This window comes from Okeania sp. (genome assembly GCF_035285525.1).
In the GTDB taxonomy this organism is placed as follows: domain Bacteria; phylum Cyanobacteriota; class Cyanobacteriia; order Cyanobacteriales; family Microcoleaceae; genus Trichodesmium.
The window spans coordinates 1-46,710 of the sequence record NZ_JAYKGW010000157.1 but is presented as its reverse complement, the minus strand read 5'-3'; the positions used below and the strand labels follow the sequence as shown (position 1 = coordinate 46,710).

General features: G+C 33.3%; 31 protein-coding genes and 1 pseudogene. 14 read left to right on the top strand and 18 right to left on the bottom strand.

Going from position 1 to position 46,710, the window contains the following annotated elements; genetic code table 11:
• Positions 1 to 327: 327 nt before the first annotated feature.
• The 4 genes from VKJ25_RS15045 to VKJ25_RS15030 form a co-directional block, all read right to left on the bottom strand.
• Entirely contained in the window at positions 328 to 1,875 is a 1,548-nt protein-coding gene (locus VKJ25_RS15045; protein ID WP_324237449.1) for a sensor histidine kinase, read from the bottom strand.
• A gap of 311 nt (positions 1,876 to 2,186) precedes the next feature.
• Positions 2,187 to 2,708 (bottom strand): Rab family GTPase, encoded by a 522-nt coding sequence (locus VKJ25_RS15040; RefSeq protein WP_324237448.1) that lies wholly within the window; start codon positions 2,706 to 2,708, stop codon positions 2,187 to 2,189.
• Positions 2,709 to 2,717: 9 nt separating this feature from the next.
• Complete coding sequence (locus VKJ25_RS15035) at positions 2,718 to 5,720, bottom strand: OmpA family protein (protein ID WP_324237447.1); 3,003 nt, start codon at positions 5,718 to 5,720, stop codon at positions 2,718 to 2,720.
• 26 nt (positions 5,721 to 5,746) lie between these two features.
• A complete protein-coding gene (locus VKJ25_RS15030; protein ID WP_324237446.1) occupies positions 5,747 to 6,349 on the bottom strand; it encodes a hypothetical protein in 603 nt (200 codons plus the stop codon).
• 500 nt (positions 6,350 to 6,849) lie between these two features.
• Here VKJ25_RS15030 and VKJ25_RS15025 point away from each other — a divergent pair, with 500 nt between their 5' ends.
• Together VKJ25_RS15025 and VKJ25_RS15020 are read left to right on the top strand one after the other, a co-directional pair.
• Positions 6,850 to 7,710 carry a 2OG-Fe(II) oxygenase gene (locus VKJ25_RS15025; protein WP_324237445.1) on the top strand — a complete coding sequence of 287 codons (861 nt, stop codon included), beginning with the start codon at positions 6,850 to 6,852 and terminating at the stop codon, positions 7,708 to 7,710.
• Positions 7,711 to 8,217: 507 nt separating this feature from the next.
• Positions 8,218 to 9,648, top strand: a complete 1,431-nt coding sequence (locus VKJ25_RS15020; RefSeq protein ID WP_324237444.1) for a cupin-like domain-containing protein — start codon at positions 8,218 to 8,220, stop codon at positions 9,646 to 9,648.
• A 55-nt stretch (positions 9,649 to 9,703) separates the two neighbouring features.
• On the opposite strand, the gene VKJ25_RS15015 is transcribed toward VKJ25_RS15020, so the two are convergent.
• Entirely contained in the window at positions 9,704 to 9,868 is a 165-nt protein-coding gene (locus tag VKJ25_RS15015) for a hypothetical protein (RefSeq protein ID WP_324237443.1), read from the bottom strand.
• 81 nt (positions 9,869 to 9,949) lie between these two features.
• Positions 9,950 to 10,120, bottom strand: a complete 171-nt coding sequence (locus VKJ25_RS15010) for a hypothetical protein (protein WP_324237442.1) — start codon at positions 10,118 to 10,120, stop codon at positions 9,950 to 9,952.
• A gap of 347 nt (positions 10,121 to 10,467) precedes the next feature.
• On the opposite strand from VKJ25_RS15010, the gene gatB reads away from it, so the two are divergent.
• Positions 10,468 to 11,952, top strand: a complete 1,485-nt coding sequence (gene gatB / locus VKJ25_RS15005) for an Asp-tRNA(Asn)/Glu-tRNA(Gln) amidotransferase subunit GatB (protein WP_324237441.1) — start codon at positions 10,468 to 10,470, stop codon at positions 11,950 to 11,952.
• 632 nt (positions 11,953 to 12,584) lie between these two features.
• Here the strand turns inward: gatB and VKJ25_RS15000 are convergent.
• A complete protein-coding gene (locus tag VKJ25_RS15000) occupies positions 12,585 to 13,580 on the bottom strand; it encodes a glycosyltransferase family 2 protein (RefSeq protein WP_324237440.1) in 996 nt (331 codons plus the stop codon).
• Positions 13,581 to 14,361: 781 nt separating this feature from the next.
• Here VKJ25_RS15000 and VKJ25_RS14995 point away from each other — a divergent pair.
• The gene (locus tag VKJ25_RS14995) at positions 14,362 to 15,279 is read left to right on the top strand and encodes a lysylphosphatidylglycerol synthase transmembrane domain-containing protein (protein WP_324237439.1); all 918 of its coding nucleotides are present in this window, start codon (positions 14,362 to 14,364) and stop codon (positions 15,277 to 15,279) included.
• A 507-nt stretch (positions 15,280 to 15,786) separates the two neighbouring features.
• Here the strand turns inward: VKJ25_RS14995 and VKJ25_RS14990 are convergent.
• The 9 genes from VKJ25_RS14990 to VKJ25_RS14950 form a co-directional block, all read right to left on the bottom strand.
• Positions 15,787 to 17,010 (bottom strand): hypothetical protein, encoded by a 1,224-nt coding sequence (locus VKJ25_RS14990; RefSeq protein WP_324237438.1) that lies wholly within the window; start codon positions 17,008 to 17,010, stop codon positions 15,787 to 15,789.
• Between the two features lie 146 nt (positions 17,011 to 17,156).
• Complete coding sequence (locus VKJ25_RS14985) at positions 17,157 to 17,615, bottom strand: hypothetical protein (protein ID WP_324237437.1); 459 nt, start codon at positions 17,613 to 17,615, stop codon at positions 17,157 to 17,159.
• Positions 17,616 to 17,729: 114 nt separating this feature from the next.
• Positions 17,730 to 17,921 carry a hypothetical protein gene (locus tag VKJ25_RS14980; RefSeq protein WP_324237436.1) on the bottom strand — a complete coding sequence of 64 codons (192 nt, stop codon included), beginning with the start codon at positions 17,919 to 17,921 and terminating at the stop codon, positions 17,730 to 17,732.
• Between the two features lie 171 nt (positions 17,922 to 18,092).
• Positions 18,093 to 18,266, bottom strand: a complete 174-nt coding sequence (locus VKJ25_RS14975; protein WP_324237435.1) for a hypothetical protein — start codon at positions 18,264 to 18,266, stop codon at positions 18,093 to 18,095.
• 141 nt (positions 18,267 to 18,407) lie between these two features.
• Positions 18,408 to 19,889: an MBOAT family O-acyltransferase gene (locus VKJ25_RS14970; RefSeq protein ID WP_324237434.1), complete on the bottom strand. Its 1,482-nt coding sequence runs from the start codon at positions 19,887 to 19,889 to the stop codon at positions 18,408 to 18,410.
• A 1,047-nt stretch (positions 19,890 to 20,936) separates the two neighbouring features.
• Entirely contained in the window at positions 20,937 to 22,463 is a 1,527-nt protein-coding gene (locus VKJ25_RS14965) for a tetratricopeptide repeat-containing S1 family peptidase (RefSeq protein ID WP_324237433.1), read from the bottom strand.
• A gap of 123 nt (positions 22,464 to 22,586) precedes the next feature.
• On the bottom strand, positions 22,587 to 23,522 hold the full coding sequence (locus VKJ25_RS14960) for a S1 family peptidase (RefSeq protein ID WP_324237432.1): 936 nt from the start codon (positions 23,520 to 23,522) through the stop codon (positions 22,587 to 22,589).
• A 6-nt stretch (positions 23,523 to 23,528) separates the two neighbouring features.
• Positions 23,529 to 24,314 (bottom strand): COP23 domain-containing protein, encoded by a 786-nt coding sequence (locus VKJ25_RS14955; protein ID WP_324237431.1) that lies wholly within the window; start codon positions 24,312 to 24,314, stop codon positions 23,529 to 23,531.
• 1,089 nt (positions 24,315 to 25,403) lie between these two features.
• Positions 25,404 to 25,859, bottom strand: a complete 456-nt coding sequence (locus tag VKJ25_RS14950; protein ID WP_324237430.1) for a helix-turn-helix domain-containing protein — start codon at positions 25,857 to 25,859, stop codon at positions 25,404 to 25,406.
• Positions 25,860 to 26,307: 448 nt separating this feature from the next.
• On the opposite strand from VKJ25_RS14950, the gene gatA reads away from it, so the two are divergent.
• From gatA to VKJ25_RS14935, 3 genes are all read left to right on the top strand, one after another.
• Positions 26,308 to 27,765: an Asp-tRNA(Asn)/Glu-tRNA(Gln) amidotransferase subunit GatA gene (gene gatA, locus VKJ25_RS14945; protein ID WP_324237429.1), complete on the top strand. Its 1,458-nt coding sequence runs from the start codon at positions 26,308 to 26,310 to the stop codon at positions 27,763 to 27,765.
• Between the two features lie 995 nt (positions 27,766 to 28,760).
• A complete protein-coding gene (locus VKJ25_RS14940; RefSeq protein ID WP_324237428.1) occupies positions 28,761 to 31,241 on the top strand; it encodes a hypothetical protein in 2,481 nt (826 codons plus the stop codon).
• Between the two features lie 365 nt (positions 31,242 to 31,606).
• Complete coding sequence (locus VKJ25_RS14935; RefSeq protein WP_324237427.1) at positions 31,607 to 32,122, top strand: tellurite resistance TerB family protein; 516 nt, start codon at positions 31,607 to 31,609, stop codon at positions 32,120 to 32,122.
• A 69-nt stretch (positions 32,123 to 32,191) separates the two neighbouring features.
• On the opposite strand, the gene hpsP is transcribed toward VKJ25_RS14935, so the two are convergent.
• Complete coding sequence (gene hpsP, locus VKJ25_RS14930) at positions 32,192 to 33,376, bottom strand: hormogonium polysaccharide biosynthesis glycosyltransferase HpsP (protein WP_324237426.1); 1,185 nt, start codon at positions 33,374 to 33,376, stop codon at positions 32,192 to 32,194.
• Between the two features lie 1,620 nt (positions 33,377 to 34,996).
• Between hpsP and hpsE (VKJ25_RS14925) the strand changes: the two genes are divergently transcribed.
• The 7 genes and pseudogenes from hpsE (VKJ25_RS14925) (at position 34,997) to VKJ25_RS14895 (ending at position 44,022) form a co-directional block, all read left to right on the top strand.
• Positions 34,997 to 36,823, top strand: a complete 1,827-nt coding sequence (gene hpsE / locus VKJ25_RS14925; RefSeq protein WP_324237425.1) for a hormogonium polysaccharide biosynthesis glycosyltransferase HpsE — start codon at positions 34,997 to 34,999, stop codon at positions 36,821 to 36,823.
• Positions 36,824 to 37,259: 436 nt separating this feature from the next.
• On the top strand, positions 37,260 to 38,219 hold the full coding sequence (gene hpsE, locus VKJ25_RS14920; protein ID WP_324237424.1) for a hormogonium polysaccharide biosynthesis glycosyltransferase HpsE: 960 nt from the start codon (positions 37,260 to 37,262) through the stop codon (positions 38,217 to 38,219).
• Between the two features lie 123 nt (positions 38,220 to 38,342).
• Complete coding sequence (locus tag VKJ25_RS14915; protein ID WP_324237423.1) at positions 38,343 to 40,004, top strand: alkaline phosphatase family protein; 1,662 nt, start codon at positions 38,343 to 38,345, stop codon at positions 40,002 to 40,004.
• 216 nt (positions 40,005 to 40,220) lie between these two features.
• Positions 40,221 to 40,994: a glycosyltransferase family 2 protein gene (locus VKJ25_RS14910; protein WP_324237422.1), complete on the top strand. Its 774-nt coding sequence runs from the start codon at positions 40,221 to 40,223 to the stop codon at positions 40,992 to 40,994.
• Between the two features lie 109 nt (positions 40,995 to 41,103).
• Entirely contained in the window at positions 41,104 to 42,327 is a 1,224-nt protein-coding gene (locus tag VKJ25_RS14905) for a hypothetical protein (protein ID WP_324237421.1), read from the top strand.
• A 301-nt stretch (positions 42,328 to 42,628) separates the two neighbouring features.
• A pseudogene (locus VKJ25_RS14900) lies at positions 42,629 to 43,192 on the top strand (helix-turn-helix domain-containing protein); the annotation flags it as partial.
• Between the two features lie 128 nt (positions 43,193 to 43,320).
• Positions 43,321 to 44,022, top strand: a complete 702-nt coding sequence (locus VKJ25_RS14895; protein ID WP_324237420.1) for an acyltransferase — start codon at positions 43,321 to 43,323, stop codon at positions 44,020 to 44,022.
• A gap of 1,140 nt (positions 44,023 to 45,162) precedes the next feature.
• Here VKJ25_RS14895 and VKJ25_RS14890 read toward each other — a convergent pair.
• Positions 45,163 to 46,710 (bottom strand): Calx-beta domain-containing protein (locus VKJ25_RS14890; RefSeq protein ID WP_324237419.1); only part of this gene is annotated, 1,548 nt, incomplete at its 5' end.

The following is a 46,710-nucleotide window of genomic DNA, read 5'->3' as shown; positions in this document are numbered from 1 at the left end:
TTTCGCACTTTCTACACTTTCGAGATTTCCCGGATTCTTTCCTACTCGATAATCTTATAAAATAGAGTATTTTTTTTATCACTTCCTACATATCCCACAACCCCTACATTTATTCCTACTTTTTACTACCTAGTTTTTAATCCCTAATCTTATCAAATAGAGTATTTTTTCCCAAACTCCCCAAACTCCCCAAACTTCCCAAACTCCCCAAACTCCCCAAACTTCCCACACTCCCTACTCCCTACTCCCTGCCAAGTACAAAAAGAATTATTCAGTAAACCCTAATTATTAATTATTAATTATTAATTATTAAACTACTCCCTAATCTTAAGATAATATTTTTAATGGAATTTCAACTATAAAAGTAGTTCCTTTGCCAACTTCACTAGAAAAATTTATTTTTCCACCATGCAACTCTACACACTGTTTAACAATAGATAATCCTAATCCTGTTCCTGATATTTTGCCGACATTACTTGCTCTATGGAAAGATTCAAATAAATTTTTTTGACTCTCAACTGGAATACCAATACCCTCATCTTTAATAGAAAAAATAGCTTTTTTTTCATCCAAAGTCAACTGAAAATCTACATGACCTCCCGTCGGTGAATACTTAATAGCATTAGACAATAAATTATTTAAAATGTGCCTAATTAATTTATCATCCATCAAGAAAAATTCTATCTCATCATTGTCAGATTTAAACTCATAATTTGTAGATAATTTATTATCAACTTTAAAGTCAATAATATGTTTATCACTAGCAGTAACTTTCATGGAATTAACAATATGAGAAGATAGTTGAATCAAATCAACAGGTTCTGGTCTATATTGTAGTTTTCCTGCATCTGCTTTACCAATAAACCTGACATCTTCCAGCAGTTCCAACATTTCTTGGGTAGATTCTTCAATAAAGAGTAAATATTGACTTTTTTCTTCTTCAGTAATTTGGTCTTCATAAGAGCGAAGCATTTGAGTAGACAATAAAACTGTATTTAAAGGATTACCAAATTCGTGAGTAACCATAGAGAAAAAACGACCCCTTAATTCTCTCATATCTCGTTCTTGCTCCAAATCTTGAAGTATTTTTTCTTCCTCTTTTTTCCGCTCTGTAATATCTCTACCTATATAAACAAAATTGTTGACTCCTTCCACATTTGTCTGAATTATTGAACAAGAAAATTCAACAATTATTTGTTCTCCACTTTGGTTATAACAAATTAATTCTACATCTTGAGATACTTTTCCTTGTAAAAGCAAATGTTTTTGTCGGGCTTTATGTAGTAAATTTTCTTGGGGAATAATTAGGGAAATTTCTTTACCTAGCAACTCTTTTTCTGGATAGTCAAATAAAATTTCTGCGGCATGATTAATAGTTTTAATTACTCCTGAACTTGTGGTGACAAATAAAGCATCTGCCATATAGTTAATGATTTTATTAATATAATCCTGAGAAGCAGTTAAAGCACTTAACAAGAGATGAGATTCATTAGCACTTTGAGTTAGCTGCTGCTGCATTACCATTTTTTCAGTAACATCTTCTACTAATACAATTAAGTTTCGCCCCTGGTAATGATTATCTAAATCAGAAATTACAATAATATCAAAATATAGGGGATCTTCTTGTCTAGAATATTTAGCTATTCCCTCATATTCAAAACTTTCTCTCTTCCCACTAATTACTTCTTTTAATGCTTTTTCCGAGCCTATTAATTCAGGAAAACTATTTTGAATATTTTCACCTGGAACTGCTAATTCTGGAGATTCAGTAAACCTTTTTACACCATTTGATACCTCTAAAATTTTTAGCTGGGAATTAATTATTAAATACTCTGTTTGACGAGACGATAAGAGTTTTTTAAATAGATTAATCATAGGTAGTACACACTGAAAGATTTAATTTATTCCAAGGAAGTAAGAAGCGTGGGAAGGGTGGAAACAAAATTGATAATTAAATTATTAGAGTTTGTTATGGAAGTCTTTTTGTCAAGGTAGGGAGTAGGGAGTAGTTATAGGTTGTAAGGTTTTACCCTAGGGGTTTGGTCTCCAAACCCAAATATCAAGGGATTTGGAAACCAAACCCCTACAACTAGGAGATTTCTGTATTTGCTTCAATCCTATTTACCAATGGATAACAAATCATTAACTATTAGAGGTATTTTTCATTATTCATTATCCATTATTAATTATTTCACCATCCTATAAGATAATTTATCAAAAATATCATCCACATTTTCACCAGTTTTAGCAGATGTATTGTATGTCGCAATGACTCTTTCATCTTCCTGATTATTCAGTTTTAAAAGCAATTGATTAATTATCTCTGCATCAACTAAATCAGATTTATTCAAAGCCAATATTGCGATACCTTTAGGATTTACTGAAAAAAATAATTCTAATCTTTCAGAAAGATTAGCTATAGTCTCTTGACGAGTAACATCAGCAACAACTATAGCTCCACTAGCACCTTGTAAATAACTAGGAGCGATCGCCTTAAACTTAGTATGACCTTCTAAATCCCAAATTAATAGTCTTAAGGAACTATTTTTTTTTATTTCTGTGGTAGATAAATTTACTACTTTACTGGAAATTTTCACTCCCACAGTAGAAAGATATTGGTCGCTAAATTGTCGATCTACAAATCGACGAATTAAGCTGGTTTTTCCCACACCAAAATCACCAACAAGACAAATTTTTTTCGATATCATAATTTATAGTCAGTTATCTTCTGCAGTTTCTTCAAGCAACTCAAATACGACACATCTACTCAATAATAATGGTTGATTATCTTCCACATCTTGAGGAGAGCTAGTTTTTCCAGTTACTATCAATCGTCTGGCATCCACTCCTTGCTTAACTAAAGCATCCCTGACTATAGTTGCTCGCTCAAGAGCCAATTTTTGATTAATATCAGGACCACCAGTACGATCTGTATAGCCTATAATTTTAAGGTATTTTGTAGGATGTTGACTGAGAAATTGTTTAATTTGAACTATTGTTTCTGTATAAGCAGGTTGAAGTTTAGCTGAACCCAACTCAAAATAGATACGACTGTTCAGTGTGAGTGGACTTAGTTTAATCGCAGTAACAACAGATTTTACCCCAGGGACTTGCTCAATTTTGGCAATTATTTTCTCAGCATCTACAGCATCCATCACGGTTCCTATTACTATCACCTTATCTTCTGTATATTTAGTTGTGATAGAAACTCCCTTCATTTGATTTAATGCTTTTGTGATTAGCTCTAATTCTGCTCTTATTTCCGAGGGGTCAGGTGGTACTTCTATAATTATTATTTGATTATCTAGTTTTAAATTATAAAAATTAGCTTCTTTTTCAGCTATTTCTATTGCTTGATTGCGTAAATTTTTATTTGGCAATTTCCCACTTATAACTAAATAACCTCTTTTTACTTCTGCATTTAAACTATAAAAAGCTAACCGCGGAATATTCGCCCAACCATTAATAGTTTTTACTTCAATACTGCGATTAACTCTACTACTATAGTGATAAATACCCCAAGGAATTAACATCAAACTTAATATTATTCCACAAAGTATTAAGAGAGCAGTAGGTGGTTCAGAATCAGAAGATTTTTGCTTTTCTTCTACATTTACTAATTTTTTTAGTTGTAATTTAATTGAACTAGGAATTGTTTCTGGATCGCCAGAAAAATTCTTAATATCTTGACCGTAATCTATCACAATCTTGCTAAATGTTTGGCGTAATTCTTTAATATATGATTTGTGAGGTTCCCTCTTAATTACTACTGCCAAATAACAATGTCCAGCCACCTCTAAAATAATTTTTGAATCTCCATATTCAATCTCATCTAGCTCGGAAATATCTCCAGACTGAACAATACAATCATTCACAAAACTGCGGATAGCTGTTAACATCCCTGCCACCATTTCTGATTCTAATTTTTCTAGTCCAGGTTGTTTAGCTTCAGCTATTACTAAACCTGATTCTTTGTGAATTAAAAATATTGCTTTAACACTAAAATCATTGATTTCCGAAAGCATAATTTCTGCTTCAGAAACTCCTTGTAAAGTTGCTTTAATTTTCCGTTTTATGACTTTGGAACCAAATGTCTGTGAAATTTTATGGTTAATTTCGCGAATAGTTTCTGTCATGTATTTAGAAATGGTACTTCCAATAACAGGATATAAAGCATCTATTATGGAATTTCGCTCTAAGAAAACTTGTTCTTTAATTGCTTCTCCCATTTCTGGTGCCAATGTTTGAGAAATTTGTTGTCGGTCAATTTTCGCTTGTTCTCTAATTGCTGCTCCCATTTCTGGTCCGATAGCTTTAGCAATTTCTTGAGGATAATTCTTGATTGCATAGGAAATTAATCCTGGCAATAAAGGTGCTAAAACTTCAATGATTGACTGTTCGTCTTGCTCTATTTGTATTGCTAATGCGGAAGATAATATAGGAGCTAGTGCATAACTTATTGCTTCTTTATTTTTTCCTTCTGTTTGACATAAATATGTTAATAAATTTTCTAATAATACAGGGTTGGAGAGATTATTTGATTGGTCTTGAAGATGATGAATTTTTTGTTCGCTCAGGTTAGTATTTACATTTCTAATTAATTTAGCTATTTGTGAACCAAATAGAATATTTTGTAAAATTTCAAAAGCTTCTAATTCTGTATAATTTTTGTGATGAGACCCTGATATTTCTGATGATTTTGAGGAAATAAAGAATGGTTTTTCTCTGGTTGGTATTTCTTTTTGATAATCACTAGATTGATTCTCCAGATCGAGAATTTTTTCTTTATTTTTAGGAGAATTTTTGATAGGATTCTGATTTTTTTCGGTCTCATTAGTTTCTGTGATGAGGAAGTTTTTCTGTTGATCAGACTTCTCTGTTAATTCTCCTGGAAAATGAAAATTATACTTAAAATAAGCAGGATATATGGTTGATTGACAACAGAATTTATTCCTCAAGTTTTGAGGATTAAGATTTGATGTTTGAGATGGAAAAACGTAATTTTTGCCAGTATCAAATATAATTGTATCAATAACTTCATCATCATTTTTAATAAGATTATGATGAAGAGAATTATGATTTTTTTCCACCTCATTAGTGTCTGTGATGAGGAAATTTTTCTGCTCATCATACTTCTCTGTTAATTCTGCTAGAAAGTAAAAATTGTACTTTAAGGAACCAGGAGCTATGGTTGATTTACAACAGAATTTATTCCTCAAATTTCGAGGACTAAAGTTTGATGTTTGAGATGGAAAAACGTAATTTTTGCCAGTGTCAAATATAATTTTATCAATAACTTCATCATCATCTTTAATAAGATTCTGATGAAGAGAATTATGATTGTCTTCTACCTTATTAGTATCTGTGATGAGCAAAATTTTCTGCTCATCATTCTTAATAGGTTCCTCCGTTAATTCTACTAGATAACTAATAACATCAATAACATCATCATCATTTTCAACAGAATCTTTAATAAGATTCTGATGAAGAGAATTATGATTTTTTTCCATCTCATTAGTTTCTGTGATGAGCAAATGTTTTTGCTCATCAGACTTAATAGACTTCTCTGTTAATTTTACTGGCAAACTAATTAAGTTCAAGTCAGTTAATAAATTCAGCAAACGTTCTAATTGTTCAACTGCTTCTGTATTTATTTCCACAGATTGACCATTACTTATACCTTGCTGATTATTACCAGATTTTCTATCTAAATAAGCCATATATTTCTCAGAACCTAATAATTGTTTTATGACTTGATAATTGCTGCTGTTCCTAAATTTTCATTTGCTGCTTCTGTCAGTTCAGCTACAAACTCAGTCTTTTTCATTCTCATGCCAACTTCAAACATAACTTCTGCCAAATCATCCCGTGAAACTTTGCCATTTTGAAGCAAAGAAAATTGCTTCTCAAGTTCCTTAAGTATTTGATTTTTCAAGCTATTAATATCGCTTTCTAATTTTTCCCTTTTCTGTAACAAATTATCTTGGAAAGAAGTTGTTTGATGATTAATAACTTGCTCTAAACCTTCTTTAGTAGCAATAATTTTTCGATTTACCCGTTCAACCTGTTCCTTAGTTTCAGTAATATCTTCTTGATTGTTTTGCAGAGTTGAATTTATACCTATAATTTTTTGGTCTATAGAATCAACCATAACTTTTAGTTCTGTAGATAAAGCACTTTTTAATTGTGCTATTTGATTCGTAATTTCTTGCTTAACTGAAGATACTTCTGATTCTAGCTTATCAAGACGATTTTCATATTCTCTCAGCTTAGAACCAAAAATGATATCACGAATCTTGTCAATATTGCCCAATCTTTCACGCATTTCTAGTTTGGTTAATTCGGCCATTGTTTCTCCTAGTGAATTATCTAAATTAGGATAAGCTTAAAAAAACTTACTTTTTTATTTTATACTAAATCCGGTTGATAAAAGTATCTTTTTGGGGTGATAGGGGGTTTGGGGTAATGGTTAGAGAGAATTTTGAATACCATTCGAGCGATGGATTTGGTATTACTTGCTATGTAAGCATTTAGCTATCAGCTATTTATTTTAGCTTGAGATAAAAGCTTTCTTAACTGAAAACTTACCTTTTAACTACTACTACATTTTTAAACAAATTATTATTGAAGCACAAGAACAACTCAAAAACTAGAAATAAACTCCGAATATTCTACCAAAAAAAGAGATATAAAGCTTCCCTTTCTAAAGGGATGAAAAAATTTTAACTCAGTATTTCAAGCCTCCGACTAAATTCGGAGGTTCACTCTCTACTGATAACTGAAATGACCTCCATACCCATTTCCAAAAAGCAGCAAGATTTTTATAAACAAATAAAATAGGATTGCTATATGTCTGTAGATAAACTACAAGAGTTAACAACTAAGTCTATTGATTTACTAGAAACAATTCTTGATAACTCAAATACACCATTATTAGAAAAAGCAGAAGTTGCTTTGCGAATATTAGAAATAGCTCAATCTACTCAAGCAAATATTCAAAATTCCATAACTTCAGCTAGTAACAAAATCATTATACCTGCTACTCCTAAAATACCAAAGTTTATCCCTAATTTTCCTCAGTCTATTTCCAATCATAATCAATCCCAAATTTTACCAATTAATTGTTTACAAATTTATAATTTCTTGGAATTTCTAGAACTAGAAGTAGCACTCAAAGTTGCCATCAAAAATCAAGATAATTTTACCGATTCTTCAGTACATAATAAAAGTACCAATCAAGTCAATAAATTTAGACAATCTTTAGTTCTGCACCATAAATTTTATTCCGAACTTGCCAAATCAATACAAAAGAAAGTCTTAAAAATTCTCCCCTCAGTTTTGGAAAGACTAAACCATCCAAATTTCTCTGTATCTAATATTGTTATTCAATTAACAGCACATAATGATGGTTGTTTTTACACAATTCATAGTGATGCTAATACAGAAATGACTGCTACTAGAAAAATGACTTATGTTTACTATTTTTATCAACAACCAAAATCATTTTCTGGAGGAGAATTAGTAATTTATGAAACTAAAGTACAAGGAAATAATCTTTTTAAACATAATGATTTTAAAGTGATTGAACCTCACAATAATAGTATTATATTTTTCCCCAGTCGTTACTTACATGAAGTCTTACCAGTTAGTTGTCCGACTAAAGAATTTGAACATAGTCGTTTTACCTTTAATGGTTGGATTCGAGAATAATTAATAATTAATAATTACCTCACTGGAGAGTACAAAGTTCTCCTAAAAAAATATTTGTTTTCAAGGGTTAAAGTATTATTGGTAAAGGCTTACAGCACCTACAGTTCTCAGTAGAAAGTTTCTAACTTTTAGATGGCTGAAACCCTTAGCTAGGAATAGTTATTCTTAGAACTTTACACTGTCCAGTTACCTCAAAAGCAATTAAATTTTGGAAACGAATAAAATAGGATTAATATATATAGCAAATTCCTAAGTTATAAGGTATAGTTGTTTTTGTTCTTTTCTATTCCCTGTTCCCTCCATACCTATTCCCTCAAGTCAAAAAATGAATAAAATAGGATTAATATATATAGCATTTCCCTTTTCTTGTAAGGTACATTGATAATCCCCCTAAATCCCCCTTTGAAAGGGGGACTTTTTGTTCACTTCTCCCCTTTCAAAGGGAGACTTTTTGTTCACTTCCCCCCGATGATGCGCTATCCCTGATAAGGAAATCCTGAAACCCTTGTGGGAGCAGGGGATTCGGGAGCAGGGGAGAAGAGAAAAAAACATCATACTAGCTCAGTAAAACTGCGAAGAGCGATCGCTCTTCTAATGTGTTTTTTTATACATTTTTCTCCAGAAAAAGGCGAACTAAGACTTACACATAACTGGTCAATAATGCCCAAGTTTTATGTTAAGAAAATAGTTGTTTTGGTTCTTTTCTATTCCCTGTTCCCACCTTCTGTGTTCCCTGTTCCCTCAAGTCAAAAAATGACGATGGAAATATTACCTAAAGATAAGCTAAACAATCTAATTAATAAATCTCTGGAAATTTTAGAAATAGTTTTAAACGACCAAAATATTTCTGAAAAAGAGCGAGCAAAAATTGCTACTAAAATTATAGAAATAGAGAATCAACGCAGTAGCCAAAATTCATTAAATCAACCAAATAAATCTGAAATCCCTGATAATTTTAAACAATGGATTGCAGAAAGAAAATTGCGCAACTATCCTGACAAATTAATTATTCAAGAAATGGTTAAAAGAGGAATAAAAGAGGAAATTGTTGTCGCAGAATTAAATCATCTTACTACTAATCCCTATTTCCAAGCAGGCAATAATATGACTCAATTATTAAGAAAATTGGAGTCTATTTTAGAAGTCCGTCATCAAATTTATCAACTATCTCCCAACTCCAATTATATAGAACGTAGAAATTGTATTTCCAAAGAGGAATTTTTAACCAAATATTATGCCACAAATACCCCAGTTATTATTACAAATATGATGACTGAATGGAAAGCTCTGTCTTTGTGGAATCCAGAATACTTTAAAACTAATTATGGCGATGCGGATGTAGAAATTCAAGATAATCGTAACTCAAATCCACAATATGAAATTAATAAAAAACGACACAAAAGAGAATTAAAATTAAGCAAATATGTCGATATGATTCTCAATGGTGGTGATACTAACGATTATTATATGGTTGCTAGTAATCGTAATTTTCAACGAGACAAAATTCAACATCTTCTGAATGATATAAATGTTTATCCTGATTTTTTAGACAGTTCAAATATTAAAGGTCAAATCAAATTATGGTTCGGTCCTGGTGGTACAATTACTCCATTACACCACGACCAAACTAACCTTATTGGCGCTCAAATTTATGGAAAAAAACTGTGGCGAATTATTTCTCCTGACCAAACCCCTTTTGTTTATAATTATCAAACTGTTTTTAGTCAAGTAGACTTAGAAAATCTAGACTATAATAAATATCCTTTATTTAAAAAGGTAAAAATTATTGAGGTAATTTTGGAACCAGGAGAAATGATTTTTATTCCTATTGGTTGGTGGCATCAAGTTAAATCATTAAATATTAGTATTTCTCTTTCTTTGATGAACTTTATTTTTCCAAATTATTATAAGTATCAAAATCCAAATTTAGAGCAATAGGGAATAGGGAATAGGGAATAGGGAATAGGGAATAGGGAACAGCCAACATCATTTCTCAAAAAGGAGGAAAAATTATTACTAAGTAACTAATAATTGTCATTGTTAAAAATAGACTTTTAATCTTGGTAAATATTAATTCTTGCTGAAATATAGCATTACTTTTAGTAATTGGTATAAGAGTTTTAGTTTTTTGATCTACTCTTTGATTTGTCGCAATCATAAATAGATTGCTATACCAATTTCAAAAAAAGAATACTACAAAAAAGTCTGTCTTAATCAGATATACTTAAAAATAGCTGGTCTAATTCATTTTAGATAGCTTGATCTTTTCCTTTTCTATTTTTCCACCTTCTTCCTTTTTCTTCTTCCTTTTTCCACCAGAAAATATCTTTAAAATTTGTTTAGAGGTAAACCAATAATGCAATTTTAATCCCAAATATAAATTAATGCCAACCCAGAAAATATCTTTCAAGTTTATTCAGAAGTAAGCCAATGATAAAATTGGGATTCAGACACTAAATATGCCTATCTTCATAGAAATTTTGCTGATAATTAATTTATTTACAAACTCAATCTGGAACTCGCTTTCCAACTAGGTTAGTCAAAGTAATTAAGAATAAATTGTTTATTAATGAATCAAAATTACCTCTATGTACTATCAAATTTCAACATATTCTTGAACAAACAATTATTCTTTTTATTCTTTGATTTTTATTTATCATCGAACAATTGATGCTATAATTTTAAATTAATTAAAAAATAAAGTCTAAAACCTCCGTTTTAGCCAGATGTACTGATAACTGATAACTAATAACTAAAATGACTACTACTGTTAAAGTTAAAACAGAATATGAAGCAATCATTGGATTAGAAACCCATTGTCAGCTTAATACTCATACCAAAATTTTTTCCAATTCTTCCACCGAATTTGGTGGAACCCCCAATACCAACATCGATCCAATATGTATGGGAATGCCAGGAGTATTACCCGTACTCAATCAAAAAGTTCTCGAATACGCTGTCAAAGCAGGATTAGCACTAAATTGTCAAATTGCCCCTTACAGTAAATTTGACCGAAAACAATATTTCTACCCAGACTTGCCGAAAAATTATCAAATCTCTCAGTATGACTTACCCATCGCCGAACATGGTTGGATAGAAATAGAAATAGTAGAAGAAGATGGTACTGCAACTCGTAAAAAAATTGGTATCACCAGACTACACATGGAAGAAGATGCAGGTAAATTAGTCCATGGAGGTAGCGATCGCCTATCTGGTTCTACTTATTCTATGGTAGATTATAACCGTGCTGGTGTACCATTAGTAGAAATTGTATCAGAACCGGATATGCGTTCTGGACTAGAAGCTGCCGAGTATGCTCAAGAATTAAGACGTATTGTCCGCTATCTGGGTGTAAGTGATGGGAATATGCAGGAAGGTTCCCTGCGGTGTGATGTGAATGTTTCGGTGCGACCTGTAGGACAAAAAGAATTTGGCACAAAAGTGGAAATTAAGAATATGAACTCTTTTAGTGCTATACAACGGGCGATCGAATATGAAATAGAAAGGCAAACTGAAGCTATTGAAGCAGGGGAAAAAATTGTTCAAGAAACTAGACTCTGGGAAGAGGGTTCTCAACGTACTATTAGCATGAGGATTAAAGAGGGTTCTAGTGACTATCGTTATTTTCCAGAACCGGATCTTCCCCCTGTTGAAGTATCAAGTCTACAGTTAGATACTTGGAAAAGTGAGTTACCAGAGTTACCGGCGCATAAACGTCACCGTTATGAAAGTGAGTTGGGTTTATCTGCTTATGATACTCGTGTTTTGACTGATGATTGTAATGTAGCCCAATATTTTGAGGCAACAGTGGCAGCAGGTGGAAATTCTAAACAAGCAGCTAACTGGGTGATGGGAGATATTACTGCTTATTTGAAAAATGAAAAAATTAGTATTAATGATATTGCTTTGAAACCTGAAAATTTAGCTGAGTTAGTAACAATTATTGAAGATGGTACTATCAGTGGAAAAATTGCCAAAGATATCTTGCCAGAATTATTAACAAAAGGTGGTTCACCTAAAGAATTAGTAGAGAAAAAAGGTCTAATTAAAATATCAGATACTAAGGCAATAGAAGCAATTATTGATGAAGTTTTAGCAGCACATCCAGAAGAATTAGCCAAGTATCGTGGCGGTAAGAAAAAACTCAAAGGTTTCTTTGTTGGTCAAGTGATGAAAAAAACCCAAGGTCGTGCCGATCCTAAGATGACAAATCAATTAATTAGTAAGAAATTAGAAGGGTAAAACTTTAAGGTTTAAAAGTCGGTTTTTTAGAGGAGTATTGTATAGTATTCCCGATTCTTGTCAGGTAACATATAGCAGGCAAAATGATAATAATAACACCAATTTGTCGGAAATATTCTGTATGTATAAAAAAAGAATCAACTCAACTTCTTGACCTAGTGATAAAGCTCTCATAGATTAAGATGCTTATTTGACAAAAGTTTGAGTCTTTTTAGAGCAAAAAAAGTACAAATTTTGGGTTAATTATGGTAGACAAATTACTTTGACTATTATGAACAACCAACTTTTCTATAACCCCCATTGATCTTGATTTTGTAGGGACGTTCCATAGAACGTCCTTACTCCCTTCCCTACCTTAGCAAAAAGACATTATTCAGCAAAACCTCATTAATTAGGGTTCGCGTATGGAAATATAAAAGTCTTTACATACTAATATTTATAGCCTTTTTAAAGTCTCCATTTATCGGGAAACGTAAAAGTGCAACTTTTCCAGCTAAAATTACCAACAAAGTTAGGATTTTCACCAAACCAACAGTAGAAAAATCAAGGAAAAATTATTCCTCCCACTATTTCTTTTTTTCCACACTTCCCACACTCCCCACCCTTCCAAGATTCTATTTTTTCAGCAAACCCTAATTAGAATTTTGCAGAAATTCTTCTGATGAACTTTTACCAACAACTTCTCGTACTCGATAAATTGGTCGTTTTTGAGATTCGTGATAAGTTCTCATCAGTAACTCTGCTAATAAACCAAAACTAAATAATTGTAAACCAGCTAGTAATAAAACCACAACCAAAATTAGGAGAGGGCGATCGCCAATAGTTTCACCAAAGCCAAATTTTAAAATGGTTAAATAAATACCCAATAATAACCCTATCCCTCCAGAAACTAAACCTAACATTCCAAAAACGTGCATAGGTCTAGTGAGGAATTTCTTCATAAAAAATACGGTTAATAAATCCATCACAACTCGAAAAGTTCGCCCTAAACCATACTTACTTTTACCATAACGACGAGCATGATGATTAACAGGAATTTCTGTAATTCTTGCCCCTTCAATAAAAGCCAAAGCTGGTAAAAATCTATGTAATTCACCATAGAGATTCATATCAGCAATTAACTCCGAACGATAAGCTTTTAAAGAACAACCATAATCATGTAAATTTACTCCCGTTACTCTACCAATTATCGAGTTAGCAATTTTAGAAGGAAGTAGTCTTGTCACCGCATCATCCTGTCTATTTTTTCGCCATCCACTAACTAAATCATAACCTTCATCCAGTTTAGATAATAATAGTGGAATATCTGCCGGATCGTTTTGTAAATCTCCATCTAAAGTCACAATTACTTTACCCGTAGCATACTTAAATCCTGCCGCCATAGCTGCAGTTTGCCCATAATTTCGACGAAGAATTACTGCTTTTAAATCTGTACGTTCTTGAGCTAATTCTGTGAGGAGTTTTGTCGAACCATCCTGAGAACCATCGTCTACACAGATAATTTCATAAGCATAGTTCTTTTGCTTTAAAATAGTAGAAATAGTTTCCAGCAGGCAAGGAATACTATCTACTTCATTATAAATTGGTACGACTATAGATAAATCTAGTATATGGTTATTTATTTTCATTAAACTGTATTGGGATGAAGTTTAACTATTAACACAAAAAAATCTGATTTTTTTCCCTGTCTGTTATCATTATTCTGAACATATTTTTATTTTTAGTTTGGACATTATATACTTTTTCCTTTTGATTCCATGTCCCAACTTTTCGTTCATCATATTGAAGATGCAATACTATATTAACATATCTTTTTAATAAGCTGATATATGAGTGATAAGTGGTGAATGCTGACGGATTTATAAGTTGAATAAAAAATAATTACACTGAATACTAAGACAGTTTAGAGAAGAAAAGTAAAGAGTTAGAAGTTATGTAAGCATTTAGCTATTAGTGGTCATCTTTTAGGTGTTTTGTTAAGAATAGAAAATATACTTTCCTTTGTCAAGGTTAGTTTTTTCCAAAACTTTATAATTCTCCTTAAATTTCTCAATAAGTAAGCATTCAGCAGTCAGCTACCAGCTATCAGCTTTAAGTCATTAACTCATTATTATATCAAAGAAGAAATTAGCCTAATAACGAGAATTCAAAGTTATGTTTACGAAGCATTCTGTTTGCCTGCCATTCCCAGGGAAAGGAAATTAAATTGGTCGTCAGCTAACCTCATAATTCCTTTATTCTTGACAAAAGCTGAAAGCATTCCGTAGAAAATGCTAGGAGCTGTTTGCGCAGCATTCCGCAGGAAATACTTACCTCAATACTGATTCTTTCTCAAAAGGTAATGAATTAGTAGCTGAATCCTGGCTGCTGAATGCTTACGAAGTTATCAATTAAGTTATTTTTTACTTTATGAAAAAAGTTCTGTCGAGTATTAAACCTTATCTCCGATGGGTTATTTTAGGAGTAACTCTATTTTTCCTAGTTAAAACTCTTAAAGACAACTGGGAACAAGTGCTAGAAATTAGGATTAGTGATTCTGGGTGGGTAAGTTTAGGAGTTGCTTTAATCGTCACAATAATGGCTCATGTATGGTCAGCAGTTGTCTGGTTTGGGATTATTAAAGAGTTTCATCAAAAAGTTAATTTACGGTGGGCAATTAGAGTCTATCTACTCACAAATATTGCTAAGTATTTGCCAGGAAATATTTGGCATTTTTATGGTCGAATTAATGCCACAAAACAAGCAGGAATACCTGTTGAAACTGCAATTTTAAGTGTTTTAATAGAACCACTTTTAATGGCTGCATCTGCTTTAGGAGTTGCTTTAATTGGTTCTACTCAAGAAAGCTGGTTTATACAATTTTTGTGTTTTTTGGCAGTAGTTTCTATTCTGCATCCACGAGTTTTAAACCCAGTAATTAAATACTTAGCTAAAATCAAATTAAAAGGTAAAAAATCTGCTGATATTCAGCCAGTTACTGAATTAAAATTAGAGCGGTATTTAGTGAAGCCTTTTCTGGGAGAAATTTGTTTTGTATTGATTCGAGGTTTTGGCTTTTTACTGACTATATTAGCTTTTAATTCTGTTGAATTGAATCAAATTTTTTTAATATTTAGTGCATTTAGTTTAGCATGGTTATTAGGTTTAGTTGTACCTGGAGCACCTGGAGGTGTGGGAGTATTTGAAGTCACTGCTTTAACTTTACTAGAGCATAAATTTTCTCCTGGTATTCTGTTAAGTGCTATTGCATTTTATCGGTTGATTAGTGTTTTAGCTGAAACTTTTGCTGCTGGTTTAGCTTGGTTGGAACAAAAAAGTCAAAACTAAAAAGTCAGCATTCAGCAGTCAGCTTTCAAGAAAAATTTATAACTTCCTGTCACAAATTATATGGGTTTAAAACTCAAAATTTATGATTAAAAATGTAGTATAAATTAAAAGAAAGCTTGCATTTTTATTGCACTCGATCTGACTGCTGTTTGCACAGTATTTTGCAGGAAATGCTTACCTAAAAAGTAAAAAAATTGGTAAACTTTTCAGCTAAAAGCAATATTTTTCTTGTCAGTAATTTGGTAATAAAATTAGCAAGTTAATTTTCCCTAGGCACTTAATTTATTTCCGAGTTCAAGTAATTTGAACTAATATAATAGTCAAAGCAAAGGACGCGGAAATTTCTAATACCATTTCTCCATGAAGTTGCACTTAATAAAAAGGTAATAGTTGTTGAAAAATTCAGGTCTTGGTAAGAATTATTAGGTGCATTGTTACAGAAAAATGGTATCAATTCTGAAACTCTTTGATAATCTCCTATTCCCTATTCCCTATTCCCTATTCTCATCAATTTGCCATCTCATTTTTATCTGTCAGTGACCTATCATATTTCTGTTTAATTTCTATTACCAAGTTCACTTCATCAGGATTATTTTTCACCCAAACTTCTCGGTCTTGACGAATTTTTTCTAGATGAGATTCAAGATTTTTTGAATTAATTAAAATTCCAAAATCCTCTGGAACTTCTTCTTCTTTGTAAGAGAGAATTCGGTTAAGAATTAAATTCCCTACTTTGGGAGTATAATGAGAATTTTCTGTATAATTTTCCATATTATTATGAATAGGTTCAGTTGTGATACTGTTGTATCCAGAAAAATCAAATACAGGGGTAATTTTTACAACTTCACGTTTCCATTCTTCAAAAATTAACCATTTATCTTTCCTTTTCATTGCTTCCCAGTGAGTCGCATGAGAAGGAGAAATAAATAATATTAACTTAATTTGATTTTTTTCAGATAAATCTACTATTGTTTTTAATTCATCTAAAAATTGAGCAGATAATTGATATCTGGCATATCGATGTTTTACATAGTAACTGATAAGTTGGTTAAATCTCTGCTGAGTTTTTTCAGGGTCAACATTTAACTCAGGCATAAATCCATTTTCTCCGTAACCAAGGTTATTTGCTGGAGTTTTACGACTATCAATTATTGTTTCTTTACTTGCCAACAATGCATCTAGAGAAAAGGTGATATTAATAAAATCTTTGGCAGAAATATGCTGTTTTTCTAATCTATTTTCAGAAAAATTCACTTGATTTTCCTGAAATGAATTAAACGTAAAAAAATCTAATCCGATAATCACTAAACCTAATTTTTCCTGATTAGTGATCGCGTGTTCTAAATAGCGTCGTAATTCATAAATATTGGGGTTATCAATGCTTAAGTTATAAGCTGGATGATGATTTTCTAAAGCAGGATGATTTGGGTCTAGAGCGCGTTTTGCTCTGGAGGAACCTAGAAAAACTGTAACAGGTTTAATTCGGATAATATCAGTTGCTTTAAAGAGGCGATCATTATTATCTTTCCGAGGTTTTGAATGATTTATTCCGATGAAATTAGGAGTATTAAATACATCATAAGGATTGACAATAATATTTAATATTCCTACTGTAATTACAGGGAAAAATACCGACAGTAAAAATATCCAATTAAATCTACGATATTTTTTTGATTTTTGGGAATATGAAACTAGGGAATAGTTAGGATAATGTTTGTTATTGATATTCATAATTTAGGTGCATCTCAATTTTCAAGAAAGCCAAAAATTTATCGCTTTTAGGGAATAGAAAAAAAGTATTTTTGTAAATAGTTGAGATGCACCCGGTAATTGATTTCCGATTCTAATGTATATTTAAACTAACATCAATTTTCCATCTAATTTTTATTTGCTAGTGAAGCATCATATTTTTGTTTAATTTCTATTACCAAGTTCACTTCATCAGGATTATTTTTCACCCAAACTTCTCGGTCTTGACGAATTTTTTCTAGATGAGATTCAAGATTTTTTGAATTAATTAAAATTACAAAATCCTCTGGAAGTTCTTCTTCTTTGTAAGAGAGAATTCGGTTAAGAATTAAATTCCCTACTTTGGGAGTATAATGAGAATTTTCTGTATAATTTTCCATATTATTATGAATAGGTTCAGTTGTGATAGTGTTGTATCCAGAAAAATCAAATACAGGGGTAATTTTTACAACTTCACGTTTCCATTCTTCAAAGCTTGACCAGTGACCAGCATTTTTAATAATTTCCCATTGAGTTGCATGAGAAGGAGAAATGAATACTATTAGTTTTATTTGTTTTTGTTTGCAAAAGTCTACTATTTTTTTCAATTCAATTAATTGAGTAGGTAATTGATATTTGGTAAAAAATTTATAATAATACTTTATATTAGAGTTAAATAATAGCACCTGAGTTGTTTTTTGGTCACGATAGCGTTCTCGAGATCAGATAAATCCACTCTCTTCATAACTAATACTATCTGGTGGATTTTTTTGACTATCAACTATGGTTTCTTTACTTGCTAAAAGCATATCTGAAGAAAAGGTAACGTTGATAAAATCTACTAGGGATATATTCTGCTTTTCTAATCTATTTTCCGAGAAACTTGGTTGATTTTCCAAGAATTTGTTAAACATAAAAAAATCTAACCCCAGAATAATCAAGTCTAATTCTTTTTGATTAGCGAATACATGTTTTATATAAGGTTTTAATTCATAAGTATTAATGAAACTCAGCCCTAAATTATAGATAGGTTGCTAATTTTTTAATGCTCGATGATTAGGGTCTAAACCATTTTCTGTCCTAGATTAACCCATCAAAACTGTTACAGGTTTAGACCGAATAATATCAATTGCTTTATAAAGGCGATCGCTATTATCTTTTCGAGGTTTTGAATGATTTATTCCCAGGAAATTAGGAGTATTAAATACATCGTAAGGATCGACAATTATATTCAATATTCCTACAGTTACTACAGGCATAAATGCCGACAGTAAAAATATCCAATTATATCAGTAATATTTTTTTCTATTTGTTGCATTTTTCTCTGATTCCTCAGCATTTAAAGCTTGATAGTAAGTAGAATTAACCTGATTATTAATACTCATAATTTCTCTAAAAAATTAAAATTGGAAATAAAGAAACTCAGACACACGGTTCAGTGATAATAAAGCTAAACTTGTCAAAATACCAATCCAAGCTGCCCACCACCAAGTAGGTTTTAGCTTTGCTAAAATTTCCTGAGTATTTGGTAGAAAACTTACAGAAAAAGTTAAAGCTATTAAAGTCAATATTGAGAAAGTTTTACTACCCCAAAGTTCTGGCAAATAAGTTAATTCCGACCAAGATTTAACCTGAAAACCAAAATTAGTTAATATAGATAATTTCCCTTTAGCTTCTCCTGGTATAGCTATTCCATTAAAACCGGTCATTGTTTGTAAAATATCTAAACCATCTTGAATATTTTCGGCTCGAAATAACACCCAACTAATAATAACAGAAATAAAAGTAATTGCCCATGCTAATAATTTTGGCATCGGAATATTTAACTTTCGCCAACCATGATTAATACATAAATAGATACCATGTAAACCTCCCCAAATTACATAAGTCCAACCAGCACCATGCCATAATCCACCTAATAGCATTGTTGTTAAAAGATTAGTATAACGACGAACTTCTCCGCGACGACTTCCACCCAGGGAAATATATAGATAATCTCTCAGAAAATTTGATAAAGTAATATGCCAGCGTCGCCAAAAATCACTAATAGAAGTAGCTTTGTAGGGAGAGTTAAAATTAATGGGTAATTTAATATTAAACATTAACCCTAAACCTATTGCCATATCTGAGTAACCAGAAAAATCAAAATATAGTTGAAAAGTGTAACTTAAAGCCCCTACCCAGGCTTCAATAAAACTCAAATCAGAAGTATTATTAAATGCTAGTGTTACCCAAGGTGATATAGTATCAGCTATCAATACTTTTTTACACAATCCTAAACTAAAAAGACTCAAACCCAAAGCCATATTTTTCTGGGAAAAAACATAATTACGCAATTGACGAAATTGCGGAATAAGTTCATCGTGACGTAAAATAGGTCCGGCGATTAATTGAGGGAAGAAAACTACAAATAAACTATAAGTGAGTAAATCATAATTAGTTTCTCTAGTTTCTCCACGATAAGCATCTACTAAATAAGCTATTTGAGTAAAAGTATAAAAAGAAATTGCCAGAGGTAAAATAATTTCCCCAGCATTGAAATTTGTAGAAACTACTGAATTAAAACTATCTAAGAAAAAGTTGGCATATTTATAATAGGAAATTATTACTAAATTTACAGCTATACCTAACCAAAGTAAAACATTTACTTTCTTACTTTCTGGTTTAGCTTCAGCAATAAATTTACCCATTTGATAATTCCATAAAATTGAAATTATCAGTAGAGGAACATAGGCAACATTCCAATAACCATAAAAAGCGAAAGAACTAGCAGTCAACCAAACCTTAGCTGCTTTAATTAAGCGAAACTTAGTTAAAGCAAAAAATATAATCAAAGTTAAAGGTAAAAAACCAAATATAAAAACATAAGAGTTAAATAACATACTTAATCACTATTTCCCTAATTGTCTGCAAGTATCCAGCTATTAGCCGTTAGCTCTAAGCTTTTTAATTAATATCACCTTTTTAATAAATGACGTAATCATCCATTATTCATTAATAAACCATACTCTATAATTCTCGGAAATCTAGCTGATTTCTTTTTCCTCTTTTAAAGTTAATAAAGCTGATGACTGATGGCTGACTGCTTACAATTAGATCTGAACAATATTTTTTTATCTTATCTGATAAGTAAGCATTCTGCATCGTCAGCAGTCAGCAGTCAGCTATTTATTTTAGTTTGAGATAAAAGCTTGGCTTTGTTGAGGTAAATTGAATGTTACTATCAAAACCGACTTTAAAGGTTATATTCACAGGACTTACGCAAAGGTACTATCTATAGAGTTCAAAAACGATTGCGCAATAGTTTTGGAAGCCACATATAGCGTCTGGTGCGTAAGTTCTAATTTATTTAAAGTCATTTTTAAGATTTAGATAGGGTTTACTGTTTGCGCAGCATTCCGCAGGAAGAGATAACGACTAATAGCTCCCAGGAAATGCTTACCCTGATAGTGCAGTCTGCTATTTTGTAAGCATTCAGCACTCAGCATTTAGCAGTCAGCTATTTATTTTATTTTGAGATAAAAGCTTGGCTTTGTTGAGGTAAATTGAATCTTACTATCAAAAGCGACCTTAAAGGTTATATTCATTTCAAGCCATTTTTATATCTTAGATAGGATTTGCTGACGGCTAATAGCTGGATGCTTACGCTATTTTTCCTTTGAGCTATCCTAGTTTTTATTTTATTACATAAAATTGAAAATTACTATAAATCTTTGGTAAAGGTTGAATGCTATATTTACTAACTAAGCATTTAGCTATTAGCTGTCAGTAATAATATCCTGCCTTTAAAGCTATCCATTATAAAATTCTATTTCAAGAGATATGTTGATAAAATATAGTTTTCAAGGAGAGGTCTAAATCTCAAACCAAAAACAATATCTGAATTCCGCCTCAGTAGGAGGCTAACTAACTGCTAAATGCTTACTTTATTACCACAATAAATTAGGTTGTTTACGAGGAGGATAACTTCTTCTTTCAACTTCTCTTTGATTTGGTATTAACTCTACAGAATGTTGTGGCAAATTATCTTTATTCAAAGAATTTAAAAAATTTGATATTTCTTGATCGTTAGGCTTAAGTCTCACTGCCTCTTGAACAGCTTCTCTAGCTTTTTCATAATTTCCTAAACGATAAAAAGCTTCCCCTTTTCCTATCCAAGCATCCGCAAAATCAGACTTTAATTGAATTGCCTTATTATAGGCAGCGATCGCTTCTTCATATTTCTGCAAATTGGCTGCTAAAACATTCCCTTTCAGATACCAAACTGCAAAATCATCTGGCTTATATGTAATTACTCGATGAAAAGATATTAATGCTTCATGAGGTCGATCTAAATAAGCAAATAAAGCTCCTTGGTCTCGCCAAGCTAAATAGAAATCTGGTTTAATTTTTACTGTCTTTTTATAAGCATCTATTGCTGCATTATATCTACCTAAAGCAGATAAAACATTTGCCTTTCCATACCAAGCTGGATAAAAATTTTCCCTGATTTTTATGGAACGTTCAAAAGCTACTAATGCTTCGGCAAATCTTTCTAATCTATATAAATGATTCCCGCGATTTGCCCATGCTGCTGCACTAGAAATATCTGTTGTTTCTGGAACTTTTAAATAAGCTTCTATAGAAAAAACTTCTTTTCTAGTTAGTGGTGGTGGGGGTGAATTTTCTAGTTGAAAATTTAACCCAATATTTAACTTATTTACTGATTCTAAAAAAGTATTAATGGGAATGCCATAACTAAAACCAATATTTACTCTTGCTACTGAATTAGATTCTTCATCATAAATTTTTGTACCTTCAGAAGCACCATGAATTCCAATTACTCTTCCTTGAGTATCTAAAACAGGTGCGCCACTTAAACCTAACTCCGTAATATTGTTATAAAAAAGTTCATAACCATTAGAAACCGGATCTTTAATAAAGGCTAATTCATAATCTTCATTAATTAATAAACCAGGACTAAATAAATGTTCTCTTTCTGCAAAAGGTAATCTCGACTCAGGCCAACCAGAGACAAAAACATGACGAAATTCTGCTTGATAATCATATTTAGCTAAAGTAGCAATTTGATATTTTTTATTACTCCGAAATTCTAAAATTGCTAAATCAACTCTTGGTAATTTAATGATTCTTTGATAGTCAATTTCGTATCTTTCTCCATCTTTAGTAATAATTGCATATTCATCTTGAGTTTCGACAACGTGCTTTGCAGTTAAAACATAATAAGTATCTTTTTTATGAGAAATAATTATTCCGGAAGCGGGATTTATAGCATCAATTAATACTGTAAATTCTGTAGAAATTTCCTTTATTTGATCTGCCATTAAGGCTAAAGCAACAGGTTGTTTGAAAACAATTGTTGTAGCAGGAATTAGTAATAAAGAAGAAGTTATAAGTAAGGGTTTAATAGGGAGTAAAAATTTGACGAAGCTCCGTAAAAAATTCTTAAATTTCATATTTTTTTATAATAAAAATTTCTGCTTACTAAATTTATCTCTAGAGGAAAGTCAGAAATTATGTTGCCTATAGCGCCATAAAAGTTTCTACTTATTAAATAAGAAGAGGTAATTATTAATTATTCAACTATTTCCATGACACGAAGTAGACAAAATATATGGATAAAACTGCCAGTTCAGTAATTCACCAAAATCATCAAAAAACAAATAATTTAAAAATTTAATACTAACAGTTTCATCAAATTTAATAGTCGATATAGATGCAAAATTTGGAGCCAACTTAGCCACAGTTTCCATAGGAATAGCAAATGCTAAATGACTCATTTTTTGACGCAAAGTTAAAGTTGGTTCAGAACCATCACGATATACATAAGGATTTCCCCATAAAGGATAAGCGTGCATTCCATTAATACCAACTACTTGTCCGTAAATATTCAGTAAAGGACCCCCACTCATACCCTTTTTAACAACATTAGTGTAGCCAACTTGATAACCCTTTTCTAAAGGTTGCTTAGACAAAATTGAAACTCTTCCTCTAGTCAATAAAAATTCTGTGTCTTCAGATTTTTCCAAAGTAGGAAAACCAGCAGCAAAAGTTTTATCTCCTAGAGAAAGAGTAGTAGAATTTTCCAGAGAAGCAACAGCATAAATTGAGTGAGTGCTGCGAAATTCTAATAAAGCCAAATCATTTCCTTGAAAATTTTCATTTTCTATTTTATTTGCCTGATAAAAAATACCATCTGGAGTCTGAATAAGATAAGAGTTATTATTAGTATTTAAAACGTGCTGATTCGTAATAACTGTATAAACTTCTCCCTCCTGTTTCAAAATAATTCCTGACCCCCAACCAGTTTCCGAAATAATCTTAACAGTGATAGATTTAGCTATACTTTTAAGTTCTTTAATCGTGCAAAAATTATTACATTCAACACAATTTTGAATTGGGATTTGAGTTGCCAAACTTTCCAACTCAGAAAACTTTTGAGGCAACATTTGTATAGGCAAAAAAAATAAACCACTATTAATATAAGTTGCTAAAATTAGCGATCGCAGACTCACCAAATATTACTCCATTCTCTGGTTTGCTAAACTCTTTAAATAATCATTGAAGTTTAAATAGAAACGGGAACTACTTTCATACAGGGGACCTGTAGAAGCACCAACTCGAATATCAAATAATTTTTGAATTGTTTGACTAGCATTTTGTTGTGGTTTAAGAGTAAATAATACTCCTTGACAAGGACCACCATTTTTACTAGAAACACAAACAACTGGTTGACGATTAACAATGCCAGTCGTAATGTAATTTAGTCTCTCATCATCATAGAATAATTGAAATTTATTTGATACTTGACGACAACGAGTCATGGGAGTATATCCAGCAGATAAGAAATAATTAGAAACCCAACGAATGACTGGATAAGTACCTTGTGGTGTTTTAACAAAAGTAGTTGGAATACCATTTTTACCTTGTTCACAATAAAATTTATTAGGTCGAATTTCAGGTCGAATTTCTTCAACTACAGACTGTGTTTTTTCGCAGGAATTTGGATTATGTTGCTGGCAACTTTCTAGTGCTTTTTGATGGCAACTTTCATTTTCTTTACACACAGTTTCTTGGTTTTCTTGACATAATTGCGGTTTTAATTCACAAATTAATTGAGGCTTTGGTCTAGCAAAAGCGGAATTATTGAGAGTTAAATTAATCCCAAAACATAAGGCAAATGCTAGGATGATTTTTGTGCAAATATTGATTTTCATAGCTACTAAATATTGAGATATTTTTATTTCAGGTTTTACTAAATTAATAATTGATAATTCATGAATAATTATGGTTAATAAAACCTTCATCTAATTTCTCAATATTTTTACTATGATTCCGGAAAAGTATTTGATTTAATGTTAAGCATTTAGCCATAATCTGTCATTTCAGTTATCAGTTATCATTACCTCTTACTTAAGCCAGAGGCTTGAAATACTCAAGTTAATTTTCTCTTGGTCGATTCATTCTTGTGTTCTACTATATTTTCATAAGCATTCAGCTATCAGCTTTTGAATGTGGGAAGTAATGACTAAGGTTAGGTTTTATTACCAATTTCATTTCCTACGGAATACTGTACCAAAATAACCATGAATATTCCTTTATGGATAATGCTCCTCTAGTGGAATAATGAGTGAATTACAAATAGTTGATAGCTAATAGCTGAAGGATGAATCCTTACATATTTTCAAGTAGATAATTGAATAAAAAAAAGCTAATCTTGAATTTAAATCATAGTTAATAAAGCTAATAACTCATAGTTGACGACTGAATAATTACAAAATATTTTAAAAAAAATACAGTAAGCATTCAGCTATTAACTGTCGGCTATTTTTGCGGAATGTCGCGCCAACAGCAAATCCTAATCTAAACTTGAAAATAGCTTTCAATGAAAATAACCTTTAAAGTCTTCTTTGATAGTAAAATTGAATTTACTTCAACCAATAAAGCTTTTTTATCAAACTCAAATACATAGGTATTACTGAAAAAGTCTTTTGATTGAGAGAGGTAGTAGGAAGTAGGTAGGGAAACCTTTACCCAAGGTCTCTACAGAATCAAAAAGAATCAAGATTTATAGAGGATATAATCATAAAAATTATCCCTTTATTTTCTGCCATAGTTAGGGGAAAATCCTAAATTTAGGATTTTTCGGGAACCGTGCTTTCCCAACCTCAGAATTTGCACTTTTGACCTACCTAAAAATCCTCAAAACTTTATATCTAAAAGCTTTTATATTTATTCAGAAAAGCCTAAATAGCTGAAGACTAAATGCTTACAAAATACATTGCCAATTAAATCATTTATATATAGTTTTTATTAATAATTTTAGGTTCCAAAACTAGGTTAATAATTATCAGTTATTGTTGTCTTTGTTATTGTAAGCATTCCAGAGGAAATACTTACTTGTGATCTTTTTTCTTCCAGTCAATACCCAACCTTTTTAGATAATCCCAACCTCGTTGAGGCCAGACATGATCCCGACCAGTTTTATCAGCTATCCAACGAGCTACTTTTGGACCAGACCAAGTCCCACCATCAGGAGCAGGCCCTTGTAAAGCCATTAATAGTTCCTGCTGTTGAGCAAAAGTCAATAAAGATTTAGCAGGAGGTGGTTGACGATCCTTGCTACGATTTTTCACAGACTCCGGTCCTTCTCGGTTATAACGTCCAACAATTTCCTTGGCATAATCATAATTAAGCCCAATAACTTGAGCTGCCTTTTTAATAGACCATTGTTGAGCAATTAAAAGCAGGAGATGCCATCGACGGGATTCGATGGTATCTGGAGCTTGTCGATAGCGAATTTTCAATTCTTCTGTAGTCAGATAGTTTTTCAAACGAGCTTTTGGTGGCATAGCTCTTACTAAGAAATCGTGGGAACTTCATAGTTTCTCAGCCTATCTGTACCATATTCCGGATAAAATATAAGTTTGAATTTAAAAAATTATCATCAGTAAAATTATCTAATTTCAACTTAAAACTTAATATTTGTAGCGTTTCTTAAGCTTGTGAGGTATAATTTTATTTGGTCTTTCTATTCCCTGTTCCCTCCATACCAAGTCTAAAAATTTTGTCACAAATATTAAGAATTGCTATATCAACTTTTTACGTTAAATATCTACAAGGTTTGTGCTAAAATTCAGCTTGTGTTAATGCGGGTAGACTAATAAATTCTTTTCTCTAGTGATTCCCAGTTGCGCAAATTCACTCCCACCAAAGAATCTCCTGTTATAATTAACAGCGAGAATCTCAAAATAATCATAAATATTTTAAATTTTAATTTGTAGGAATAACGGTATAAGCATGGCATCCATTAGCGAGCTGCATAAACAACTAATCAGCAAAGAACGCTCTGCTGTAGAAATTACTCAAGAAGCTCTGGAACGCATCAACCAGTTAGAGCCAAAGTTAAAAAGCTTTATCTGTGTTACCGCAGATCAGGCCATTACTCAAGCTCGTCTGGTGGATGCCAAAATTGCAGCAGGAGAAAAAATTGGACAACTGGCAGGGATTCCGATTGCCATTAAAGATAATATGTGTACTAGAGGTATCCCGACTACTTGTGGTTCTAAAATTCTCGAAAATTTTATTCCCCCTTATGAATCTACGGTGACTCAAAAACTTGTGGATGCTGGAGCAGTAATTTTAGGTAAAACTAATTTGGATGAATTTGCGATGGGCAGTTCTACAGAAAATTCGGCCTATCAAATTACGGCTAATCCTTGGGATGTAGAACGAGTACCTGGAGGTTCTTCCGGAGGATCGGCAGCAGCAGTGGCATCTCAAGAATCTATAGTAGCATTAGGTTCAGATACAGGTGGGTCCATTCGTCAACCAGCATCTTTTTGTGGAGTGGTAGGAATGAAGCCTACTTATGGCTTGGTCTCTCGCTATGGGTTAGTGGCTTATGCTTCTTCTCTGGACCAAATCGGTCCTTTTAGTAGAACTGTCGAAGATTCGACCATTTTATTGCAGGCGATCGCTGGTTATGACCCGAAGGATTCTACCAGTTTGAATGTACCAATACCAGATTACAGGAAAAATCTGAAACCTAATTTAAGACCTAGAGGACAACTGAGAATTGGTCTAATTCAAGAGACTTTTGGCGAAGGTTTAGATTCATCTGTTTTAGCAGCTTTCACTAAAGCGGTGGAACTACTGCAAGAGTTAGGAGCAGAAATTCAGGTAATTTCTTGTCCTAGATTTAGATATGGTTTACCTACTTATTATATTATTGCTCCCTCAGAAGCTTCGGCGAATTTAGCTCGTTATGATGGGGTTAAATATGGTTTCCGTACTCCTGATTCAGAAAACCTTTTAAGTATGTATGGGAAAACTCGTGCTGAAGGTTTTGGTTCAGAAGTTAAGCGCCGAATTATGATTGGTACTTATGCTTTGTCGGCTGGATATTATGATGCTTATTATCTGAAAGCTCAAAAAGTTAGAACTTTAATTAAGGAAGATTTTGATAAGGCTTTTGCTCAAGTAGATATTTTGGCGTGCCCCACTGCTCCAACTACAGCATTTAAGGTGGGTGAAAAAACTAACGATCCACTGAATATGTATTTGTCTGACTTAATGACTATTCCAGTTAATTTGGCTGGTTTACCTGCTTTGAGTTTACCTTGTGGTTTTGATGAAAAAGGTTTACCTATTGGTATGCAATTTATTAGTAATGTTTTGAAAGAATCTTTATTATTTGAAGTTGCTCATGTTTATGAACAATCTAATGATTGGTACAAATATCAACCTCAAATTTAGAGAGTTAGTTTTTATTAATGAAACTTTGGGTTTTGATAAAGTGTAGGGAAATGGAATTTTATTTTAACAGTAAATATTTACCTCATAGGCAATTAGGAGTTACACAAACCAACCAAAAAGCCAGATGGATTTCTTTCATATTTAGCCTTTCAAATAAGTAAGGAGTTACACAAACTAACCAAAAAGCCAAATTGATTTCTTTAAGATTTAGCCTTTCAAATAAATCAGGAAATTTCAGAAATCAGGAGTTAAACAAACCAACCAAAAAGCCAGATGGATTTCTTTAAGATTTAGTCTTTCAAATAAATCAGGAAATTTCATTAATTAACCAAAAAGCCAAATTGATTTCTTTAAGATTTAGCCTTTCAAATAAGTAAGGAAATTTCAGAAATCAGGAGTTACACAAACCAACCAAAAAGCCAAATTGATTTCTTTAAGATTTAGCCTTTCAAATAAATCAGGAAATTTCAGAAATCAGGAGTTACACAAACCAACCAAAAAGCCAGATGGGTTTCTTTAAGATTTAGTCTTTCAAATAAATCAGGAAATTTCATTAATTAACCAGGTTTCTGGGTAAGTCCTGACAATTTTATACCAAATCTGTCTAAAGGAGTGAAAAGTAAGGTTAAAACCTTTTTTGTATTAGGGTAATAGAGAATAAAAATTATTATTGAGTTTCGGTCTCATGCTTTGCTTTGCCATGCTAAAGCCAACGCAACGCTCACGCAAATAACCCAACCTAAACTTATGGCACCATTTTTCAAGTGAAACAGTCCACTACAAATTTACACTAATACATTTAGTCTAAAGTCCAGTTTTAGTCATAGTTTTAGAAAAATATATTTGACAAAAGTAACTATTTGTGATAAGTAAAAATAAATCAAATATTAAGATTAAAAAAATTATAACTTTAATATCTAAAATTTATCTAGATAATCAACAATCTGAGATAAACTTAGAAAAATATATTTTGTAAAGTAAAGCTGTAGCCGTAGATGTCAGACTGGGAATTTTTGCTACAGAAAGAGGGAGACCAAACCTGGCTACCCTTAGAATTAGCCGATGTGGAAATTCTAGAGGGTCGCTATCGGATAGTTGCGAATACTCATATAGCTAATACAGAAGTCCAAATTCAGATTATTCATAATTCTAATGAAGAAATCCCTCCCATAAGGCGAGTTCATAAACGTTCTAGTCGTACTCGCTCTCAAGGTCTCATATCTATTATTCCATTTACCAGACTCAAACCAGGTAAGTGGGAGTTTCGCTGTTTAGCTAAACCAACCACATCATCAATAGAAACAAGAGAACATATTGTCTATCTAGAAGTATTGTCTAATGACTGGGATAGTTCAGATTTTTCACAACAACTAGAACCACAAAGTCAAGAATTATATAAAGTAAAAGATACTGAACCTGAGCTAAAGAATTTGATAACTAATGAAAATATTTCGTTTTTTTCAGGTCAAAATGAAGTAACAATTAATCAAGAAGAAAATATAGGAAAAAACTATCCTGAGTTGCCAAAACTTGAGACAATTAAATCAGATGAAATAGAATTATTAGACAGTCAGATTCAAGAGAAATTACAAGCATTATCAGAAGAATCAGAAAGTATAGAAAATCTGACTGATTTACTAGATAGTTATAAACAGCAAACACCAAACATTCAAAATCAAAACGAAGAAATTAAAAATATAGAGAGTCAACTAAGAGAACTAACTGAAACCCTGAACAATAGCTCATCAATATTGGAGGAACTGCAGAAAGAGCCAGATATAAAAGTAGAAGAAAATCAAGAAACAAATACTAATACTCAAGCTAACTCTATTCTAAATTTATCTCTAGAACTAATTTTAGATAGATTATCTTATATTGCTCAACCAGGAGAAGCATTAACTATATCTGGACAAATAATTATTGATAATCAAGATGAGAATATTCAATCTAATGAAGGCTTTAACAATCTACTTGCCCAGGATAATTTAACAGAAAAAAATTATGCTCTTGCAACGAATAATACTCCCATAATCAATGGGAACTTAAATATTTGTTTGCGTAATCCTCAAACTTCAGAAATTTTAATAGAAGTAGAACAAATTTTACCAGAGCAAGCTTTACCTATTTTCTTTGCCTGTATAATTAATGTGCCAGAAAATATGAAAACTCGTCTAATATTAGGAGAAATTATCCTCAAAAATAATAATAATGTTTTAGCAAATCAATCTTTTACAATTACCGCTTCAGTTGAAAACTTACTAGCTGTAATTGATGATAATTTTTGGGAAGATGAATATCAGGAAATAGTTGATCCGAAAACAAATTTAATAGCAAGAAAGCCAGAAGAAAAACATAATTCTTTTCAGGATTTAGTCAAAAAAATTAATCAGACTCAACCAGAGCAGAAAACAGATAGAGAAAAACCTTTACCACCACAAATAAACAAACCTATTACAGGTAAGTCAAATTCTGAAATATTAAAATTACCAACATTTGGAAATTCACTACCGGATAATAGTAATAGGGCGAAAAATCCAACTAAAATTAATGATTTGGCTAAGTCAAATTATACTAAAGATTCTGATGAAATGGATGATGTTTGGAGAGATTCAGAACCGTCTGAAGAAGAGACAAATTTACAATCAGAAGTAGAGTCAAAGTCAGAAACTTTTAATAAAGAAGCAACACTTGAAACTAAACAAAATCTTGTACCCTTTCCCACAAACTTTACTCCTATAAATCACGAATTTAAAGCTTTGAACTTGGAAGATAGATTCTTTTCTCGTTTAAATTCCTTGATTAACGATTCTGAGTTATTGCAATGGATGAAGATTTCTTCTGTGGAACCAACTGAGAAAACGGACAAGGGTAATACAGAATTAGATAAAACAGAAGAATTACAGGATAATGATTCTATTAGTGTAATGGTTGATGATGAAGAATTTGCTAGTGAGGATAATGATGAAATTAATTGGGAAGCAGAAGAATTTGTGGTCGAAGATGAACAACCAGAAGAAATCTGGCCAGGCCAAGAGAACCAATGGGACTTTGGTTTAGATAATCTTTCTCAACAAAAAGATGAGTCTATTTCGACAAAACCTTATATTTTATCAGATGAACAACCATTGCCAGTTCCTAATTTAGAATTGATGGCCAAAGATATTGTTGCCGGACGAGCAGTAAAAGTAAGGGTGAAATTACCAGAAGGTTTACCTCGGATTTATGTTAAAATATGGGTTTATGATCGCCAAGCTCAAGCAATAGTAGCTGGACCTCGCTGGTTAACTGATTTTATCCCAAATGGAATGGGAGAAGTAGAAGTAATTACAGACTTAGATATTGCTTATGGTTGTTTGGAAATTAGGTTTGAGGCGATCGCGGCAGAAGTCCAAACTGACCGCGAAAGTCATAAAGCAGTTGTTGAGTGCTTGGTAGTTCCTCCACCACCACCAAAATTGCCTTTTGATAATGGATAATGAATTCATTTATCAATTAATAAATACAGTATATTTTGGACTAATGATGTACAAGACAAAATAGTTAAATCCTTACAGTGGGAGCATGTTGCTCGTGTGGGTGTACCTCATCTCCCCCCTTCGGAAGGGGGGAACAAGATGTAGGTTGGGTTGAGGGAGGAAACCCAACAAAAGTATCCCCCCTAACCCCCCCCTTCGGAAGGGGGGAACAAGATGTAGGTTGGGTTGAGGGAGGAAACCCAATAAAAGTATCTCCCCTAACCCCTCCTTCGGAAGGGGGGAAAAGATGTAGAGGACGTCTAGTAATTTCAGTTATCAGTTATCAGTGAAGTCAAAAAACAATAAATTAGGAGACAATACCTAAAATGAATTTACTAGATAAGGTATTTGACAATGGACATCGAGGTATATTCTCACAACCCGAAGCAATAGCAGCTATTGCAGTATCTGCTATTGCTTCAGATGGCTATATTTTAGATGAAGAAACAGAACGAGTTATGTTGCTTTTGTCTGAAATGGAAATGTTTAAAAGCTATTCAGAAAAACAGATTACAAATATGCTGAATAAGTTGTTCAATACAGTCACCGAAAAAGGAATTAATAATTTAGTAGCTATAGCTAATGATTCCTTAAATAAGGAGCATAAAGAAACAGCTTTTATATTAGCTGCCGATCTAGTTTTAGTAGATGGGGTCTTCTCCGGAAAAGAACGAGTATTTTTACTTCGTTTGTGTCAGGTATTGGAACTGCATCAAGAAACAGCTTCAAAAATTTTTGAAGACAAATTAAAAATTCATCAGATTAGTAAAAGGAAGTCTAAAAAGCAGAGAATTAATCAAAACTCTGAAGATAAGTCAGAAGTTGAAATTCTCTTTGATTAATTTTTGAAAGAATGAGAATATCCTCAACTATCCTGGTGACTGCTATAAATATTTGTTCTAACTTTTAACCTATTTATCAGCAATAATTTTTTCATAAGCTTGAATAGTTTGTGTAGCGATCGCCTGCCAACTATAACTATTTTCAGCTAATTTTTTAGCATTCAAACCTCGTTGTTTTCTTTCGGTTTCATCCTGCAAAGCTGACTTAATTAAAGTAACCATATCTTCTATTTGACAAGCACCAACCCAACCTGCTTTTGCATTTGCGACATCTTGACAAATGTGAACTTGGTCAGAAATAAGGACTGGGGTGCCTGCTACCATTGCTTCTGCTACGGCAATACCAAAATTTTCATAATAAGAAGGCAATACAAATAAGTCAGAAACTTGCAATAAACTTGCTTTTATTTCTCCTGTAACAAAACCTGTTATTTTTGTAAATTTAGCCAGAGGTGAATTTTGTATTTTTGACCTAATTTTTTCCTCATAATTAGGGTCTTGAGGGTTAGCACCTGCTAAAATAAATTGAAAATTTATCCCTTCAGTCAATAACTTTTCTAAAGCAGGTAATAATAAATCTAATCCTTTTTTTGGTTCAATGCGAGACATAAATAAAATTATCGGATATTTAGTTTCTATACCTTGAGATTGAAGAAAATTAACTAAACTTTCCTCTGGAATATTTTTGGGAGGATTAACACCTAAAGGAATTACTAAATCTTTTGTAGATAAACCAAATCTTTCAGAAATTTTTGCCTCTTGGGTACTGGTAAAATGCAAAGCAGCAGCATGAGCAATATTCCGCTTTTCTAACAGAGAAACATAAATTTTTTTCAGTTGTTTTTTCTTGCGTAAATCAGCAGGATCTAAAGTTCCTAAAGGTCTTAAAATATAGGGTAAATTATTAGTTCTAGCAACAGTTGCAGCTATAGTAGTTACTGGAGAAAAAAGAGCATGAATATGAGCTAAATCAAATTCATTAGCGTGTTGATTTAACCATTGTAATAATTGTAGAGAAAATTTATAACGACGAAACGGAGAACAACGAAAATAACGAATTTGATAACCATTTTGTGTGACAGGTTTATCTAGGGGAACATCTAAAGGCGGTTGACCAATATCCCCATTAGAATCTGTGGTAAGAATAGTAACATCTATATTTTGGGCAGCAAGAGCGGTAGAAAGTCCTGAAACCATTTGACTAGGACCGCCGTAAACTAGAGAAATAGAAGGTATTATTTGTAAGATTCGCATAATTTTATTCAACTATATTTGACACTGCCATAAAACCTATATAAAACATCATAACAATTAGACATCTCCAGGAAAGACGGAGCAGGGAACAGGGAATAAGAATTGATAATTTCCTATGGGAGAATTGATTTTACTTTTTATTTTTGGAGATGTCTATTGACATTTTTATATGTACGGACATTGCATACAACAATGAAGGCGAATCCCATTCGCCCCTGGAGTTTTGGTTATGACCAAAAAAAGAGGTATAAAGCCTCCCCTGGTTCGGGGATGAAAAAATTTTAACTCAGTATTTCCAGCCTCCAAGTTTAGTCGGAGGTTCACTCTCTACTGATAACTGATAACTGATAACTGAAATGACGATGTGGTTTATCAGGAAAGAAAAGCGCTGTAAGTTGCATAATTTTAATACTACAACTTGAACTGCCGAATATGGGTTATATAACCCCTAACCGTGTCTTTGCAAAAGTGAGGACTAGGAGACAGGAGTCAAGATTCAGGAGACAGGAGTGACGATATCAATAAATAAAAAATAGCGTTAGTATACATCATTTCCTCATCCTTAAAAAGTTGAACTTTTTCCAGACTTAAAAAGGCTAAAACCTTTACCAGTAAAAGCTTTTATATTTAATCAGCAAACCCTAACTGATAACTGATAACTGAAATGGCCAACATATTTTGAGAATAATCATAAAAGGATTAAATTTGCTGATTTTTTACCACTTTAAAATTAGTTTGTCAAGGCTTTGAGCTGGTTAATTTTAATCTTAAGTGTTTTTACTGAAAATTTATAAATCTCTGGGAAATTTTCACCAATTCTTCATAAAAGGGTGTATATTGATTTCATATCCGACTAATAAAAAATCTTACAAAAATATAGTACAGTCTTAAAGTTTTGGATTAGTTAATAGTAAATCAGGTCTAAAAAATTAGAACATTATTGAATAATCTATAGATTACTCACTTTTTCTCTTCTGTTTACTCCTGATTAACTCTGTTTAGAACTTAGCCTCAGTTGCTGTATTATGTCTTTTTTGATGAGTTATAGAGTTAGTCAGAATCTTTGAAAAAATTGCTATAAACGCCAATAGCTCGGGTGCATCTCAATTAAACGATCAGTAATTCTACTTAACCGAAGAGAGAATATTCAAACTACTTGGTGAATTTACAGGATAAGTAGTTGTGCAAAATTATTTGTATATAATTTCGTCTCTAAGTCTGACCAATTGAGAAATCAATGCACAATTATAGCGGATTCCACTAAGCGTGAGGAGCGCCTGTCACAGGCAATATCTACCCGTCGCGGGCAAGATGCCCGCACTAGATTTAATTCTGACAGGACTTACGCAAAGGCTCTATATATATTGGTGCATTACGAAGTAGGCTTTTCATGTCGCGTAGCAAAACACACCCTACCAGTAGCGTCCATGGCTTTAGTCCTATCTGAATATCTGTACTTAATGTACCTGGAATCTGCTAATTTTGCTTAAGCACTTAAACTCAGACTGTAGAGTATCCTGATTGTTTGTATTTCGCGATCGCCTTCAAGGCCAGCGAAAATCAAGCAACAAAAGCACCATGTAGAAACATTGCAAAAACTTTAGTTGAGGTGCGTTCAATATGAACAGGGTTGATTTCACAGTTGCTATCCCTACCTACAATGGGGAAGCTCGTCTACCAGATGTATTAGACAAATTAAAATCACAAATAGATACCGAGAACTTCTCATGGGAAGTAATCGTAGTTGATAATAACAGCACGGATAAAACTGCGGAAGTAGTAGGAGATTATGCAAATCATCAAAAGACTGACTGGCCTAAATTAATTCCATTAAGATATGCTTTTGCAGCAAAGCAAGGAGCGGCATTTGCTAGAGAAAGAGCAGTGGAAAAAGCCAGAGGAGAATTTATTGGTTTCCTAGATGATGACAATTTACCTGCTCCTGAATGGGTATCCCAAGCTTATAGTTTTGGGAAAAATCATCCTCAAGTTGGTGCTTTTGGCAGTCAGATTCATGGATACTTTTTTGAACAAAATTCAGAATCAGAATTGCCAGAAAACTTTAAAGAGATAGCTTGTTTTTTAGGAATTATAAATCGAGGTAATAAACCAAGTTTATACAAGCCTAAAAATAAGATGTTACCCCCTGGTGCTGGAGTAGTAGTTCGTAAACAAGCCTGGGAAAAAGCAGTTCCCAAGACATTATTTTTGAATCATACTGATAAAGAGGCTGGATTAGCTAGTGAAGATTTAGAAGCTTTAAGACATATTCAGCAAGCAGGTTGGGAAATTTGGTACAACCCAGCAATGGTGGTTCATCATAAAATTCCTAATTGGCGACTGAAAAAAGATTACTTACTCAAGGTAGTTCGTTGTGTAGGTTTGAGTCGAAATCGTATGAGAATGATGACTCTCAAAAGTTGGCAAAAACCTTTAGCTTTTCCAGCATACATGGCTAATGATTGGCGACAATTGGTACTTCACAGGATGAAAAAAGGTAAGTTAATCAAAACTGATACTGTGACAGCTTGCCAAACAGAATTTTTGTGGAATACAATCAAAAGTCCTTTTTTCCTGTGGGCTAAACAACAAGAGTCTCAAGCTCAAGCCAGAAGTTACCGACGACTTGATGGCAGTGAAAATTGGTTAGAGATTATTGCTACAGCTATTGAAGAACAAAACTGTTGTTGTGGAGAACAAAACTTTTCTTTTAAAGAACAAAACTTTTGTCTTTATGGTCAAAGCATATCTCCTATTAGCAACCAAGATTTAAACAGAAGACATTTAGAAATTCTGCTGCGAATAGAAGACAGAAAAGGGAAGATTATATTACCTGGAAAGTTTATACCTACTGCTGAACGTTACAATTTTATGGGAATCATTGATAAATGGGTAATTTGGAAGTTGTTGAGTCAACTTTCTGGGGCTAAAGTTCAAGACAATAGATGTTTGTATGAGATTAACATTAGTGCTGCTAGTGTCAATGATGAAACATTCGTAGATTTCTTGCGTCAGCAGTTTGATAAGCATGAAATTTCACCAGAAATAATTAGTTTAGGAATCAGTGAAAGTATTGCTATTTATAATAAAGAAAAAGTAGCAAAACTGATGAAGATGCTGAAAGAAATTGGTTGTCAGTTTACCTTAGATAATGCTGGTCATCTTACCTCAGATAATGATGGCTATCTTAGCTCCATGTCTGAGCATATCAAACAACTACCTATAGATTATCTGAAAATTGATAGCAAATTAATTCAAGGAGTTATTAACAACAGTAGAAATCTCATCAGCATAGAAAAAATCCATAGTCTGGGTGATAAATTAGGTATTAAAACGATTGCGGAAGCGGTTGAAAACAGCAAGATAATGGATAATATTATTACCCAAGGATTGCATTATGCTCAAGGCTATGCTATAGATTCTCCTAAACCTTTGAGATTTACCTAAAATTAAAATAGAGCTTGCTGATTACAGCAATGCCTAAAGATTGTGAGGTACATTTGTAACACAGCCTTCCAGGCTGTAACAACCTGGAAGGTTGTGTTCCCAAAAGCAGTTGCGCCTTAAAAGGAGAGGTTTTATACTTTTATTTTTCAGTAACGAAATGTTAAAGTAGTTGCAACCCTTATCTATTGCTTCCTTGTAGTCAGTTCCAGTCGTTTCGGACGTACTTGTAATTTTTTTCGTCTATAGCAATCAGGAATGATTGATGAGATATTTAAGAATGATCAAGATCAATCAAAATCTTTTTACATTCTGACTCCTGATTTCTAACTCCTGAATCCTACCTAGTTACGACTAAAATCTCACATCTGATTCCTGATTGCTATACCGACCTTAAATACAACATAAGTTATGATCGACAATAACTTTAAAAGTCTCTATGAAACAGATAAAGTTCACGGTAGCGATCCCTACCTATAATGGGGAAAAACGTTTACCAAAAGTTCTGGATAAATTGCGAGAGCAAATTAACACTGAACATTTTGATTGGGAAATTCTGGTTGTTGATAATAACAGCAAAGATAATACAGCAAAAGTAGTTCAAGATTACCAAAAAAATTGGTCGCAGTCTTATAATTTAAGATATTGTTTTGAAGCCGAACAAGGATTAGCTTTTGCTAGACAGAAGGCTATCGAAGCAGCAAAAGGAGAATTAATCGGTTTCATAGATGACGATGTTTTTCCAGCCCCAGACTGGGTATCTATGGCATATAAATTTGCTCAAGAATATCCTAAAGCAGGAGCTTATGGCGGTCAAATTCATGGTGATTTTGAAGTAGAACCTCCTGAAAATTTTGGGAGAATTAAATCATTTTTAGCAATTAAAGAGCGGGGTTCAAAAGCTCATTTATACAATCCAGAAAATTTAAGTTTACCTCCAGGAGCAGGATTAGTTGTTAGGAAAAAGGCTTGGTTAGAAAATGTTCCTCAGCGCCTAGTTAGAACGACAAGAGGAGGAAATGATTTTGAAATATCTCTCCACTTACACAGGGGAGGCTGGGAAATTTGGTATAATCCAGATATGCACCTAGATCATAAAATACCAAGCTGGAGATTAGAAAGAGATTATCTACTTTCTTTATCTAGAACTGTAGGTCTTTGTATTTGTGAACTACGTTTGATTAATATCAAAAGTTGGCAAAAGCCAATTGTAATGACTAAGATAGTTATGGGAAGTCTACGCCGAGCTATCTTACACATTTATAAATACAGACAGAATCTTCAAACTGATTTAGTAGCGGCCTGTGAACTAGAATTTTTCTTGAGTAGTATGCTCAGTCCTTTTGAGTTGATTAAAAAACAGTTTATGAAGAGTATTGCTGTAAATAAAACTAGCTAAGAAAATTATTTATACGTCTCCCATAGTCATAAGGTACATCACAAGTATGGGAATTACTATAAACTGTTTGATTTTTGTCAAAAATACCTCAGATATAAATCATAGAAAAAGGAACAAAAACCTATGAAAAATCCTGTTATTGCTATTGGATTAGATGCAGCAGACCCAGAGTTATTAGAATCTTGGATGTCTCAAGGGTATCTGAAGAATTTAAGTAAACTCCGAAAACAGGGAGCTTACGGTCGCTTAACAGGTCTAGACCACTACAAAGCAGAAACTCCCTGGACTACTTTCATAGCAGGTACACGGCCTCAGAATACTGGATATTGGGGCGGTATTAAGTTTCACGAGGGAACATACAAAGTTGAAAATGTTGGTGCTTATGATTTTGGAGATTATGCTCCATTCTATGCTTTGGGAGATGATTATCGAGTATGTGCATTCGATTTGCCTAAATCTACTCTTTCCCCAGAAGTTAATGGTATTCAGGTATTAGCTTGGGGTGCGCATTCTCCTGGTACTCCTAGTCATTCTCTACCTGCAAATATACTGCCAGAAATTAATCATCGTTACGGCAAACATCCAGCATTGCATAAAGATCATGGTGATTGGTGGGATGGAGCTTATTTAACTCGTCTGCGAGAGGCACTAAAAGCAGGTATTTCTAAGCGTATTGATATATGTCGTGACTTGTTGCACCAGGAGAAGTGGGATTTATTTTTAACAGTATTTGGCGAACCACATTCAGCCGGTCATGATTTTTGGTTCCTCAGTCAACCTGATCATCCTTTATATCAGTATAGACCAAAGAACTTGTTTGACCAAGACCCACTTTTGGAAGTTTTTGAAGCGACAGATCATGCAGTGGGTGAAATCTTAGCAGCAGCTCCAGAAAATGCTTATTTCATGGTGTTTTCTGTTCATGGTAGTGATAACAATACTACTGATGTTTCCAGTATGTTCCTTTTGGGTGAGTTTCTTTATCGCTTTAATTTTCCTGGTAAAGCAATGATTGCTCCTGGAAAAGTTGGAGGTCCTGTGCCATCACCTGTATTAAAAACAAAACGCAAAACTTGGGCGGGGGAAATTTGGCAACGCAAGTACGATCCTAACCCAATTAGAGGTTTATTAAGGGAGTATACACCCAGTAAGTTCCATGATTATATAGATAAGTTTTTTGGTGTGGCTCAAAATCCTGATTTAGCTTCTGCTCAACAGTTGCAAAAAGAGTCAGACCCATTTTATTGGGAGCCTGTCAGTTGGTACAAACCTTTCTGGCCAAAAATGAAAGCGTTTGCTTTACCAAGTTTTTCTGAAGGCTATATTCGGATTAACTTGGAAGGTAGGGAACCTCAAGGAATAGTTTCTGTCATAGAGTATGATGCTTTGTGTGAAGAATTAACTGAGGAATTATATGCTTTGAAGAATCCCAGGAATGGGTTGTCAGTTGTGAAGAAAGTGATGCGGACGCGCCAATCTCCTCAACAAAGGGATCCCAAACTACCAGGTGCTGATTTGGTGATAGAATGGGATGATAAACCTACTGATGTTATTGATAGTCCTAAGTATGGACGTATTGGGCCTGTTCCCTACAGGCGTACAGGTAGTCATCGTTCCAGAGGGTTTGTTATGGTGCAAGGTAATGGTATTACTCCCGGTTCAATTTTGCCCGAAGGTAATGTTATTGACCTTCCACCTACTATTCTTCAGTTAATGGATGCCCCAATTTCTCGTCGTTTTGATGGTAAGTCATTATTACAAACATCTGTTGCTTCTTTAATGTAATAGTAGACTTTTGGGAGTAGCGATCGCTATTCTGAAGTGATAATTTATATTTCACACATTAACAGGACTTATGCAAAGAAACCCGGTTTATAGGGTAAATCATTGTTTTTGACAATAAACATCTACGCTCGTATCGGTTTTCTGGGTTCCCATGGCTTTAGTTCTGATTAAGTTAATGTCGTCACTACAAATTCTCAGGTGGGTAATAGTTTAAAAATGCTTTTATTTGTCATACCTTTGAAGAGCCAGCAGACTTCTAAGTCATGGGAAACTGTATCTAGACTTTTTGAAAGAACTATTAAGTCTGTTTGTAATCAAAGTTCTAATTCTTTTAGGGTAGTAGTAGTGTGTCACGAATTGCCCAATAATCAATATATACATCCTTATGTTGATTATGTGAGAGTAGAATTTCCCCAAGTTTCTAGTCAAGATCAAGTAAATTTACTGATAAGAAAGCGAACAGATAAGGTTAGGAAGGTACTAACTGGGATAAAATATGCTCAAGAAAATTATAGTTTTACTCATATAATGGTTGTCGATGCAGATGATTGTGTTAGCAAACATCTAGCACAGTTGGTTGAACAAAGTCCTCAAAATAATGGTTGGTTTGTCAACAAAGGCTATTTATATAAAGAAGGTAGTAAATATCTCTATATTAAAAGGCAAAATTTTGATCGTTGGTGTGGAACATCAATTATTTTGAGACGTGACTTATATCCATTACCTGAGACTCTAGAATCTAATAATTTGGATTACTACAATAGGTACTATATTCCTCATAGCAAAGCAGTGGAGTTGTTGGCTAATCGAGAGACACCAATATCACCTTTGCCTTTTCCTGGTAGTGTTTATATTGTTTGCCATAATGAAAATGTATTAAGAAAAGAAAATTTAATTAATCCTAAAGGGTTATTGCCTAAAATCAAAAAAGTCTTATTCAATTATCGTCCGATAACATTATCAATTAGAAAAGATTTTGGTTTATACTAAAATTTTTTTTCTTGAATACGGATGGTAATATTTCCGAAAACTTCTGTATGGGTGTACTGCGTAAGTCTTGTTATTCCTAATTAGTGCTAAATAATTTTAGTTTTTTTTTATGAAAAATCTAGCTCATATCTGGAGAGAAGAAAAAACCGAAGCAGATGGTTCAGTTACTATAACTGCTATTATAGAAGACTCCAAACAATCAAAAATTCCTTTATGGTATCGTGTACCCGCAGAACATAGTTCTAAAATTACTAAAAGTTGGGATCCACTGGTTGTAGGAAGCATTTTTTGGGGAATGAAAAGAGGAGCAGATTTGCACGTTCATGGTGAAATTTCTCCTTCTTTATTACGCAACCTGGAAAAGTTACAAATAATATGGGCCTGCTGGCGACCTAAATCCTTTAAAAAAATTGATGTCATTGCAGATAAAGAAATAGAACAGCAAAGAGCAGATGATGCTGCTGGAGATATTATGGCTTTTTCCGGTGGAGTTGATGCTTGTTTTACTGCTTTTCGTCATGCTGCTAATCGCTGTGGTAGATTAAGTCGAAATTTGAAAGCAGGATTGATGATTCATGGTGTTGATATTCCTCTGAAACAAAAAGAAGTATTTGAACGCGCTTATCAAAACTCAGAAGCAATTCTTGAGAGTCTGGGGGTAGAATTAATAACGATGGCGACAAATTTCAAGGCTTTAAGTTTAGGACAAGATGCTTTTGCTGGTATGACTGGTTCCTGTTTAATGTTATTTCAGGGAACATATAGAGCCGGATTAATTTCTAGTACAGAACCTTACCAATCACTGGTAATACCTTGGGGAACAAATCCATTAACAGATCCTTTAGTTTCCAGTGATGCTTTTGAGATTATTCACGATAGTGCAGATTTTACACGTACTCAGAAAATGGCCATGTTGTCTGAGTGGCCTGAAGCTTTATCTAGACTACGGGTATGTTGGTATGGTCCTCAAAATCAAAAGAATTTTGATCGTTTGAACTGTGGACGTTGCGAAAAGTGTGTTCGCACAATTTTAAACTTGCGAGTTGTAGGAGTTCCACTACCAGAAAGTTTTGAGCAAGATGTTAGTGATGCTCATATATCAAGTTTAAGAAATCTCGATCAAACACAGGCTAATGAATTTAGATCAATACTTCAAGAAGCAGAAAAGGCAGGCATTTCTGCTTCTTGGGTAAATGCTTTGAAGTTTTGTTTATGGCGCAACCGTCTGGAAGCAAGATTAAAACTATTTTGGTATCCTATCAAAAATACAATTTATAATCTATTACCAGGATTAAAGAAGCAAAAACAAAAGGCAAGTATTTGGAAACCTTAACGATAACGATACTTATGCTGAGAAAAAACTCAAATACAAAATTAATTACACAAAGGTTATTAAATCATCCATCCTTTGTACCATTTTCACAGAGTGCTTTGTGTACAATTCGGATCGTCACTGGTTTCTTAGATATTAATTAGGACTTACACGGGAGGAACCCGGTTTCTAGGATAAATCCTTGTTTTGAGTAATAGATGTGTACGCTCGTACCGGGTTTCTGGGTTCATATGGCTTTAGTCCTGATTAATGATATCTGTATAAATAGTTAAGAATAACATATCCAGGAAAAAGACTAAAAATGAATATTATAGATGAATTAGATGATTTTATCAATCAAACAAGAGAGTCTAAAGAAGTTAAAAGAGCCTTGGCAGTAAAAATGATTTTGTTAGGAAAATCCTACCATGAAATCAAAGAATTATTAAATGTTTCTTATAGTTTTATTAGTCAATGGAAACACCAAGCACTATTTCATGGTGTAGAAAGTTTAAGACTTGAGTATCAAGACAGAAAAGGTTTCTTAAATGCGCAAGAAAAACAGGAAACAATTGAGTGGTTAAGGGCAAAATATTATTTGAAATTATCAGATTTACAAAACTATTTACAGAATGAATATGATGTAGTTTTTGAGTCGGCTCAAAGTTATTATAATTTACTTAAAGAAGCAGGAATAAGTTGGAAAAAAACTCAGAACAATAATCCCCCTAAAAATGATGAATTAGTGAAAGCTCAAAGAACTGGTCGAGGGATGGCAAGGATACCTCTCCATCCCTCGAATAAGAGAAAAGATATAGAGGAATTATTAGCCAGATGGGAACCGGAAATACAAGCTGAAAATCTGACAGTGTTTATAATTGATGAATTTAGGATTGCTATATATAAGACATATACATAGCAGAAAGTAAACAGTAAAATGTCATTTCATGACGTTTTATGAAGCAGTAAGTAAGGACACATAAAATTATTATTTAGAGAAAAAATATAAGTAAAATGACTATTACTCAAGATCAATACAAATTTGATGAGTTTGTCAAGAAAGACTCTCAGGCTAAACTAACTAATCTATATCGTGTAGTTTTAGCTACAATCGGTGGCATACCCTTATCATTGGGAATGAAATTACGAAGCTCTATGTATAGTCTAATTTTTGCTAACTGGGGAAGTAATATTCAAATTCAACACAATGTGGAATTTAACCGTACCTATTGGATAGAAATAGGCAGTGGGGTTTATATTCGCTCTGGGGCTAATATAGCTGCAGATGGTTTAAATAGCTGGATTAAAATAGGTAATAAAAGTAGATTAGAACGAGGAGTAGATATTAGAGTCCATGATGAGGGTTTAATAGTTATAGGCGATCGCACCAATATAGGTCCTTACACTTGTCTTTCTGGACGTAATATTGTGATAGGTAATGATTGTCTAATTGCTTCTCACACAGGAATATATGCAAATAATCATATATATTCAGACCCAAATCGCAAGATTAAGGAACAAGGCCGTTCTTATCAAGGTATTGTGATTGAAGATGACTGTTGGCTGGGTAGTGGAGTTAGAGTAGTTGATGGTGTCAGAATAGGTAAAGGTAGCGTGATAGGAGCAGGGGCAGTGGTAACTAAGGATATTCCCCCTTATTCTATTGCAGTGGGAGTGCCTGCAAAGGTTATTTCTCAACGAATGAAATCGGACTAATAATGAATAATTAGGGATTGCTGAAAAAGTCTTTTTTAAGGAGTAGGGGAGCGCTTGAGTAGGGGAGTAGGGGAGTAGAGGAGCAGGAAAGTAATTTTTTTTGCCCAAGGATGTGCCTAAAATGGTAACTTTTTCAGCATTAATAGCTGAAAAGTAGGTACTTTTTCTATACCTAAAAATGCTAAAAGCTCGATCTGTCAAAGTTTTTACATTTCCATACGCAAGCCCTAATTAACAATTACAGGACTTACGCAGTTGAACCCAGAAACCCGGTACGAGGGTAGATTATTACTACTCAAAACAACGATTTATCGTAGAAACCGGGTTTCTTTGCGTAATATCATGTCCGGTAGCATCGGTCTTGTATAGAGAAGGTAAGGAAGAAGGAAGAAGGAAGAAGGAAGAAGGAAGAAGGAAGAAGGAAGAAGGAAGAAGGAAGAAGCTTTAAGAGAAGAAAAAAACCTTAAAAAAGGTAGATAGGGCTTGCTGATTAAATATAAAGGCATTTACTGGTAAAGGTTTTAGGCTTTTGAGATCGTGAAAAAGTACCAGATTTTCGCTTGATAAGATTGAAAAAGTCAGTATCTGGGTAAGACTTGAGCAGAATTGGCAAGGGATAATTTTTACAAGTACATTCTCTAAAACTCTTGATTCCTCTTGATTCTGTACGGACTTTGCATGCAACGTCCCTACTCCCTACCTTCACCATCAGACTTTTTCAGCAAACCCTAGATATTTCTCCAATTTTTACACAAACGATACCAACGGACATGATATAAGTCCTAAATTATAGCAATGTACGCTGGAATATTTACACATTATAGGACTGATGCAGAGACGCTATATGTAGCGTTAAAAACTATTGTACAATAGACATCTCCAAAAATAAAAAATCAAATCAATTCTTACCCATAAATTATCAATTCTTTCTTCCTGTTCCCTGTTCCCAGTTAAGCGTTCCCAGTTAAGCGTTCCCTCTTTTCTGGAGATGTCTATTATAGGACTGATGCAGAGACGCTATATGTAGCTTTAAAAACTATTGTACAATAGTTTCAGGACTTACACGGGAGGAACCCGGTTTTTAGGAAAAACCGGGTTTCTGGGTTCGCGTGGCTTTAGTCCTAATAATATGAGAATATTTTAGACAGTTATGAAATGAGCAGAGGTAATATCATTTGCGACCACTCCTGGAAGTACAGCTAAAACTTCGTCAGTGAGGGTAACTTTAACTTCAGTGTTTGCCCCTGCATCTTCAATTGTTAATTTACTGAAAGTTAAACCACCAGATAGTCCAAATAAATCGTTACTAAGTTCAAAGTCTGTAATCAGGTCAGTTCCATCTCCTTCACTGTAGATAAATAAATCATCTCCACCGCCACCAGTAATGGTGTCATTTCCAGCGCCACCAGTAAGTTCATTGGCAACATTGTTCCCTGTGAGTTCGTCATTACCATCAGAACCAATTAAGTTTTCTACATCTATTAGAGTGTCTTCGGCAACAACCGTATTAATGATAGCATCTTCCCAAACCTCTGCTAACTTATCATAACCACCAGATGTCAGGTGGGTACCATCAGAGGTAAAGTCACTGGGAATGAGTGGAGCATTAAAGATATCTACAAAACTGACATAGTTACCAGCATTTACTTGGGGTTGGACAATTTCGCTTTCAACACGGCTACTAAACTCAATAGTTTTAGCCTCACGAGTAGCATTTGCAGTATTTGGCAGAATAGAGCCAACCAATACATGGGTATCAGGTGCAGCAATAACAATCCTATCCACAAGTTCCTCTAAATCAGCGATCGCCGTATCTACATCATCACCTTCCCTAATGTCATTAGTACCTGCCATTAATAACACCATATCTGGGTCATAAGTGCCCAAGGTATCTTCAATAGTTGTGTATGTTGCTACTGATGGTGTATTGTAACCTTGAAATTGAGTGACAGTGTTATCTATAAGGTGATTAATAGTGAAAGCACCGCGACCTTCATGATCTCTATCAATATCAGAAGGACCATTGTAGGCTGTACCAACAAAATCTAAATTGTACCCAGCACCATCTAAAGACCTCCATAGGTTGATGCGATACCCACCGGGACTAGATTTACTGTATCCACTGGTGTTGGAGTCACCTAGAGGCAGAATTTTAAAATCTTCAGACCAAGTTTCAAACTTACGAGAGACATTGCCAGTTTCGAGGTTAGCAATAACTCCACTGGTTTGGTTGTTGGCATAACTGACTGTATCATTACCATCATCGCCATCATAGATATTGTTGCCAGAACCCCCAAATAAATTATCATCTCCCCCAGAACCATTGAGAGTATCATCGCCACCAAAACCATTAATATAGTTATCCTGTTCGTCTCCTGTTAAAATTTCTCCTGCTTCGGTACCAAGTATTACTTCATTATCTACAATTGTTAAGACTGCTGTATCTTGAGTACCAATAGTGGCTCCTCCTGTGGGGTTTGATAAAGCTAAATTAATAGTTTCATTTCCCTCTGTTTCACTATCATCGACGATGGGAATATTCACGTTTTTTTCTGTTTCCTCATCTGCAAAGTTAACCACTATAGAAGTATGATCATAATCTTCAGGTGCTGTTGCTGTACCATTGCTGGGGGTGAGTGTAACGCTGACTGCTCCATCACTACCGTTGCTACGAGTTATTGTTACTGC

Coding starts and splice junctions, on each gene's coding strand:
- VKJ25_RS15045 (WP_324237449.1), bottom strand. CDS start 1,875: ATGATTAATCTATTTAAAAAACTCTTATCGTCTCGTCAAACAGAGTAT.
- VKJ25_RS15040 (WP_324237448.1), bottom strand. CDS start 2,708: ATGATATCGAAAAAAATTTGTCTTGTTGGTGATTTTGGTGTGGGAAAA.
- VKJ25_RS15035 (WP_324237447.1), bottom strand. CDS start 5,720: ATGGCTTATTTAGATAGAAAATCTGGTAATAATCAGCAAGGTATAAGT.
- VKJ25_RS15030 (WP_324237446.1), bottom strand. CDS start 6,349: ATGGCCGAATTAACCAAACTAGAAATGCGTGAAAGATTGGGCAATATT.
- VKJ25_RS15025 (WP_324237445.1), top strand. CDS start 6,850: ATGTCTGTAGATAAACTACAAGAGTTAACAACTAAGTCTATTGATTTA.
- VKJ25_RS15015 (WP_324237443.1), bottom strand. CDS start 9,868: ATGATTGCGACAAATCAAAGAGTAGATCAAAAAACTAAAACTCTTATA.
- gatB (WP_324237441.1), top strand. CDS start 10,468: ATGACTACTACTGTTAAAGTTAAAACAGAATATGAAGCAATCATTGGA.
- VKJ25_RS15000 (WP_324237440.1), bottom strand. CDS start 13,580: ATGAAAATAAATAACCATATACTAGATTTATCTATAGTCGTACCAATT.
- VKJ25_RS14995 (WP_324237439.1), top strand. CDS start 14,362: ATGAAAAAAGTTCTGTCGAGTATTAAACCTTATCTCCGATGGGTTATT.
- VKJ25_RS14990 (WP_324237438.1), bottom strand. CDS start 17,010: ATGAATATCAATAACAAACATTATCCTAACTATTCCCTAGTTTCATAT.
- VKJ25_RS14980 (WP_324237436.1), bottom strand. CDS start 17,921: ATGTTTAACAAATTCTTGGAAAATCAACCAAGTTTCTCGGAAAATAGA.
- VKJ25_RS14975 (WP_324237435.1), bottom strand. CDS start 18,266: ATGCCTGTAGTAACTGTAGGAATATTGAATATAATTGTCGATCCTTAC.
- VKJ25_RS14970 (WP_324237434.1), bottom strand. CDS start 19,889: ATGTTATTTAACTCTTATGTTTTTATATTTGGTTTTTTACCTTTAACT.
- VKJ25_RS14965 (WP_324237433.1), bottom strand. CDS start 22,463: ATGAAATTTAAGAATTTTTTACGGAGCTTCGTCAAATTTTTACTCCCT.
- VKJ25_RS14955 (WP_324237431.1), bottom strand. CDS start 24,314: ATGAAGGTTTTATTAACCATAATTATTCATGAATTATCAATTATTAAT.
- VKJ25_RS14950 (WP_324237430.1), bottom strand. CDS start 25,859: ATGCCACCAAAAGCTCGTTTGAAAAACTATCTGACTACAGAAGAATTG.
- gatA (WP_324237429.1), top strand. CDS start 26,308: ATGGCATCCATTAGCGAGCTGCATAAACAACTAATCAGCAAAGAACGC.
- VKJ25_RS14940 (WP_324237428.1), top strand. CDS start 28,761: ATGTCAGACTGGGAATTTTTGCTACAGAAAGAGGGAGACCAAACCTGG.
- VKJ25_RS14935 (WP_324237427.1), top strand. CDS start 31,607: ATGAATTTACTAGATAAGGTATTTGACAATGGACATCGAGGTATATTC.
- hpsP (WP_324237426.1), bottom strand. CDS start 33,376: ATGCGAATCTTACAAATAATACCTTCTATTTCTCTAGTTTACGGCGGT.
- hpsE (WP_324237425.1), top strand. CDS start 34,997: ATGAACAGGGTTGATTTCACAGTTGCTATCCCTACCTACAATGGGGAA.
- hpsE (WP_324237424.1), top strand. CDS start 37,260: ATGAAACAGATAAAGTTCACGGTAGCGATCCCTACCTATAATGGGGAA.
- VKJ25_RS14915 (WP_324237423.1), top strand. CDS start 38,343: ATGAAAAATCCTGTTATTGCTATTGGATTAGATGCAGCAGACCCAGAG.
- VKJ25_RS14910 (WP_324237422.1), top strand. CDS start 40,221: ATGCTTTTATTTGTCATACCTTTGAAGAGCCAGCAGACTTCTAAGTCA.
- VKJ25_RS14905 (WP_324237421.1), top strand. CDS start 41,104: ATGAAAAATCTAGCTCATATCTGGAGAGAAGAAAAAACCGAAGCAGAT.
- VKJ25_RS14895 (WP_324237420.1), top strand. CDS start 43,321: ATGACTATTACTCAAGATCAATACAAATTTGATGAGTTTGTCAAGAAA.